Annotated in this window: 34 protein-coding genes, 3 tRNA genes and 2 pseudogenes; 9 read left to right on the top strand and 30 right to left on the bottom strand. The window is 35.0% G+C overall.

Annotated features, from left to right (window positions below):
* Positions 1–3: 3 nt before the first annotated feature.
* From AC1DCD_RS06770 to AC1DCD_RS06850, 17 genes are all read right to left on the bottom strand, one after another.
* Positions 4–76: transfer RNA gene (locus AC1DCD_RS06770), tRNA-Gly, on the bottom strand.
* Positions 77–120: 44 nt separating this feature from the next.
* A tRNA-Pro gene (locus AC1DCD_RS06775) sits at positions 121–194 on the bottom strand.
* A gap of 212 nt (positions 195–406) precedes the next feature.
* Positions 407–1009, bottom strand: a complete 603-nt coding sequence (locus AC1DCD_RS06780) for a response regulator transcription factor (RefSeq protein ID WP_008449015.1) — start codon at positions 1007–1009, stop codon at positions 407–409.
* 25 nt (positions 1010–1034) lie between these two features.
* Complete coding sequence (locus tag AC1DCD_RS06785; RefSeq protein WP_008448991.1) at positions 1035–1991, bottom strand: LuxR C-terminal-related transcriptional regulator; 957 nt, start codon at positions 1989–1991, stop codon at positions 1035–1037.
* 193 nt (positions 1992–2184) lie between these two features.
* Entirely contained in the window at positions 2185–2910 is a 726-nt protein-coding gene (locus AC1DCD_RS06790; RefSeq protein WP_039864433.1) for a YebC/PmpR family DNA-binding transcriptional regulator, read from the bottom strand.
* Positions 2911–2925: 15 nt separating this feature from the next.
* A complete protein-coding gene (gene pheT, locus AC1DCD_RS06795; protein WP_464639899.1) occupies positions 2926–5394 on the bottom strand; it encodes a phenylalanine--tRNA ligase subunit beta in 2469 nt (822 codons plus the stop codon).
* A gap of 483 nt (positions 5395–5877) precedes the next feature.
* A tRNA-Ser gene (locus AC1DCD_RS06800) sits at positions 5878–5966 on the bottom strand.
* A gap of 44 nt (positions 5967–6010) precedes the next feature.
* Positions 6011–6604 carry an IMPACT family protein gene (locus tag AC1DCD_RS06805; protein WP_464639901.1) on the bottom strand — a complete coding sequence of 198 codons (594 nt, stop codon included), beginning with the start codon at positions 6602–6604 and terminating at the stop codon, positions 6011–6013.
* Positions 6605–6633: 29 nt separating this feature from the next.
* A complete protein-coding gene (locus AC1DCD_RS06810; RefSeq protein ID WP_464639903.1) occupies positions 6634–7881 on the bottom strand; it encodes a DUF1015 domain-containing protein in 1248 nt (415 codons plus the stop codon).
* 137 nt (positions 7882–8018) lie between these two features.
* Entirely contained in the window at positions 8019–8936 is a 918-nt protein-coding gene (locus AC1DCD_RS06815; protein ID WP_464639905.1) for an NAD(P)-dependent oxidoreductase, read from the bottom strand.
* 86 nt (positions 8937–9022) lie between these two features.
* On the bottom strand, positions 9023–10093 hold the full coding sequence (gene serC / locus AC1DCD_RS06820; protein ID WP_464639907.1) for a 3-phosphoserine/phosphohydroxythreonine transaminase: 1071 nt from the start codon (positions 10091–10093) through the stop codon (positions 9023–9025).
* 207 nt (positions 10094–10300) lie between these two features.
* Positions 10301–11617 (bottom strand): DEAD/DEAH box helicase, encoded by a 1317-nt coding sequence (locus AC1DCD_RS06825; protein WP_464639909.1) that lies wholly within the window; start codon positions 11615–11617, stop codon positions 10301–10303.
* Positions 11607–12770, bottom strand: coding sequence for a tetratricopeptide repeat protein (locus AC1DCD_RS06830; RefSeq protein ID WP_036853816.1), 1164 nt, complete (start codon positions 12768–12770; stop codon positions 11607–11609). Before AC1DCD_RS06830 ends, AC1DCD_RS06825 begins: the two co-directional genes overlap by 11 nt.
* Positions 12771–12810: 40 nt before the next feature.
* Entirely contained in the window at positions 12811–13917 is a 1107-nt protein-coding gene (locus AC1DCD_RS06835) for a tetratricopeptide repeat protein (protein WP_464639911.1), read from the bottom strand.
* A 185-nt stretch (positions 13918–14102) separates the two neighbouring features.
* On the bottom strand, positions 14103–15356 hold the full coding sequence (locus tag AC1DCD_RS06840; RefSeq protein WP_024992575.1) for a tetratricopeptide repeat protein: 1254 nt from the start codon (positions 15354–15356) through the stop codon (positions 14103–14105).
* A gap of 39 nt (positions 15357–15395) precedes the next feature.
* Complete coding sequence (gene gyrA / locus AC1DCD_RS06845) at positions 15396–17960, bottom strand: DNA gyrase subunit A (protein WP_464639913.1); 2565 nt, start codon at positions 17958–17960, stop codon at positions 15396–15398.
* Between the two features lie 580 nt (positions 17961–18540).
* Positions 18541–18906 carry a hypothetical protein gene (locus AC1DCD_RS06850; RefSeq protein ID WP_464639915.1) on the bottom strand — a complete coding sequence of 122 codons (366 nt, stop codon included), beginning with the start codon at positions 18904–18906 and terminating at the stop codon, positions 18541–18543.
* A 553-nt stretch (positions 18907–19459) separates the two neighbouring features.
* Here AC1DCD_RS06850 and AC1DCD_RS06855 point away from each other — a divergent pair.
* The 5 genes and pseudogenes from AC1DCD_RS06855 to AC1DCD_RS06875 all read left to right on the top strand — a co-directional run.
* Positions 19460–21847, top strand: a complete 2388-nt coding sequence (locus tag AC1DCD_RS06855) for a TonB-dependent receptor (protein ID WP_464639917.1) — start codon at positions 19460–19462, stop codon at positions 21845–21847.
* A gap of 40 nt (positions 21848–21887) precedes the next feature.
* Entirely contained in the window at positions 21888–23129 is a 1242-nt protein-coding gene (locus tag AC1DCD_RS06860; protein WP_008447082.1) for a hypothetical protein, read from the top strand.
* A 93-nt stretch (positions 23130–23222) separates the two neighbouring features.
* Positions 23223–23378 (top strand): annotated as a pseudogene (locus tag AC1DCD_RS06865) (TetR/AcrR family transcriptional regulator); the annotation flags it as partial.
* 120 nt (positions 23379–23498) lie between these two features.
* Positions 23499–23867 (top strand): hypothetical protein, encoded by a 369-nt coding sequence (locus AC1DCD_RS06870; RefSeq protein ID WP_231725348.1) that lies wholly within the window; start codon positions 23499–23501, stop codon positions 23865–23867.
* 78 nt (positions 23868–23945) lie between these two features.
* A pseudogene (locus AC1DCD_RS06875) lies at positions 23946–24281 on the top strand (transposase); the annotation flags it as partial.
* A 745-nt stretch (positions 24282–25026) separates the two neighbouring features.
* On the opposite strand, the gene AC1DCD_RS06880 reads toward AC1DCD_RS06875, so the two are convergent.
* The 3 genes from AC1DCD_RS06880 to AC1DCD_RS06890 form a co-directional block, all read right to left on the bottom strand.
* Entirely contained in the window at positions 25027–26169 is a 1143-nt protein-coding gene (locus AC1DCD_RS06880) for a cytochrome d ubiquinol oxidase subunit II (protein WP_008446993.1), read from the bottom strand.
* The gene (locus AC1DCD_RS06885) at positions 26166–27695 is read right to left on the bottom strand and encodes a cytochrome ubiquinol oxidase subunit I (protein WP_464639919.1); all 1530 of its coding nucleotides are present in this window, start codon (positions 27693–27695) and stop codon (positions 26166–26168) included. The genes AC1DCD_RS06880 and AC1DCD_RS06885 overlap by 4 nt, the downstream gene beginning before the upstream one ends.
* A 102-nt stretch (positions 27696–27797) precedes the next feature.
* Positions 27798–28016: a DUF4492 domain-containing protein gene (locus tag AC1DCD_RS06890; RefSeq protein WP_008447150.1), complete on the bottom strand. Its 219-nt coding sequence runs from the start codon at positions 28014–28016 to the stop codon at positions 27798–27800.
* Between the two features lie 191 nt (positions 28017–28207).
* Between AC1DCD_RS06890 and AC1DCD_RS06895 the strand changes: the two genes are divergently transcribed.
* The 4 genes from AC1DCD_RS06895 to AC1DCD_RS06910 all read left to right on the top strand — a co-directional run bounded on the left by AC1DCD_RS06895 (position 28208) and on the right by AC1DCD_RS06910 (position 33120).
* Positions 28208–29704 (top strand): TolC family protein, encoded by a 1497-nt coding sequence (locus tag AC1DCD_RS06895; RefSeq protein WP_464639921.1) that lies wholly within the window; start codon positions 28208–28210, stop codon positions 29702–29704.
* 68 nt (positions 29705–29772) lie between these two features.
* On the top strand, positions 29773–30756 hold the full coding sequence (locus AC1DCD_RS06900; protein ID WP_353585875.1) for an HlyD family secretion protein: 984 nt from the start codon (positions 29773–29775) through the stop codon (positions 30754–30756).
* A gap of 4 nt (positions 30757–30760) precedes the next feature.
* Positions 30761–31933 carry an ABC transporter permease gene (locus AC1DCD_RS06905; protein WP_464639924.1) on the top strand — a complete coding sequence of 391 codons (1173 nt, stop codon included), beginning with the start codon at positions 30761–30763 and terminating at the stop codon, positions 31931–31933.
* Positions 31930–33120, top strand: coding sequence for an ABC transporter permease (locus AC1DCD_RS06910; RefSeq protein ID WP_464639926.1), 1191 nt, complete (start codon positions 31930–31932; stop codon positions 33118–33120). The genes AC1DCD_RS06905 and AC1DCD_RS06910 overlap by 4 nt, the downstream gene beginning before the upstream one ends.
* Before the next feature lie 64 nt (positions 33121–33184).
* Here the strand turns inward: AC1DCD_RS06910 and AC1DCD_RS06915 are convergent, their stop codons facing one another.
* The 10 genes from AC1DCD_RS06915 to AC1DCD_RS06960 form a co-directional block, all read right to left on the bottom strand.
* Positions 33185–34006, bottom strand: a complete 822-nt coding sequence (locus AC1DCD_RS06915) for a hypothetical protein (RefSeq protein WP_008447038.1) — start codon at positions 34004–34006, stop codon at positions 33185–33187.
* Positions 34007–34115: 109 nt separating this feature from the next.
* Positions 34116–35024 carry a dihydroorotate dehydrogenase gene (locus AC1DCD_RS06920; RefSeq protein WP_019035443.1) on the bottom strand — a complete coding sequence of 303 codons (909 nt, stop codon included), beginning with the start codon at positions 35022–35024 and terminating at the stop codon, positions 34116–34118.
* Positions 35025–35053: 29 nt separating this feature from the next.
* On the bottom strand, positions 35054–35824 hold the full coding sequence (locus AC1DCD_RS06925) for a dihydroorotate dehydrogenase electron transfer subunit (RefSeq protein WP_353585877.1): 771 nt from the start codon (positions 35822–35824) through the stop codon (positions 35054–35056).
* 170 nt (positions 35825–35994) lie between these two features.
* Complete coding sequence (locus AC1DCD_RS06930) at positions 35995–36450, bottom strand: YqaA family protein (RefSeq protein WP_353585878.1); 456 nt, start codon at positions 36448–36450, stop codon at positions 35995–35997.
* Entirely contained in the window at positions 36438–37367 is a 930-nt protein-coding gene (locus tag AC1DCD_RS06935) for a hypothetical protein (RefSeq protein WP_353585879.1), read from the bottom strand. Before AC1DCD_RS06935 ends, AC1DCD_RS06930 begins: the two co-directional genes overlap by 13 nt.
* On the bottom strand, positions 37368–38636 hold the full coding sequence (gene purD / locus AC1DCD_RS06940; protein WP_464639929.1) for a phosphoribosylamine--glycine ligase: 1269 nt from the start codon (positions 38634–38636) through the stop codon (positions 37368–37370).
* 43 nt (positions 38637–38679) lie between these two features.
* Positions 38680–40902, bottom strand: a complete 2223-nt coding sequence (locus tag AC1DCD_RS06945; protein WP_464639931.1) for a S9 family peptidase — start codon at positions 40900–40902, stop codon at positions 38680–38682.
* A gap of 3 nt (positions 40903–40905) precedes the next feature.
* Entirely contained in the window at positions 40906–42360 is a 1455-nt protein-coding gene (locus tag AC1DCD_RS06950; RefSeq protein WP_464639933.1) for a THUMP domain-containing class I SAM-dependent RNA methyltransferase, read from the bottom strand.
* Positions 42344–43288 (bottom strand): serine O-acetyltransferase, encoded by a 945-nt coding sequence (locus AC1DCD_RS06955; RefSeq protein WP_019035450.1) that lies wholly within the window; start codon positions 43286–43288, stop codon positions 42344–42346. The genes AC1DCD_RS06950 and AC1DCD_RS06955 overlap by 17 nt, the downstream gene beginning before the upstream one ends.
* 134 nt (positions 43289–43422) lie before the next feature.
* On the bottom strand, positions 43423–43896 hold the full coding sequence (locus AC1DCD_RS06960) for a low molecular weight protein-tyrosine-phosphatase (protein ID WP_464639935.1): 474 nt from the start codon (positions 43894–43896) through the stop codon (positions 43423–43425).
* Positions 43897–44148: the final 252 nt, after the last annotated feature.

Below are 44148 nucleotides of genomic sequence, written 5' to 3' on the forward strand. Positions count from 1 at the left end.
AAGAGCGGCAAACGAGACTCGAACTCGCGACCCCGACCTTGGCAAGGTCGTGCTCTACCAACTGAGCTATTGCCGCATTCTATAAATATTAACTCCTCTCTAGAAGTTTACAATTTGTTGTCGGGGCGACAGGATTCGAACCTGCGACCGCCTGGTCCCAAACCAGGAGCGCTACCGGACTGCGCTACACCCCGCTGCAAGTCAACAATTAACATGTTAGCCTCTACAACTGTAATTTATAACAACACGGCTAATCATTTCTGAATTGCGAGTGCAAAGGTAAACAATTATTTTTTAAACACAAATATTTTAGCGAAAAAATAATAAACTTTTTTTATAAAAAGGCTTGTTATTTAAGTTCACCTTATTATATATATCCAAGATTTTAAATATATAAAACACCTTTTTAAATCTTATTTATATCCACATAGCCATGCATCACTGCATAAATAGTGAGCGCAGAAACACTTCTCATACCCAATTTATCCATAATATTTTTACGATGAGTAATTACTGTTGTCAAACTAATATTCAGCTTATCTGCTATTTCCTTATTAATCATTCCTTGCACTATCAAAGATAACACCTCTATTTCACGATTACTCAACAGCTTATTTTTAAGAACTGCCGGCAGCTCTGGCAAATTCTTTCCACCAGGATGCCCATATTGTTCCATCCTTAATATAGAACGAATTAGCTTTTCCTCTGGAACATTTAAACATAGACTATGAAAGCCTGATAACTGAGAATTAGGATCACATGTCATAGTTAAAACAATAGTTTTATGTATATTATTAGAAAAAAATACACGATTCTCTAAAACAATAGTTTGAGCTACAAAAAAATGATAAAATCTGTTTGGATCGGCTCTTTGAAAATCAGGAAAAGAAGAAAAAGCCTCAACTGTCATAATAGGAATTACATTTTGCAAAATTTGTTTCAACCCTAACACCACTAAAGTATTAGGTTCTATTATAGCCATTCGAGGGCGTCCTTGTTCTACACTCATAACAAATTAATTCTTCGTTTTTATATTAAAGCTTTACACTACTAATATCTACTAAATTATTTACAATTGCATAGATGGTCAATCCTGCAGGTGAATGTATCTGCAGCTTACGTGCAATATTACGCCTATGAGTAATAACAGTATTAGTAGAAATACAAAGGTGATCTGCTATTTCTTTATTAGCCATACCTTGTACTAAAGCTATTATAACTTCTTTTTCACGATCACTAAGAGTATCGCTTGCTTCAGGATTCTTGCTAATCATATTTGATATTTTAGCACTCACTCCATTCTGCTTTATCCGTTCCTCTAAATTACGTATAACTGGAATAAATATATAATCTTCAACTTTAGCATGCTGTGTTAGCCATTCTTCACAATTATAGATATCGAACAAAGCTGCAGCAAGTTGATTATTACGTTGAGTATCTGTCGGTAAATACTTTACTATTATATCTTTTATTTCACCAAGCTGCTCCTCTGTTTGACGATGATGCTTAGAAAATGTTTCTATATTATAATCATCAGTAGTTTTTCCATTTAATAATACTTCAACATAAGAAAAAACTGTTTTTTCTTCGTACGACATATGCTTAGCTATTGTTTTAGCATATTCATCAAATAGCTTTATAATAAGTTTAGCTAAATTATCATTAGGATCAACAGCAGCAATTAGTTCTTTACGTATAGTTGGTAATTCGTAATCCAAATAATATACATGACTAGATTTAAGATACTGTAACAATGTAGGAATAGAGAGCTTATCCAAATCATCCCAGTCATTACTATTATTTACAGTAAAGTTTACTATAAATAGAAAAGTATTAGTATCTACATTTTGAGCTTCACAAACTTCCTTTACAGTTTTATCTCCAAAACCTAAATTAATACCAAAACGACCTATACTTTGTAAGATTTCATAATTATCATTGATAAGACTAATCATCTTATCATCTGCCTCGTATATTTTATGGTTTTTCATCTGCTTTACCCTTCATTTTTAATCAAATTACAAAGTAACAAAAAAATGCACATTAATAATAATTAATTTTAAGTATTTATATTTATTTTACTTAAAATTTACCGCTACAAAGCTCTCTCTTATCTTTATAATAAAAAGAGCTAAAGACTCAAATAAACCTTACTTTAGCTCTTTTAAAATATCAAAAGTCTATTTATTCTGGCTTCATATTGGTGTACACATTTTGCACATCATCAAATTCCTCTAGACGTTCTACCATCTTATCTATCGTTGCACGCTCTTCTGTAGTAACTTCTTTTAAATCGTTTGGAATACGAGTAAACTCTGCAGAAGTAATCTCAAATCCATTCTCTTCTAAATGCTTTTGAATGTCTCCAAAGCTTTTAGGATCACCATAAATAGTTATTTCGTTTTCGTCCTCATCTTCATCAAACTCATCATCTACACCAAAGTCTATCAAATCTAAAATTAATTCCTCCATATCCACTCCCTCTTTCTTTTTAAAAGAGAATACAGCCTTATGGTCAAACAAAAAACTTAATGAGCCTTGTGTGCCCATATTTCCATTAAACTTATTAAAAATAGAACGCACATCACCTACTGTTCGAGTAGTATTATCTGTTAAAGTGTCTACAAACACAGCAATACCATGCGGTCCATATCCCTCATAAGTTACTTCTTTATAATCACTAGTATCTTTACCCATAGCATTCTTAATAGCACGCTGAATATTGTCTTTAGGCATATTCTCGCGCTTACAAGTAGCTATGATGGCACGTAGACGTGGATTATTCTCAGGTTCAGGACCACCTGCCTTAACAGCAATAGCAATCTCTTTACCTAACTTAGTAAATGTACGAGCCATATGGCCCCAACGCTTTAGCTTTGTCGCTTTGCGATATTCAAATGCTCTTCCCATGAGAATAAATTTTTATTAACGGAGTTCTGCCCCGAGTTTTATAGTTAAATTCTTAATTAATTTCTGCATAATAGCATCTATTGCCTTATCATTGAGAGTTTTTGTTGTGTCTTGGAGAATAAAGTTTACAGCATAACTCTTTTTACCTACAGGTAAATTCTTACCTTGATATACATCAAACAATTCCACCTTCTTTAACAATTTCTTTTCTGTTTGCCGAGCTATTTCTTCTATCTGCACAAACTCTATTTTATTATCTAATAGCAATGCTAAATCTCTACTAACTGCTGGATACTTAGAAAGTTCTTCATACTGGAGATTATTCTTACGAACAACTTTCATAAGTTCTTCCCAATTTATCTCTGCGTAGAACACCTTCTGACCTATATCCATACGCTTCAACAAAGCTATACTTAATATTCCTAATTCAGCTATAATCTTACCATTCCTTGTTTTTAACGCAATTGCTTTATCAAAAATATTATTGTCCGAGTGTTCACTGACTAACGCTCCCTGGCGCACTCCCACTCTACGAAGAATATTCTCTACATATGCTTTCAATTCATAAAAGCTGCTATCCTCGTCAGGATGAGCCCAAGAACCTTCTACATGTTTACCTGTTACCCATAAAGCAAAATGATGCTCTTGACTATAGGCTCTTACTGGATTATCTAAAGAATATCTATCCTGTGAAAACTTATAAATATTACCTGTCTCAAAAAAGCGTAAATTAGTAGCTTTACGATTAATATTATAAGCCAAGCTCTCTAAACCTCCAAATAATAAAGTTTGACGCATCACACCAAGGTCTGCCGATAATGGATTCATTACCTTTACAGTTTCTTCCCAAGTATACTTATTCCACTTTCCATGATCATAATAAGAAGTCTTTGTAAGAGAATTGTTTAAAATTTCAGAAAAGCCTGCTCCCACTAACTGCTCACTTACTATATTTTCACGATGATAATCCTTATCTGCCTCTTCTGCTATTGTTAAAGACGACTTTAACATTGTAGGGATTTCTACATTATTATATCCATATATACGCAATATATCTTCTACTACATCACAAGGTCGTTGTACATCTACACGGTAAGCAGGAACTAATAGATCAATACCATGCTCATCTTCATTTTCTATCTTCATCTCAAGAGAGGTTACAATGCTCTTTATCGTAGAAACACCTATCTGCTTACCTATTAACCGATCACAATATTCAAAATTTAATCTTACAGGGAAATCGGCTATTGGCGAAGGATACTCATCGCATATTTCCATACTTACTTTTCCTCCAGCCAACTGCTGACAAAGTATAGCTGCTTGTTTTAATGCATATATTATACCATTAGGGTCTACACCACGCTCAAAACGAAAGCTCGCATCTGTAGATAAACCATGGCGGCGCGCACTCTTACGTATCCAAGTAGGATGAAAATAAGCACTTTCTAACACTACATTTTTTGTAGTTTCATAGGTTCCGCTACCTTTTCCTCCAAAAACACCAGCAATACACATAGGCTCTTCTTCATTACATATAGCTAAATCGTGCTTGCCTAATATATGCTCTTCGCCATCAAGAGTAACAAATCGCTTTCCCTCGTTCTTATCTCTTACTATAATATGGTTGCCTTTCACCATATCTGCATCAAAACAATGCATAGGCTGGCCATATGCCCACATTATATAATTAGTAATATCTACAATATTATTAATAGGGCGTAATCCTATCACACTTAACTTATCTTGCAACCATTTCGGGCTTTCTTTCACCTCACAACCTGTTATACTCAAACAGGCATAACGCCTACAAGCTGAGGTGTTTTCTATTGTTACCTTTATAGGAAGATTATTATTATCTACATGAAAATCATCACATGAAGGGCGGTGTAAACTCGTTTCATAACCATTTTGTCTCAACCATGCGTACAAATCTCGAGCCACTCCATAATGACTTAAAGCATCTGCACGATTAGCCGTAATATCTATATCAAACACCCAATCACTATCTAACTGATAATATTCTGCTGCTGGCATACCTACAATAGCTTCTTCCGGTAAGACTATAATACCATCATGCGACTTACCTACACCTATCTCATCTTCTGCACATATCATACCAAAGCTATCTACGCCGCGTAATTTGCTCTTTTTTATAACAAATTCCTTATCGCCATCATACAGTACGCATCCTAAATCGGCAACAATAACCTTCTGACCAGCTGCTACATTAGGGGCTCCACAGACAATCTGCTGAGCTTCCCCCTTACCAAGATCTACGGTGGTTATATGTAAATGATCCGAATTAGGATGATCTTCACAAGTAAGAACCTTACCTACAAATAGTCCTTTTAATCCACCACGAACAGTTTCCACCTCCTCTAATGAGCCTACCTCTAACCCTGTAGATGTCAAAGCCTCAGCAAGATGCTTAGGTGTCAAAGAAAAATCTACATATTGTTTTAACCACTTGTATGATATCTTCATTATTTATATGATATTTTAGTATGTTTTTGAAATGCAAATTTAATAAAAAAGTTAGATATAACAAAAAGCTACAGAGGTAAGATTTAATAACCATTTCATAACAAAGCAACCTATACCTTAATATATTAAGCTATACAAACTACTTCATATACTATAACTGTTATTATATACTTACATCGATTTGCTTAGAATCCTATTTTTAAGAAAAGTACACTTAGGATTTTTTATTAGTAAGCCATGTTTTGCTTACTTATATTGTAACAACATTAGACCTCTTGGATATGTACACACTACCTTTACCACCTGATATTTTCACTCGAGCCCCTACCTACGTATTGGATTTATCATTACTCACAATAACGACCAACTACTCACTTAGATAAAATCATTTCATTATCTGGAACATGGTAAATCTTTTTACCTATATTTTTCCACCTGTCAAAAAAAGTGATTTGACTTACATTATCTATAATACATCTCTTGCGGAAGTAGAGGGATTCAAACCCCCGATACGCGATAAGGCGTATACCGGATTTCGAGTCCAGCGCATTCGGTCACTCTGCCATACTTCCTCTTATTAATAGCAAAATTAATACAAAAACCGAAAAACACCAAATTAATCAAACAAAACTTTATCCAACCTCTCTCTAAACTCCTGCGCTCTACTTTGACGAATAGATACAACCATCTCACACATGTTATCAAAAGATTGGTCTATAATACGAGGCTTCATATCTTTTATTATGCGCATAACAACATTCATCTTTAAATAAGAAAAAGCAAACTTAATATGCTCTTCTATAAAACGTTCTTCTATTATACAGTTACTAATAGCAGCGGCAGCGGCAGTTCTATATGCCTCTATAAGTCCGCTTGTCCCTAAATTGATTCCACCATAATAACGTACTACAACAACTAATATATTAGTAAGGCTATTACTATTAATCTGTCCAAGAATAGGTTTACCTGCCGTAGAAGAAGGCTCTCCATCGTCTACTGCTCTAAATTCATTTCTATCAGCCCCTATTACATAAGCATAACAACAATGACGCGCATCATAAAACCTCTTACGATAAGTTTTTACTATATCTAAAGATTCCATAGAAGAGCATACATGATGTGCAAAGGCGAAGAATTTACTCCGCTTCTCAGAGTAAAACCCCTCGCCTACTCTTGTTTCCAATATTGTTTTATACTTATCGTTACACATAAATAGGTATTAAGCACACAACACTTTCTTTACTCAAGCTTATGTATAACAAGTCCTGAACGAAGTTTTGGCTCAAACCATGTTGCCTTAGGTGGCATAATCTTACCGCTATCTGCAATATTCATAATCTGCTGCATAGATACTGGATATAAAGCTAAAGCCCAACGCATCTCACCACTATCTACACGACGTTTTAGCTCCTCTAAACCACGTAAACCGCCCACAAAATCGATACGCTTATCTGTTCGCAAATCTTTAATGCCCATCAAGTCATCAAGAATTAACCTACTAGATATATCTACATCAAGAACACCTATAGGATCAGAATCATCATACGTTCCCTCTTTTGCTGTCAAGCTATACCAATTTTCATCAATATAAAGCGAAAATTCATGTAACTGCTTAGGCCTATAGGCTGTCCTACCTTTCTTCTGAACAATAAAATTTTTAGTTAAAGCAGTAAGGAACTCTTCTGTTGTCATTCCATTTAGATCCTTTACTACACGATTATAATCTAAAATAGTTAGCTCACTTGCTTGAAAACATACAGACATAAAATAATTATACTCTTCCTTTCCAGTATGATTCGGATTTTGTTTAGCCTTCTCTGCACCAACTAATGCTGCCGCTGCAGAGCGATGATGACCATCTGCAATATAAAGACTCGGCATCTTTGCAAACTCTTCCGTAATTGTTTTTATATCTTTCTCATCATCAATAATCCAAAGTTGATGCCTAAAACCATCTATAGGAGCTACAAAATCGTATTCTGACTCAGTCTTAGCATAACGCTTAATAAGACTATCTAGAGTTTTATTATCTGGATAGGCAAAAAATACAGGCTCTATATTAGCATTATTTACACGAACATGCTTCATACGATCTTCCTCCTTATCACGACGAGTTAATTCATGTTTTTTTATAACTCCAGTTAAATAATCATTAACGTATGCACCAACAACAAGTCCATATTGTGTTTTACCATTCATTGTCTGAGCATATATATAATAATGCTCTTTATCGTCCTGAACTAACCAGCCTTTTTCCTGAAACTTCTTAAAATTAGCTACAGCACTCTCATAAACACGATCATCATATTCACTTGTACCTTCCTCAAAGTTAATCTCTGGCTTAATTATATGATATAAACTCTTTTCATTATCTCCAGCCTCTTCTCTTGCCTCTTCTGAGTTGAGTACATCATAAGGACGACTTTGAACTTCTTCTACAAACTTCTTTGGTGGGCGAACACCTCTAAATGGTTTTACAATTGCCATAATATTTAGGTTTTAGGATAAAAATTAATCACTCTCTTTTTAAAAAGGATATTATAATGTACATAATTACTTTTTATAGTACATTATAATATTCCTTTTATATACAAAAATAAGTAATCTTATCTGATAAAAAAAAATTATTTATTTACTTGGAATTTAGTATCACCTGTAGCAAAGAATGCTTTTATTTGCCTTGCTGCAGCAATACCAGCATTTGAATTAGCCTCAGCAGTCTGAGCTCCCATCTTCTTTGGTGTGCTAAAATATCTACCTTCAAACTTGACAAATTCTGCATCTGCATCAGGCTTAATATCTGTTATATACTTAATGTCTGCGCGATCGTTCATTAAACGGATTAACTCCTCTTCATTAATAACTTCCTTGCGAGCAGTGTTTATAACAATTCCACCCTTAGGCATCATATTTACTAAATTATAATTAATACTCTTCTTTGTTTCAGGAGTAGCAGGGATATGCAAAGACACTATATCACACTTCTTAAACAACTCCTTCTCGTCATTAACAGCATGAACTCCGGAAGCCTCTATAACATTAGCTGGACAAAAAGCATCATAAGCATAGATATCCATTTCAAAGCCCTTTGCTACACGAGCTACATTACGCCCAACATTACCAAAAGCAAGTATACCCAACTTCTTTCCTTTTAATTCTGTACCTGGTTTTCCATTATAAAAGCCACGAATAGCAAATACTAATAAACCAAAAACAAGCTCTGCCACAGCATTTGAATTCTGCCCCGGAGTATTTTCTACTACAACATTATTAGCTATAGAAGCTGCTAAATCGATATTATCATAACCTGCACCAGCACGTACTATTATCTTCAAATTTTTAGCAGCAGAAAAAACCTCTGCATCTATCTTGTCAGATCTAATTATCATTGCATCAACGTCAGCAACAGCTGACAATAACTGCGATTTATCTGTATATTTTTCAAGCAGCACAACTTCATGTTTTGCCCCCTCAAGTTCCTCTTTAATACCTTTAACAGCAGCTTCTGCAAAAGGTTTTTCGGTAGCTATTAAAACTTTCATAGTAATATGTATTTATTAAGTTTAAATATATTTTGAAACATCAGCAAGTAACCTTTTCTATCTACTCACTGATGTTTCTTTATTAGTTAATGTTTCTTTTCATAGTCCTGCATACAAGACACAAGAGCCTTAACCCCCTCAATAGTCATTGCATTATAACAGCTTGCACGGAATCCACCAACATCACGATGCCCCTTAATTCCTACCATTCCACGTTCTGTAGCAAACTTAAAGAAATCGTCTTGCAAATCTGCATACTCATCATTTAATACAAAGCAGATATTCATATAAGAACGATCTTCTTCGCATTTCACAGTACCTCTAAACAACTTATTACGGTCTATCTCTCCGTAAAGCAAGTCGGCACGCTCCTTAGCACGTTTTTCCATTGTCTTAACACCACCTTGTGCTTTCAGCCAGCGAAGATTTTCAAGAGCAGTATAAATAGGTACTACAGGAGGAGTATTAAACATAGATCCCTTCTTTGTATGTGTACGATAATCTAACATAGTGGGTATTTCACGCTCTACATTACCTAAAGCATCATCTTTCACAATAACAAAAGTAACACCTGCCATTGATAGATTTTTCTGTGCCCCTCCATAAATACAATCATATTTAGAGACATCTACTGGACGACTAAAAATATCTGAAGACATATCACCGATTAAGCGCACAGGAACATCAATATCCTTATGCAACTCTGTACCATAGATGGTGTTATTAGTCGTTACATGCAAATAGTCAAGATCTGAAGGAACTTCATATCCCTTAGGAATGTAAGTGTAATTATCATCAGCAGAAGATGCCACCTCTATAGTCTCACCAAAATGCTTAGCCTCTTTCATTGCTTTTTTAGCCCATGCGCCAGTATTAACATAACCAGCTTTCTTTACAAGGAAATTAGCTGGAATCTGACAGAACTGTAAAGAAGCCCCTCCTCCAAGAAACAGAACAGAATACCCTTCAGGGACATCTAAGACTTCTTTTACCAATTGTTGAGCCTCTTCCATAACTGGCTTAAAGTCCTTCGACCTATGACTAATCTCTGCAAGAGATAGGCCTATACCATTAAAGTCTAAAATAGCATTAGCTGTTTTTTCTATTACTTCCCTTGGAAGTACACATGGACCTGCACCAAAATTATACTTTTTCATACGCATATATTGTTTAATGTTAGTTTTATAATAGTTTAGAGTAGTATGCAAAAACATATTATAATTTCGCTTACCCACGTTGCGAATTTACGCTTTTATTTTTAGTCATACAAGCATTTTACTTTTTTTTTAATTTACTATACTACTTACACCAAATAACCATATTAACCATTAATTAAAAATCAGCTTGCCATTTTGAAAGCAATCTTATCGTATTTCTTCCACTATAGTACGAATACCTTTTATTTTTTGATTTTTAGTATTAATTATAACTGAAGAAATTTTTCTTTTTTTTATTGCAGCATAAGAATATCTGTCTTTTACATCTATCTTTCCTATGTCTGAAGCCTGTAAACCGCCTTTTTTACATAAAAACCCTACTATATCTATCTTAGAAATTTTATCTTTCTTACCTTTTCCTATATATAAAGTTGCCATCTTGGGTTCTGAAGGTTTAGGAAGCTCTTCAGGTAAAGATATTATTTCATACTCTCCCTTAACATAATCGGGTAGCTGCTCCTCTGGACCAAGAATAAAGCAAGTAGTACCTCCCTTATCCCATCGGGCAGTACGCCCTACCCTATGAATAAAACTGTCTTCACTTTCAGGAAGATGATAATGTATTATATTATTAACATCAGGAATATCTAACCCACGAGCAGCTAAGTCTGTACTTATAAGAATATTAGCCGATCCATTTGAAAAACGATACAGAGCAGCTTCTCTCTCTGCTTGATCCAGTCCTCCATGAAAAAGAGAAGTGGTAAAACCTTTTTCATGTAAGAAATTATATACTCTCTCTACAGAGTTACGATAATTCAAAAAGACTATAGAGCTTTGATCTTTAAAAGTGCATAATAAAGCAAAAAGAGTTTCTAACTTATCCTTTTCTTGACTATGTACTACAAACGTGCTTACACGATTAGATAACACTTCGCTTTTATCAGAGAAATCTATCTTTAACAACCTTCCCATTGATATAAAGTTTGGTATCTCTTCTGCATATGTTGCAGATAGTAATATACGACGCTTAATATTAGGAAGTTTGTTTACAAGATTATACATCTCTTCATGAAATCCCATTGCTAAACACTTATCAAACTCGTCTATAACCATAAAGTCTACCCACGATGCATTTATATTTCCCTTATCAAGATGATCGTTTAAACGTCCGGGAGTAGCAAAAACCAAATGTGGTTTTTCTTTATTTAACAATTTATGCTCGTCCATCGTAGCCCTGCCTCCATATAAGGCTAATGCTCGAAGTCCGGTGCCTAAATCTTTCATAACAGTACACAGCTGCAAAGCAAGCTCTCTACTGGGTAAAACTATAACAGCTTGTACCTTATCTTCGTTTATATTAATAAGCTGACTCAATGGTATAAGATATGCGAACGATTTTCCTGTACCTGTTGGAGATAACACTAATATATCTTTATCAGTATGTAAGATAGCTTTAAATGTGGCTTCTTGCATAACGTTAGGCGTTATACCTAACTTATCTAAAATAACATTACTTCCCATTTTTTATCTTATCTATTGCATCAAACTCTTTTCCCATATTCAAATTTAAATAAATGGTATAAAGGGGAGACAACCACTTTTCTTTACTTTCAGGCATTAGTTCCTTATACTTTTCTATATAAGGTAGTGCCTTTTCATAATAAGTAACTATACTATTACGTTTAGCTTTGCTACGTTGCCAATTCTTATCAAGCTCTATAGCTTGATTAAAATAAGCCATACCTATATTATAATAAGCATCGGCAAAGTTAGGGCTCTCTTCTATTAACTGCTTACAGATAGCTATACTTTGACCGTATCTGCCTATATTAAGCAGAGCTGTACTCTTTGTAAAACGGAAAAGTATATTAGTAGAGTCTACTTGCAATGCACGGTTTGCAACTATTAGTACAGAATCGTTTGCTCCTATCTTATCATAATAATCTACTAAGCGAGGGAAGAAATAAGCAAACTTGGGATATTGCGAAAACCCTTCCTTCAAAGTTTGCACGTATCGAGGCATATCTTTCTGTAAAATATAAGCTTCTGCTTCATACTGTTTTACAAAGTTTAGCATTGAACTATCTCGCTCAGCTAATTTTTGATGCCTTAATATCAAGGACGCATCATATAGCTTATATCCACAATACATAGCCCAGTATGCTGCATGAGGTGTTAAAGGGTCGTCTTTCCTGTAATGATACCCATTAAAAAGAGGCTGATCTTCTAAAGATATAAAATCATCAAAAAAACTATACGCTAATTTAAAGTTGCGAGCATGAATAAAGAATACACCACCATTAAACAGATTAGGACGAATAGAATTTAATAATTCTGAATGTTTCACCCTATACTTAGGCTTACCCATAGCACTAAGTTTTACATCAATAGAATCAAAACTATACATAGTGTGATACAACTTCCTTGTTATTGTAAAGAAAGCCGTTGTATCATATTTTTGATTTAAATACAATTTTTCATTACCCTGCTCGTATTGTTTTACTAACGCTTCACAAAGGATAAGCCATATTTTAGGATTAGTCCGTTTAGAGGAATCTTCGAGTAACTGCTCCATAGACTTCTCTACCTTTACCAACTCTTTTCCTTGTTTCAACTGATCTCTTGCAATTTGTATTTGTCTCTTTTGTCCAAAAGTAGCAAGTGTGAGCTGCATCAATAATAATATATAAAATACTCTCTTCAAAATATTATATTTATTTCTTTTCTAATATCGATTCTAATTCAGCAACCTTCAATTTGTCATCTAATATGGTATAAGCCATATATAAAGGACCTATCCAGTCTACTTTATTACGTCTTGGGTCTTTTGCCCGTACTCTTTCTAAATAATCTCTTGCCTCTGCAAACACCTTAGTATATAGTGTTTCAGATACTATCTCACCTTTCTTCTTCTGCGATAATACTGTATCGCGTATTTGTAATCCCATCTGATTAAGACATACACCTATATTATATATAAGTGGTATAAGTGTAGGATCTAACTTATCAGCATGCTTATAAGCATCTACAGCTTCCTCCCAGCGCCTTGCATGCATAGCAATCTCTCCTTTTAAGATCCACGGGATAGGAGAATTATAATTATTCTCTAATCTGCTATCAACAAAATCTTCTAAATTAAACTTTGCTGTAGGTTTTTGATAAAAGCGCATAATCCATGAAAAATATTTTTCATTAGTAGGGTCTGCATTATACAAACGTTTTAGTACAGCAAGATACTTTAGAGAGTCGCTCTCATTAGCCATCTGCTCATACATACATTCAGCTTTTACATCAGCACCAGCTTTAGCTGTCTCATCATATTTTAGAGCATCGTCGGCATATCTATCAGCGGTAACATAATCTTTTTCTTTAAGGTAGTAATAAGCTAAATAATAAGATGCCACACCCGACTCGTCTATACTACCTTCTAATAATGGTGATTTTTTAGCTATCAGATAAAGGCTAAACGCATTAATGCCCTGCTTACGATATTTTTCTTTACTTGCTAAAAATTTCCCTGCATCTATCAATACAGGACAAAAACTATTTAAACGTGTCTTATTATCTTCATCAAACTTAGTACGTATTTTGTTTTTCTTATTTGGCTTTCTATCTAATTCATCGCTCTTTAATGAGTAGTCTACTATATTGTACACAGTAGTATAATACTGTACAGTGTCTCTAATAGATATATTCTTCAGTTTAGACTCTTCTTTTTTCGCTAAATGATGATAGCTCTCTGCCTGCTTATAAGCATCTTGTTGTGCTGAAACAAACAAGCTGAAATTAAGAAACACTAATAATATAATAATCTTCTTCATCTAATAAAGTTTTCATAAAGCATAAAGACTCACTAAAGAAAGATACATTTTTTATAAAAACTATCTTTTTACAAACACTTATGCTTTTTATAAAATATATATATTAATTCTATCCTATTGAAACATGTTTTACTTTAAAACAAACCTATCTCAACAGAATAGAATTAATATAATAACTACTAACATTAATGAATGTCAGCTTCTGCAGCAACTGTCTCAGGAGCTTTTGCACCCTTCACAAAATAATAGCAGCCATATAGAGGATAAGCCCAAGTATTTTTTTGCTCCTTAGCTGTGTCAAGACTCTTAGCTTTCTCTAAATAAGAAATAGCTTTGTTATAAACTTCATTAAACTGTGCTTTTGCTGCAGGAGTAAGAATACCCTTCACCTGAGCTACACGATCTTGTGCCTTATAGAACCAGCACTGACCTATAGAAGCATTCAAAGCTACTCTTTGATTGTTTTCTGTTGCTATTGGTAATGCTTTTTCTAAGAAACCTGCAGCTTCGTCATATTTTCTATCCTGAAGAGCTAACTGTCCTTTCATAATCAAAGCACTATAACTTTTTGGATTTTTTTCTAAAGCAGCATTTAATATTTTTTCCGATTTATCTTTCATCCCTAACGCATTATAAGTAGATGTTAAAGAGGTAAGAATAGCTTCATTAGTAGGATCGCTCTCATACATCGTAGAAAGCTTCTGAGCATAAGCTACAGAATCTTCACGGGTTTTTAGCTGTGAGCCTAATATAGCTAACTGTACCTGCTTAGCATCCTTAACACGCTCTGGACTCTGAATAGCATAAGCAATATACTTTTCTGCCTTAGCATACTCTTTGTTCTGATAAGCGTATATAGCAGAATAGTAAGCTATCTCATTTAGATTTTTATCCTTAGCCTTATCAAAGCTTGCAAACATTGGCCACTCTGCAGTATCTACATAACGAGCTAAATATTTATATGCATTAGCATCATCTTTCTTTCCCTGAAAGAATATACCTGCATTAATTAGCTGACCACGAAGATTATAGGTAGGCTCAATTATGCTTGCATAACGAGGTTTTATCTTACCTTTTGCATTAGGCATATTATCATATTTATTTACTTCTGCTGCAGCATCAAGAGCCTGATCAAGAGCTTTATATAGTCCGTCCTCATCAACAGGCTTATTACCCTCTTTACCCATCTGCTTAGCTGTCTGGTTTTCTAACTGAACAGTTTGCTCTGCATTAACCTTAGCCATAGCAAGCTCATACAGCTTATCATAAGCCTTAGCCTTCTCAGCATTATTAGCTAACTGGCTTAAACTATTTTGAACAAGACTTGCAGCTTGCTCATAGCTTGTAGCTTTCAAAATAGCCTTCAACGGCTCACTGTCACCTGCAAAAGCAGCCGATGTACCTAGTAGCATCATTGCTGCAAACATTAATTTTTTCATATTCGTTATCTATTAAAGTTTTATTTTTAATAATTAATTTCATTCTTTATCTTCGTGTACAGAACCTGCAGTATTATTATCTTGAGCATTTGTTATATCCTCATCATCTGCATTATTTACCTCATCTACTTTTTCCTCCATTTCTGCACTCCTTACTTTACATACAGAAGCTATTGTGTCACTCTTCTTAGAAAGGTTTATCAAGCGCACTCCTTGTGTGGCTCTTCCCATTACACGACATTCAGATACAGCCATACGAATAACAATACCACTCTTATTTATTATCATAAGATCATTATCGTCGGTAACTGTTTTGATTGCTACCAGCTTACCTGTCTTCTCTGTAATATTCAAAGTTTTGACACCTTTACCACCACGATTAGTTAAACGGTAGTCCGACACTAAGGAACGCTTTCCATAACCTTCCTCTGACACAACCATAACTGTTTCGTTTTCAGAATCATTTACTACCACCATACCTATCACTTCATCTTCGCCATCTTCATCGAGCTTCATTCCGCGCACACCAGTTGACACACGCCCCATAGTACGAACATTATTCTCATGGAAACGACATGCACGACCATTCTTGTCAGCTATAATAAGCTCATCACTACCATTGGTAAGGCGAACATCTACCACCTCATCGCCATCATTTATATTAATAGCTATAACACCATTGTTACGTGGACGAGAATAAGCACGTAATAAAGTTTTTTTCACTAAGCCTTTCTTAGTTACAAAAACAACATAGTGAGTATCTAAAAACTCTTCATTATCTAACCCACGAATACGTAGGAAAGCATTCACGGCATCACCTGGTTCTAATGACAACATGTTTTGTATAGCCCTACCCTTAGAGCTCTTATCTCCTTCAGGAATATCATAACACTTCATCCAATAACAACGCCCCTCTTTGGTAAAGAACAACATTGTCTGGTGCATTGTAGCAGAATAAATATATTCTGTGAAATCTTTTTCTCGAGTACGAGCACCTTTCGAACCTACACCTCCACGTGCTTGCTCCTTAAAATCGGTTAATGGTGTACGCTTAATATATCCAAGATGACTAATAGTAATGACAACAGGATCATTGGGATAAAAATCTTCTGCATTAAACTCATGCTCGTCTGGAATAATCTCAGTGCGACGTTCATCACCATATTTTTCCTTTATATCGTAAAGCTCGTTTTTCATTACTTCTTTACAACGCTCCGGATTATCAAGAATCTCTTGTAAGTTTTTTATAGTTTGCATTAACTCTTCATATTCTTCATGCAACTGATCCATACGCAACCCTGTAAGCTGTGCTAAACGCATATCAACGATAGCTTTCGACTGCAACTCATCAAGATTGAAACGTTTCTCCAAATTGGTCTGCGCCTCAGAAGGAGTCTTGCTGGCACGAATAATATGTACTACCTCATCTATATTATCACAAGCAATGAGTAAGCCTTCTAAGATATGAGCACGCTCCTGTGCTTTCTTTAAATCGAACCGAGTACGACGAATAGTAACATCATGACGATGTTCTACAAAATATTTTATACATTCCTGTAAGTTTAATAAACGAGGACGACCATTTACAAGAGCAATACAGTTTACAGAGAACGAACTTTGTAAAGCTGTCATCTTGAAAAGCTTATTCAATATAATATTAGCATTTGCATCGCGCTTCACATCTACTACGATACGCATACCTTGACGACCCGTTTCATCATTTACATTAGAAATACCCTCTAACTTGCCTTCCTTTACTAAATCGGCAATATATTCTATAAGCTGTGCCTTATTTACCCCATAAGGAATTTCGGTAACAACTATCTTATCATGAGCCTCACCTGACTCTATCTCAGCCTTAGCGCGCATCACTACACGACCACGACCTGTCTCATAAGCATTTTTTACACCCTGAAGCCCATAAATATATGCACCTGTAGGGAAATCTGGAGCAGGAATATATTGCATTAGCTCTTCTGTGCTTATTGCAGGATTGTCAATATAAGCACAGCAACCATCTATAACTTCGCTAAGATTATGAGTAGGAATATTTGTTGCCATTCCCACTGCAATACCATTTCCACCATTTACAAGAAGATTAGGTATCTTAGTAGGCATAACAGAAGGCTCTGTCAAGGTATCATCGAAATTGTTTACCATATCAACGGTGTCCTTATCTATATCATCCATGACACGCTCGCCCATCTTTGCTAAACGACATTCTGTATAACGCATAGCAGCAGCTGAGTCGCCATCTACCGAACCAAAGTTACCCTGACCATCAACAAGCTTATAACGCATATTCCAGTCCTGACCCATACGAACTAAAGCACCATATACAGAAGAGTCCCCATGAGGATGATACTTACCAAGCACTTCACCTACGACGCGCGCACATTTTTTATATGGCTGGTTACTAAAATTACCAATACCTCGCATACCAAAAAGTATACGGCGGTGTACTGGCTTAAAACCATCACGAACATCTGGCAGAGCACGAGCCACTATTACCGACATAGAATAGTCGATATATGAGCTTTTCATTTCCTCCTCAATGTTAATCCTCATGATTCTGTCATGATCAATAGTTTGATTATCTTCCATTATTTTATTTATTTTTTATTGTCGTTTTATCTCACTAAAAAAAAGGAAAATGCCCTAAAATGCCCTTTTTCTTTATTCTGACGCATTTTACTTATCCCTTTTAAGCTGTAAAAGTACAAAAAATTATATATATAAAACGCCTTAAATCGAAAAAAAATAAATAAAGACAAGCAATAAAATAATATTCATGCTACTAAAGATTCATAAAAAAAATGACAAAAACAGGTAGCACCAAAAAGACAACTCGGTGTGAATAAGCATTTTACATTCTTAAAACAAACAAATAAAGCACTGCTTAGAAACAAGCGAGAATCTTTACACACTTTGTTTTACTTCATACCCTTTATTACTTAATTTTCATCAGCTTCTATAATCCTAACTTTCAAAGATAAGTTACAACGCAATGCACTTTTCTCTTGCAATAAGACATCTATAACATAGAAAAATAATTTATTTTTGAAAGAAAAATAAATTAAAAATAAAGTAAAAATAGATTATTTTTGCTTTAAACTCATCATCTTTACCCATCATAAAGATATGCTTTTCACATTATAAATAGGCTTTTTATATGGATAAAACTTTATATATCTTTATTTCCAATAGGTAATATCTCTATAAGCATCATTATAAAAAAAGCTATTAAACATGCCCAAAAAAGATACCAGTTTTGTACTCCTAAATTAACTATCACACCTATTAAGAATATAACCAACAAGTCTTCATCAGTATCTAATACTTTAGTATCTAATACTTTTATCAGACGTTTTCCTTTTGTTTTATATTCTTTGCCTAAACCAATATAGCTTAATATATTAAAAGCAATAGCTATAAGGACAATAACCGTTATTAAGACTTGATACCATAATTTATCAGAAACGTTAGATATACAAATGCATAATAAAGCCAAAGAGTTTAGACGAGACATAAACTTTCGAGTTATCTTCATAATCTTACTATCTTTTTAATGTTTGACCCAATAATTATTTATAAATGGTTATACAAATATATACATTTCTCACTAATTTCAAAAGAAACAAGTAAGAAATCACTAAATCTATAATTTTTGCCAAATTACTCGTTTCTACTTATAGCTATCCACATCTATTAAACCCAAATCGGTCATTAGAAAATGACAAGGAGCTTTTTCTAATGACCTATTTGGAATAAAGGTATTTGTACGCATATCACCGCCCTGTAATAAGGGGAAAATATGTCTTTGCGTCTTACCTTTTAAAGAGAGAAAAACTTTCGCTTCTCATCTAAAAAACATCATGGTTCAAGATACCTACAAATGAGTATTGCAAGTTTATTTTATATGCAGTACCTTTGCCGCCAACAAAAAAAATATTTCAATGACAAGGAAGCGAAAGAAAGACAAATCTTTTTGTAGAAAATTTATATGTAGATGTATCAACTTTAAGTTGGTGCATCTTTTTTTTGTGAATAATTTTGAATTTCATTCATTATTCAAGACTCCTCAAAAACAAAAAAAGCAAAACATGGAACACCTATCAACACATTCTTTAAGCCTGCTACGTATCTTTTACATGCTATGCCTGCTCCACACCACAAGTTACTACGCTAACGCACAAACACATGGTACAACCATACTGCATGGATATGTTACCGATGAGCAGCGACATATTCCCTTGAGTGGTGCCAGTATTGAAATCATAGGGACGGAAAAGCGTGCCATCAGCAACGAAGAAGGTAGATATGTTCTGCCCATCAGCGAAGAAGGAAAGTTTACCCTACAGGTGTCTTACGTCGGCTATAAAACAAAAAAGACCAATGTTGGTTTATTTCTCAACAAACAAGACAGCATTTGCATCAACATAAGTCTACATGCAAACAGTAACACACTACAAGGTGTAACCATCTTGGGAAAAAATAAGATAAGACAACTAAAGCAGTCGGCTTTGCCCGTATCGGTCATAGGTAAACGACAGTTAGAGGGAACTGCCACGAATATCAATGACGTACTGGCTCGCACCGTAGGAGTAACAGTACGCAACACAGGTGGTATAGGAAGTGCATCACGCATATCAATACGAGGGCTGGAAGGCAAACGCATGGGCATGTTTGTTGATGAAAGCCCCTTAGGAGGAGTGAATAATTTTGTGGCACTCAATGACATTCCTACCTCAATGATAGAGCGTATTGAGGTGTATAAAGGTATTGTGCCCTACAAGTTTGGTGGTTCTGCATTAGGTGGAGCCGTAAACGTAGTAACCAAAGAGTATCCTCCCCTTTACTTTGACGCATCGTACGAGATAAGCTCGTTCAACACTCACCAATTATCTACTGTTCTGAAGCGTACCAACCAACGCACAGGACTGCAGTTTGGCATTGGTGGAGTGTACACCCATTCGGACAACGATTACGACATGATTTTAGACCATTTGGATGGAAGAACCGTAAAACGCACCCATGACAAATTTTCCAAGATTATTGGTGGCGCATCTGTTAAAGCCACCAAATGGTGGTTTGACGAACTAAAATGGGAACTGATGTTTACCCACACCCGACAAGAGATACAAGGTATTGACCAATATATTCGTGAGGCTTTCAATAAGTCACAAAACCTCATGACTGCGCTGAAGCTGCAAAAAGAGAACTTTTTTGCACCGGGCTTAGACCTAACTTTTGAGACACTACTCTCGTACGGACGATATGGAATGACAGATAAAGCCAAGTGTCGCTACGACTGGGATGGCAACAAACTGCCTGCCGTATCGCCTTTTGGTGGTGAGCAAGGCAACCATCCAAGCGATGGCGATAACAAGTCGTATGATTGGAGCGGCAAGCTCAACCTAAATTATCTCATCAATGCACACCACAGCCTCAACCTCAATGTATGTGCCAACAACACGAATATGTTTCCCTCCGACTCGCTTATGGATAAGGCTTTAGGATTCAATGCCAACTTTCATAGCAGAATGACATCCACTACCATAGGACTATCGTACGACTTGACTCTCTTTAATGGCAGACTTCAAAACGCATTCACGATAAAAGACTTTATATATAGTTCCGACTCACGGAGTATTTCCACTTACTCTATTAGAGAGCCAAAGCCCGTCAGCAGCTCAAAAAACTTTGCGGGGTTTAGCAACGCCATGCGCTGGAAGTTCTCCGACGAACTGTTGGTTAAGGCATCGTTCAACTCAGAAGTACGCATACCGTCTACCGAGGAGCTTATTGGCAACGGCTATTCCATATTACCTTCGCCAGCTCTAAAACCCGAGCGTACGACAGGATATAATATTGGCTTGCTCTATCACAAAGCATTAAAAGAAGGTGGAATGATAGAAATGGAGTTGAACAGCTTTTACAACACCTTAGAAGACATGATACGCTTCACACCCGACATGATACCTACCATGGCTCGATATAGGAACTTTGGCGAAGTGCAAACCATGGGAATAGAGTTAGAAGCCAAAGGAGACGTATTGCCCATGCTCTATCTATATGCCAACACCACATACCAAGACTTGCGTGACAAACGAAAGATGGTTCCTGGCACAGTGGTGGAAAACCCCACCTACAACATGCGTATTCCAAATGTACCTTACTTCATGGCTAATGGAGGACTGGAATATCATCAGGAGAATATCTTTGGCGGTCGAGGACAGAATACCCGCATCATGGTTGACGCTTCATATATACACCAATATTACTACGATTTTGAGATGAGCAAATATCAAGAGCGCAAAATCCCCACCTCCATGATAGTGGATGCAGCAATAGAACACACATTACAGAACAGTACATGGAGCTTTACGCTAAAGGTTAAGAATATAGCCAACCGCCGTGTCGTATCCGATTTGAATTGTCCTTTGCCAGGACGGTCTGTTGCCTTCAAAGTAAGATATTTATTAAAGTGAGATTTATAGAATCAATTATATCATTAAAACAAAAAAACGTATGAAAATCAAGATGTTATTGTCAGCCATTGCACTTTCCGTACTGGCTGCATCGTGTGGTAGCGACGACAACGTTACGCCTCAATCCAAGAAAAATACTGGTGCCAATGCTTTCCAAGGCATTGTTTTTGCAACAGGAGTTACCAACCCCGAAGGCAACAACGGCAGCGTGTACATGCAAGCACTTGCCGACATGACCCCCGGGAAGTACAACAACAAAAACGCCACACCCACAGGATTTGGTTCAACACCTATCATCACACCAAGTGGTAATTTATATTCCTTCCCCGATTATATGGGGAACTCCAAGGCAGAGATTACCCGATACAACATTGATGCGCAAGGCAACTTTGTACAAAAAGGCACATTGTCCATCCCAGCAGGAGCTGCTGCCAGCAATGTGGTAGAACTGAATGAAGAAAAGGCTTACGTTAGTTTTCAAGGTTTGGGAAAAATCATGGTATTTAATCCGCAAACCATGAAAAAACTGACAGAGATAGACCTTAACCCTTTAGCACACAAAGACACCAAGGTAGCCCCAGCTGCCATGATTATCCGAGACGGCATGCTGTTTGTTGGGCTTAATCAGTTTAATGCACAGTGGATGCCAACCTCCAACACCATAGAGCTTGCCATGATTGACACAAAGACAGACCAAGTAAAAAAGCACATTACCAACACATCTTTAGGCATGAGTTTTGCAACACGCCCCATAGACGCCAATTCTATCTTTATGGATGAGAACAAAGACATATACTTCAACTGCATTGGAGCATTTGGCTTTATGCCTCAACTTCCTGGAGGCATTGCCCGCATTAAGAACGGAAGCGAAGAGATAGACCCCACATACTGCATTCGGTTCGACCAAACAGAAGTAAAGGGCTTATCGGCTAAAAAGGGTGAATTTGCTGCAACCACATTTTACGGAGGTAAAGGCAAACTATACGCTTATCTAAACGCTTATGGCTTAGATCCTAACGCCATGAGCAATCCGTATCTATCAATGACCAACGTACCCGTGGAGATAGATTTATACCAAAAAAGTATTACCAAGATAGAGGGAATGGAGGTTGGTAACCCTCAAGGAACAGCCATTGGTAAACACAAAAATTTAATTGTTTTTGGGAGTGCCAACAAAAAAGCAAATGGCTTTTATACCTACAATCCGGAAACAAAGGAAGTAAAAGGACCTGTATTGGAAGTAATGGGTAATCCGAGCTTCTTTTACAGTTTTGCTAAATAAAGGAAAATAGAAGATTGAGTCTGTTCGTTGCTTCTGCTTCAGAATTCCAAAAGAACAGACTCAAACTTTTTCGCAGTACAAAATACGCTCAACATGCAAACACAAAAAGACGAAATCAAAGAACGAATCATCGCTGTTGCCCGACAAGAGTTTATTGCGAATGGAGTGAAAAACACATCTATGCAACGCATTGCATCACTTTCGGGCATTGCGGTTGGCAACATATATCATTATTTCAAGAGCAAAGACCATTTATTTAGGTGTGTCATACATCCCTTGTTCAAAGCCTTTGAAGCCTATCGGCAAAATGCCAACCAGGCATCATACGCCACATTAGACGTTTTCAGATACGACTCATATTTGGAAGGCATGAAAGAATTGGTCGCATCGTTAGTTGTTCCCTATCGTAATGAATTAAAACTTTTGCTGAACGAGGCTGCCAATACCTCACTTCATCATGCCGTTGACAAGATGATAGAACAACAAAGTATTGACGGAATGAACTACATCAAACGAATGAAGCAGCAATATCCGTGCATTAACGACCAAATATCACCTCATTTTCTCCGTGTGCTTTGCAATTTATGGAAAGAAGTAATTAAAGAAATTGTAATGCACGACAATCTGACGCCCAAAGAACAAGAAAGCCTTATCCTCGATTACGTTAAATTTGACGTGGGTGGCTGGAAATACATGCTGAACATTCAGGACACATTGGACTTAGAAAGCGGAGACTAAATAACAAAGATTCCAATATCTGTCACTCTTGAGAAATAAAAAAGAGAGACAACTGTAGATTCCTTGTGGGGATACTAACATTTTGTTACTTTTGTAGACAGGTGGGAAAAGAAGTATCCAACCCTCAAGAAATACAAGGCAGAAAGAAATACGGCATACTTCACATATATGGACTTCCCAAAAGAAGTGCAAAGGTGTATATACACGACTAACAGGATTGAAAGACTCAACAGAAAGTATAAAAGGACTATCAATATGAGAACATCCATGACATCAACACAAGCTGTTATATTTCTCTTGGGATCAGTGGCAATGGAAGAAACAAAAAATGCTTACAAAAAGAAAATATACCAATCTAAAAGTTGGAAGAATATAAACGAAAATGGAAATACAAAGGATAAAAGAGAAGAATAGCTTACACACTTTTAAGGAATCGAGTAGGAGGTAAACACTAATCATAGGTGTTTATTTCCTACTTTCGTGTTCACCGACCTCTCACACCACCGTACGTGCCGTTCGGCATACGGCGGTTTCGTACTTTTACACCTCACGGTGTGTGGCAAGTTGTTTTCAGCTATCCCTTTGAGTAACGTCACTTCTATCCTATTGTCGGATTCCGTCCTATCGTCTTGGATAGAGAGTTCCTTTCGGACATCTGACGAAGTGGTTCGCAGGGTAGCATTCATTTACTATTGCACTGCACGATTCGGTCCTTCCCTGTAGGCACACGTACCTTGGGTACTATGACCTCTGCTGACTTCTCACGGCAAGCTTTACTCCGCTTCTTTCGTAAAAGCAACTATTTGAAACGTCCGTGAGACCTCCTCGGATAAGAACATTATCTTTCCATCTTATACCTACTTCATTTACACCGACCATTCCGAATAGCTATGGGACTTTGATTTGTCTGGCAATCTTATCCATGGTCATATGCCTTATATGAAGTTTCTGTTCGTTAGGCCAGATGTTTGCCGCCGGCTTCCTTCAGATTTCACCTCACGATGAACACCCTTGCCTTTGGCTATGTAATTCCCGCTATTAGGGCTTACTCGGGACTTCCACCCATTAGATAATGCTCATGCCGAGCGTACCAGTATCAAATAAAGGCTCATACCTGTATAATGAGATATGAGCCTTTATTTTATATAATTATTTTAACTTAATAAGATTCTTCTTTACCGGTAACATCTTTTTTAGATATACCACCTATATCTATCTTACGCCATGCATAAACAATATATGCAAGAACAAATGGTACTAAGAAACTTACAAAGAACATTGTCTTTAGTGTAAACTCGCTCGAAGAGCTATTCTTAAGAGTTAACGAGCTTTGTAGATCTGCCGTAGAAGGATAATAAGCTGTATTATTCCAACCTGCAATAAGCAATAGTACAAGCACTACAAGAACTACACCAATACCTGCAGGCCAAATACCACGCACATAGTCTGCCTTTAATATAGTTTTTATAACTCCAAAGAGCAACAAAACAACACCTACCAACAACAGGCAGAGCAATGGCCACATAGTAATAAGATTATTAAAATACTTCATCGACTCCATTACTATAACTCCAGAATCGTTTACAGCATAACCTTCACCTATCAATGTCTTTAACAAGAAAGGTAAAAAGAACAAAAGGAAAAGTACTGTATTTATTAAAAGATGCTTCTTTACTCTACCACGAATAGCCTCATCGTGCACATTATTATTAATATATAATGTTCCCAATATACGAGCTAAGAACACCACAGCAATACCAAAGATTACAACCCAAGGATTAAGCAATACATCAAGACCACGCGAGCCATTAGCCCAACGAGAAATAACAGGATGCAGCCCACTTGTTAAATTAACCTTCTCTACAATAAAGTTAGACCCGGTAAAGAAAGTTGCCACTGCGCCACCTAACAACAAAGGCCCTAATATTCCATTAATAATCAAACATACCTGAAAAGTCTTTACGCCTAACAAGTTGCCAGCCTTATTCTGATATTCATAGCTCACAGCCTGAATAATAAAAGAGAACAATATAGCAACCCATACCCAATAAGCACTACCAAAACTGGTACTATAAAACAAAGGGAAAGATGCAAAAAATGCGCCACCAAAGGTAACAAGCGTCGTAAAGGTAAACTCCCATTTACGCCCAGTAGAATTGATAACTAACCTACGTTCAACATCATCTTTTCCTAACTGGAAAATCATGGAATTTGCACCTTGTACAAACATCAAAAAAACTAATAGCGATCCTAATAAAGCGATGATGAACCACCAATAATGTTGTAAAAAATCGTATGTCATAGTTCTGGCCCTTTCTTTATTTGTTTACACATAATACTAACTTCTACCGCAAGCATTGTTGTAAACAATACTAAGAACAGGAAGAAGGTGAATGCTACGCCACCACTTGAGATATCACTTACAGATACCCATGTTGGCAACATGTCTTGAATAGTCCATGGCTGACGCCCCATCTCGGCAACAATCCAACCACTCTCACTTGCAATAAAAGCTAATGGTATAAGAGCTATACCTACATAGTGAAGCCACTTTGCTTTAGCAATATCTTTTTTATAAACGAAGAAAATAATAACTATAAAAGCAAGAACGAACAATGAGCCTAAGCCTACCATTATACGGAAAGACCAGAATGTTATAGGAATATGAGGTACTATCTGCTGAGCATTTTTGATATAACCATAACCAAAATATTTCATATCACGCTCTAAGACTTTTCTATTAGCTTCCTTATTCTTACCAGCACGAAAATCTTTCAACGCCTTAATAGCATTACGTCCACGAGCCATCTTTTCAGCTAAAGAAGGTTGTTTTACGCCCTTATGATCAGTATAACCATTAATAATATCATGCACTCCGGGTACAAAACCGTTAGCATCATGAGTAGCTAATAACGACAACATATTAGGTATCTTTATGCCCTTAACCTCTTTTGGCGAAGCCTCTATATTAGGCTGCTCTGTAACACCTGCTATCGCTGTTAAGCCTTGTGCATTACCACCTGTGTAAAGAGCCTCCATGGCAGCAAGTTTCATTGGCTGAGTCTGAGCCACCATATAAGCAGAATTATCACCAGTGAAAGCCGCTAATAAAGACGATACTAATCCTACTATAGCTCCTATCTTTATACTTTGTCGAGCCAACTCTGTATGCTTATTACGCAAAAGATACCAACAACCCACACCTACAGTAAAAGCTGCACCTAACAGCCATGACGAAGTTACGGTGTGAGTAAACTTATCTATTGCAAAAGGGCTTAAAGCTACATCGGCAAATGATGTCATCTCATTACGCATTGTCTCTGGATTAAAAGAACAACCTACAGGATCTTGCATCCAAGAGTTTGCTACTAATATCCACCATGCTGAAATAGTAGCTCCTAAGCCTGTAAGCCACGTAGATGCTAAATGAAAGCCTTTTGACACCTTATTCCAACCAAAAAACATAACTGCAACGAAAGTAGATTCCATAAAGAAAGCAAGAATACCTTCCACTGCAAGTGGAGCTCCAAAAATATCTCCAACAAACCATGAGTAATTACTCCAGTTTGTACCAAACTCGAACTCCAAGATAATACCTGTTGCTATACCTATAGCAAAGTTAATACCAAAGATACGTTGCCAAAACTTTGAAGCAGTACGCCAAAAATCTTTACCTGTGCGATAATAGCACGTTTCCATAATACCCATTATAACCGCCAAACCTAAGGTTAAGGGTACAAATAACCAGTGATACATTGAGGTGAGTGCGAATTGTGCACGCGACCAGTCGATTGTACCTTGGTCGATTGCTAAAAGCAAATGTTCCATACTTTTTTATAATTAAATTTATATTTTATGTTACTATTATTTCAGTTAATATTCTATATTATACAAAAAATCTTGTTCACAATAAGGCTAAACACACTTCACCTACTGCCTTTTTATCAATTCTTTTCCTACAAAATTGGCCTCTTGCCCTTTGACTGTTTTTTCTTTAAGAAAGTTAGGAAAGAAAAAGACCCGAAGAATTGCAAACATAATAAAAAGCTTAATTATTATGATCAACCACAAGGTTTTACCTATCGTCATGTGTCGAAAGCCATCATAGTATAAATCGAAAGCACGATACCAAAAACTACATTTCTTCATAAATAAAAATCTTCTTCTTTTGTGTTTTATTCTATTTCTTTGGCAAAAATAAGTATTTTTTTCTGCACAATGGTCTATTCTTCTATAAAATTATATACATTAACGCAAAAAAACGTATGAACCCTATTTTCACTTTGAACTAAGAGAAAAAAATTGCTACCTTTGCTTATTATTAGAAAAATCAGATTTAAATGAAAAAGTTATTGCTATTTTTAATATTAGGCTCACTCTCCTTAAGGGCATCAGCACAGGATACTATTTCTATAGAAAAGTGTCATGAGTTAGCTATACAAAATAACAGACAGTTGCAAATATCAAAACTTACAAAAGAAGTAGCAGAAAACACTTATAAAGTAGCAAAGACAAAATATCTTCCACGAGTAAACGGTTTGGCAAGTTATGAACATTTTTCTAAAGAAATTTCATTATTAAACAATGAACAAAAAAACATCTTGTCTAATCTTGGAACAAACTCAATAGGGCATTTAGGGTCGGCTATTGAAAATAACCTCACCTCTCTTACAAAACAAGGTATCATTTCAAGTAATACCGCATCACACCTAAAGCAAGTACTCAGCGGTGTAACCACTCCACTTTCACAAGTGGGTGATAACATAGGAAACCAAATAAAAGAAGCTTTCAGGACAGATACAAGAAATATTTATAATGCTGGGATTATTTTTTCACAACCTATTTATATGGGGGGTGCTATTAAAGCCGCTAATGATATGGCTATTATTGGTAAATCGGTAGCCTCCAACACTATGGAACTTAAACGGCAGATGATCTTATATGCCGTAGATAATGCTTATTGGCTTGCTGTTTCATTAAAAAAGAAAGAAATGCTTGCTACTAAATACAAAGATTTAGCTAAAAAACTAAGTGATGATGTACAAAAAATGATAAAAGAAGGCGTAGCAACAAAAGCTGATGGATTAAAAGTAGCTGTAGTTGTTAACACTGCAGAATTGCAATTATCACAAATACAAAGCATAGAAGCAATAGCAAAGATGGCTCTATGTGAGCTTTGTGGCATAGCCTTAAATAGCGACTTAATCTTAAAAGATGAACAAGCTCAGTCTATCGCTCCTCTTGATAATATAGAAGAAACAACCCCTTCCGCATCTGCAATATATGCACAACGTCCAGAATTACGACTACTTCAGAACACCATTGATTTAAGCAAACAAAACACAAAAATAATAAAATCACTATACTTACCACACATTCTCTTAACAGGTGGCTACTCTGTGATGAACCCAAACCTTTTTAATGGATTTCAAAACAAATTTACTGACTTATGGAATATAGGTATAGTAGTGCATGTTCCTATATGGAACTGGGAAGAAAGAAAATATAAAATAAGAGCTACAAAAGCAGCAACCAATATTGCTAACTTAGAGCTTCAAGATGCAATACAGAAAATAAATTTAGAGATAGAACAATATCAACTCCGTCTAAAGTGCGCAAAAAAACAACTTTATACCGCTAAAAAGAATTTACAATCAGCAGAAGAAAACCTTAGATGTGCTAACATTGGCTTTAAAGAAGGAGTGATGACCGTTACAGAAGTAATGCTTGCTCAAACGGCATGGCAAACAGCAAAAACAGCTATTATAGACTCTGAGATAGCAGTTAGATTAGCACAGACAGGACTGCAAAAGGCATTAGGAACTATTGACAATTAAACACACTGACTTCTGAAAAGTATATAATATTTTTTTTAATCATCTCTCTACTTAAATATTAAAATAAAATGAAAAATAAATCACAAAAAAGTAATATTCTTTTAGCCGTTTTAGGCTTTATAGCTGTAGTAGTAGCTGCCGGACTAATAGGCTATTTTACCATGAGTAAACCTAAAGAGATTATTCAAGGAGAAGTGGAAGTAGAAGAGTACCGCGTTGCTTGCAAGCTCCCAGGTCGTATAACAAGTATTAAGGTAAAAGAGGGCGACTTTGTACATAAAGGTGATGTTTTAGCTGTTTTAGCTATCCCTGAAGCAAAAGCACAGGAAAAAGTAGTAGAAGCTACAGCCGATGCCACTTCTGCCTTGAGCGACTTAGCCTCAGCTCCTACTCGTAAAGAAGCTATAGATGCCGCCTTCCAAGTATATCAGCAAGCTATTGCAGCAAGAGATATTGCAGAAAAAACTTATGGTCGTATGCAACGATTATATGAAGAAGGGGTGATGACTGCACAAAAAAAAGATGAAGCCTTAGCAGCTTTCCAAACTACAAAAGCAGGAGTAGAAGTGGCTAAATCTAATTTAGAACTTCTAAAAAGTGGTGCACGAAAACAAGCTAAAGAAGCTGCCAAGAAACAAGCACAAGCAGCTAAATCGGCTGTAGGTGTTGTGAAATCTATATTAAAAGAAACGGTACAGCGTGCCACTAAAGATGGAGAGGTAGATGAAATCTATCCAAAAGAAGGAGAATTAGTTGGCTTTGGAAGTCCAATTATGAATATTTTGCTCACAAACGAGGTAACTGGAGTCTTTAATGTTCGCGAAGATCAATTAAAAAGACTTAACAAAGGAAAGACCTTCAAAGTATTTGTTCCTGCACTGAATAAAGAAATAACAATGGTAGTAACTAATATTAAAGATGCTGGGTCGTATGCTGTTTGGAAAGCCACAAAGACTAATGGGCAATACGATTTAAGAACATTTCAAATAAAAGCAAAGCCTACACAGAACGTAAAAGGATTATTAAATGGTATGTCTTTAATTATAAAATAAAAGAATGAGAACTATCATTCATAATATTTTAAGAATATCTATTCGCGAGATAGGATTTATGCGTAGAAATCCTATATACCTTACTTGTGCTATCATCTTTCCTTTGCTTGCTATAAGTTTTTTTACGTCCCTTATGTCAGAAGGGCAACCACAACAAATACCTATAGGCATTATCGATAATGACCACACCCCTACTACACAAAAGATAGCTTTAAAATTAGAGTCTTTACAAGGCACAAAAATAACATCTTACTATACTAACACAACTATGGCTCGAGAAGCTGTACAACGTGGAGAAATATATGCCTATTTATTAATACCAAAAGGTACTACAAAAAAGCTATTTACTAAACGTCAGCCTATTATCTCTTTCTATTACAGCAATGTAACATTATTAGCAGGAGGTATGACTTTTAAAGATTTAAAAACTATCACAGCTCTTATAGCAGCATCTGTCGGAGCTGAAAAATTATCAATGCTTGGCAAAACGTCTCGTGAGATAAGATCTTTTTTACAACCAATTGCGCTCGATATTCACATGATACAAAACCCATGGTTAAATTATAATGTATATTTAAGCACTATAATGATACCTGGAGTGTTAAGTATTTTTATGCTGCTATTAACAGTGTACACTATAGGAAAAGAATTGAAATTTGATAGATCGAAAGTTTGGTTACGGCTCGCTAATAATAATATAATAGTGGCTTTAATAGGAAAATTGCTGCCTTTATTTCTAATTTTTCTCATTATTTTTTGGGGATTTGAATGGTATATATACGGATATTTATGTTTTCCACATGCTGGCGGCTGGCTTAGATTACTAAGTTTAGGCTTATTAATGGTTACATCATCTATAGGGTTTGGAGTGTTTGTGTTTGGATTGATACCATCTTTGCGTATGGCTATGAGTATATGCTCGCTATGGGGAGTGTTAGGATTTTCTGTTTGCGGAGCTACTTTCCCCCTATTTGCTATGGATCCTATCATACAAGGAATAGCACAAATAGTACCTTTACGACATTATTGGATGATATATCAGGCAAGCATTTTCAACGGCTATCCCATTGTAGATGTATGGTATAATGTAATGATACTATTAATATTTGCAGTTTTACCACTCCTTGTTATTTTTAATATTAAACGGGCAATGCTCAATTTCGTATACATACCATGAAAAATGCCTCTAACAACATCATAACTTTATTCTTTCGAGTACTCTTTAAAGAGTTTAAAATTATCTTCACTGACGAAGGTATATTGATGTTTGTTTTTATTGTACCCTTATTTTATCCTTTACTCTATTCTTGGATTTATAACAACGAAGTTGTTAGAGAAGTACCTGTAGCTGTAGTTGATATGGCACATAGTAAATCTTCACGAGATTTTGTTCACGATTTTAACGCCTCACCTTCGGTAGAAGCAACTTATTATTGTAACAATTTAGAAGAAGCAAAAGGGCTTGTAAAAAAACAAATTGTAAAAGGCATTTTATACTTTCCTCATGAATATGATAAAAATTTAATTAATGGAAAACAAGGCATAGTTAGTATTTACTGTGATATGAGCTTAATGCTTACCTATAAATCTATATATCTGGCAGCTTTAAACGTTTCATTAGAACAGAATAAAAAAATACAAAAACCTAAAAGTTTGAGCTTCACAAAACACGAAGAAGATCTAAACACAGAGCCTATAATAGTGAAAGATAAATCCATTTACAATATCACAGAAGGATATGGTAATGCTATTTTACCTGGCGTATTAATATTAATTATCCAACAGATATTGATGCTTAGCATTGGGTTATCAGCAGGAACAATAAACGAACATAAAGATAAATTTTATTTAAAACTAAAAAGTTCTATGGGAGGAATATACTTATTAACTTTAACAAAAACTATTGCTTATTTCTCTATATTTACTGTTTTAGTATCATATATAACAATAGCCATTCCTCACTTCTTTGGCTTTACTATGCTCGCTACACCTGTTCCTTTAATTTGCTTACTAACACCTTACTTATTGTCTGCTATTTTCTTTGCTATGATAATATCTTTCTTTGTACGTTTGCGAGAAAATGTAATGCTTATTATCGTGTTTACCTCTGTACCTTTTCTATTTATGTCAGGAGCAAACTGGCCATTAAATAATATTCCAAGTTTCTGGCAAGGAGTTAGCTGGCTTATTCCTTCCACATTCGGTATTCGAGGGTATCTCACTTTAGCTTCATTAGGAGGTACTTTGGAAGACATCTTACCTTATTGTAGATATTTATGGATACAAACTTTTTCTTATTTTTTCATAGTTATAATATTTAATCTTATAACTATAAATAAGCCTCATAAAAATAAAAATATATAATAATTATAAAGGAGATACGCTTCTATAGAAGCATATCTCCTTTATAAAATAATGACATAAAACCCTAGAAATCTTCATCAACACTTACGTCTTCAGCACGAAGATCAAGATCTTCTGCACTTTCATCAAACGTAGTGCGGTAACTTTCTTCTGTTAGTTTGTCATCATCAAACCCATCATCTTCATCTTCTCCTACCTTTTGTTTCTCTATAAATTTATCATCTTCTCCCAGATCTAAATTATCATTTTCCTCTTCTAAAGAGTCTTCATCAAAGTCATCATCTAATTTAAACTTTCCTTTACTTAATTTGATGTTCTGCTTTTCTTTAACAAAAATAGCTTCTACCCAAGTGCCTTTAGCTACCTCTAATACCTCATAACCATCTTCTACCTTCTTTTGATACAACCCACCTGGCTTCTTTAACCTATCTACTGGTAAGGTTGTAGTGCTAACATCAAAAGAACTGTTTATAATGTCTTGTACACTTTGAGGAAGACTATCCCAGCCTCCACCAAAGTTGCGCTCAAGAACCTCTACAACCTTTTTAGCCGAAATATGTCCAATATTTTCCCATGTCAAGTCAGTAATACGTAAGATAGGCTTCTTTTTAATAGCCCATGTAAAATAAGTGCTTTCATCTATATAAATATCTGACACCTGATATCCAAGAGCCTTATATTTCTCTAATACTTCGTTTCTCTTAATTTTAACCTCTTCAATAATAAAAGCACTCTTAATTACATCTACATAATGACGCCAATTTTCCTTAACGTCACCATCACGTTCTGCTTGCGCCCAAAGACGAAAAACATCACTTTCTTGTATATCCCAAACTGTACTTTTTGTCAAGTTCTTTAAAGATAGTGCTTCTCCTTGTCTACTCATTTTTATATCTCTTATAAATTTCTATTAACAACCATTTTAAAAGGTGATGCAAAAGTAAATACTAAAAGCTAATCTTCCAAACATTTTCTAAAAAAACAATAGAATATCTTTAATCTATACACCCTATAATATCTGTTAATGCCTTACAACCATGATTATCAAGCCATTTATTAATGCCTTTACAAACTTTAATTGACACCATTGGATCTACGAAATTAGCCGTTCCTATCTGAATAGCTGTTGCCCCTGCCATAAAAAACTCAATAGCATCTTCTGCTGTAGAAATTCCACCTAAACCTATTATGGGGATCTTAACAGCTTTTGCTACATCATTTACCATTCTTAAAGCTACAGGCTTAATGGCTGGACCACTAAGTCCTCCTGTACGAATACTAAGTTTAGGGCATCTACGTTCAATATCTATAGCCATACCCATTAGAGTATTTATAAGCGACAACCCATCTGCCCCCTCATCTTCACAAGCTAATGCTATAGATGCTATATCGGTAACATTCGGCGATAACTTAACTATTAAAGTCTTATCATAACATGCACGAACAGCCTTTACTACTGCCGCAGCTCCAGAACAAGTTACACCAAATGCCATACCTCCTTCTTTCACATTAGGACAAGATATATTAAGCTCTATTGCTGATATTTGCTTCAATTCATTGATTTTTTTAGATGCCTCTGCATAAGTCTCAGGAGAACTTCCACTAACATTTACTATAAACTGAGTATTAATATCCTTCAATTCAGGATATATATGATCACAAAAATAATCTACCCCTTTATTTTGTAATCCCACACAATTAAGCATTCCATGTTTAGTCTCAACCATTCTGGGATAATCATTTCCCTCACGAGCATATAAAGTAGTTCCTTTTACAAAAATACCTCCCAATTCTTCTAAAGGTACAAGATCTGCATATTCTAAACCATATCCAAAAGTTCCACTTGCTGTAGTCACTGGGTTTTTCAAACTTAAGGAAGAAATATTTACGTTTAAATTAGCCATTATATTTTTCTTTTAACATATACCTAAACTTACCAACTCAATCTCCTTACATCAAAAACAGGTCCTTCTTTACACACACATACATTTCCATCTATCGTCTTTTCTACACAACATAAACATGCACCTAATCCACAAGCCATCATATTTTCTAAAGAGACTTCACACGAAACTTTTACATGTTTTGCATAATGTGCTACAGCTACCATCATAGGCTTAGGGCCACAAGTGGCAATATGGTCAAACGACATGTTTTTTAAAACAGAATGTTGAGTAACAAACCCACGTTCGCCTGTAGTTCCATCTTCTGTGGTTATAAAAACTTCTCCATACCGTGCAAATTCCTTTATTTGGATAATATCCGTCTTAGTACGATACCCTAAAAGGAATATAGGTTTTCCACCTCTTTCCTTGATAATTCTACCATAATATAACATTGGAGCAACACCTACTCCTCCTCCTACAAGAAGTATCTTCTTTCCTTTTATATTATTTACACAAAAACCCTTGCCTAAAGGAAAAAGACAATTCAGAATATCTCCTTCTCGCAAAAAAGATAACGCCCTCGTACCTTCACCCACAATGGCGACAAGCAACCAAAGCTCATTCTTATCATAATCTACAAAATGAATAGAAATAGGACGACGCAGATAAGTAGCTGGAGACTTATCCACCCTTACTTCTAAAAATTGTCCTGGTAATATTTCGGGAAGAGGAGTATTACTAAAAAGTTTAAGTAAAAAATATTTATCGTTCAACTGCTCAAACGATGTTACAATAAGATCTATAAGAAGCTTCTTCATTACTGAATTTTATTTATTTAATGCAAATTTACAAAAAAACTTAGTAAAGGTAAACACTAAAAGAAACACTTGGTGCTATTTTACTTGTAAATAGCACTTTTCTACCATAAATATGTATGAAACATATCTGTAAAAATACTATTTAAAATATAACTTATATTGTTTATCCTCTATTTAAATATTCCTGCACTATATATCAATAATATATAGCGCCCTGTTTTACTTATAGCTATACTTATAAAAGACACTAAGATATTTGCATGAGTATAACCTAAAACAATTGTTATAACATCACCTATAAACGGAATAGAGGATAGTAAACCACCGATCCATGCACCTTTGCCTTCCATAAACTTTTCTGTTTTATGGACATTTTTAGTACTAACATGTAAATATTTCTCTATCCATTCTAACTTGCCTAATCTGCCTATACCATAATTTATCATACTCCCCAAAATATTGCCTATACTACCATAAACAATTAAAGCCACAGGATTAAGTCCTGCAGCATACAAAGCCAATATAACTACTTCACTGCTAAAAGGTAATATTGTAGCAGCTAACAAAGCTGATATAAACATTCCCCAATAACCATATTGAATAAGAATAGGGATTAGAAAATCCATAGATTATATAAAGTTACAAATATACAACTCAGCCATAATATACAAAAAAGCCAATTTGTAAAACGCGTTTTAGTAAGTGCAAAAAAATGCCCAATGAGAGGAGCTGTACTAACAATAAGTAAACTTTGAATATAAATAGCTTGTTGTGGCTGTAACAATAAAAACACAAATGCTCCAAAATTGCAACTTACAAAGGCTTGACAAAACAAACGCGTTCTAATAATGTCATTACGACGCTGACGTAAATAATGTATAGTACCTATAACACAACAGATAGAAATAAAAATAAGTGATATAGCTTGATGAAAAGGTATAACATCAAAATCTAAAGGTCTACCAAATTCTAATAACTTTCCGAAGTGAAAAATAAACCATTCAAGGTTATCCGTAATACCTAAATATAATAGTAAAAACCAATAAGGACATAATATTCCAAAAACAGAAGCTACAAAATTATGCTTACTCATAGATAATAGGCTAAACCTCATTACTATCCATAAAAGAGGTAAGAAGTAAATAACCTGAACCCAGACTACACTTATAATACCTATACAAAGAAAAGCATAAAAAATATAACCTGGAGAAATTGACTTTTGATAAGATTTAAAAGCCAATGTAAAAAATCCCACTTCTCCTAACGTCACAATACCTTGTGGAAGTAAAGAGAAATGGACTGCATCTAATGTAGCTAAAATAAGAAACGAACACGAAACCATACGACTATAAATACGGATAAGCCCATTATTATTATTTAAGCTCATCATAAGGAATGTAGAAAATAACATACACAAAGCTGGTAATAAAACCTCTGTATTATTGTATATTGCTATCACCCACACAAGGGAAAAAACAGGTAACACAAAGGTGGTTGTCCATCTACTTTCTGCTATCCTATTCTGAAATCGTTTTTTCTGCATTTATAGATCAAATCCTATATCTTTTCTAAAATATTTATCTTTAAATTCTATCTTGCTCGCCCCTATAAAACTTCTTTCTAAAGCTTCTTCTTTAGAATTTCCATAAGACGATATTGCAATAACACGTCCACCATTTGTTTCTAACAAATTATTCTTAATCGTAGTACCACTATGAAACACTATAGAATCTTTTACAGCCTCAACACCTGTAATATGCTGACCTTTTAAATAAGTTCCTGGATATCCTCCACTTACAAGCATTACACATACTGCTGTACGATTATCAACAATAATCTCTTTAGTATCAATATCTGTATTAATCACACCTTCAAAAAGATCTACAATATCGCTCTTTAATCGTAACATCACACTTTCTGTTTCAGGATCGCCCATTCTACAGTTATATTCTATAACCATTGGATCGCCATTCACGTTTATTAAGCCGAAAAATATAAATCCCTTATAATCAATGCCTTCCTCTCTCAAACCTTCTACTGTAGGACGAATTATCCTATCTTCCACCTTCTTCATCCACTCTTCTGTAGCAAAAGGTACAGGAGAAATACTACCCATTCCACCAGTATTTAAACCTGTATCACCTTCCCCTACACGCTTATAATCTTTTGCTTCTGGAAGAATTTTATAATGAACGCCATCAGTAAGAACAAAGACAGAACATTCAACACCACTTAAAAACTCTTCTATAATAACTTTAGAAGAAGCTTTACCAAACATACCACAAAGCATATTTCTTAGCTCTTGCTTTGCTTCTTCTATTGTATCAATAATAAGGACACCTTTACCAGCAGCTAAGCCATCAGCTTTAATAACGTAAGGTGGAGTTAATTTTTCAAGAAAAAGTAATCCTTCTTCAATATTTGTATTATCAAAAGTTGAATATGCTGCTGTGGGAATATTATGTCGCAACATAAAAGCCTTAGCAAAATCTTTAGAACCTTCTAAAACCGCTCCTTTCTTTGATGGACCTATTACAAATATATTAGCTGTACGAGGATCGTTTTTAAAAGAATCATAAATACCATTAACCAAAGGAATCTCTGGACCTACTACAACAAGTTCCACCTTTTCATCTATAGCAAAATCCTTTAATTTTTCAAACTCATTTACATCTATATCTACATTTTCACCTACTAGTTGAGTACCTGCATTACCTGGAGCAATAAATAATTTTTCACACTTATCACTCTGAGAAATTTTCCATGCTAATGCATGTTCTCTACCACCATTTCCTAATAATAATATTCTCATATTTACTTCAATTATAGGCAACTTATTTTTTGATAAATAGTTTTTACTTATTATGTCCAAGAGGTTTTAAATAATCTTCAAAATATTGTGTAATTCGCTCATGCAAATGAACACTTTGATGACCACGCATGTTATGAGGTTCGCCAGGGTAAACAAAGAAATCAGGTTGAGTTCCTGCAAGAATACAAGCTTTAAGAAATGAGTAAGCGTGCTGTGGCACTACCACAGGATCATTTAGTCCTATAACAATTTGCAATTTGCCTTTTAAATCTTTAGCCTTTTGTAACAAAGAAGTTTTAGCATAACCTATTGGATTTGCCTTTGGAGTATCCATATAACGTTCCCCATACATTATCTCGTACCATTTCCAATCTATCACAGGTCCACCTGCTACACCAACCTTAAATACATCTGGATAATTCGTCATTAGAGATATTGTCATAAAGCCACCAAACGACCAGCCATGTATACCTATACGATCTTTATCAACGTAAGAAAGCGTATGTAAATATTTAATACCTTCCATCTGATCTTTCATCTCTTCCTGACCAAGATTGCGAAAAGTTACTTGTTCAAACTCTTTCCCGCGATTATCACTACCACGATTATCAAGAATAAAAAGCAAATATCCCTTTTGTGCCATATAAGTTTCCCAACCGCGTGAACCATAATTCCAACGGGCATCTACATTGTGAGCATGTGGACCACCATATACATAAACTATAACAGGATACTTCTTTGCAGGATTAAAATTAATAGGTTTAACCATACGATAATAAAGATCCGTTTTACCATCAGAAGCCTTTATTTTCCCACAAGAATATTCTGGTACGCTATAACCTTTCCAAGGATTTGGTGATGTAAAATAATGTAATGTATTTATTTTATTTCCCAATGTAATAAGATCATATTGCTTCGGCAAATTAGGCTCACTATATACATCTATAATCGTATTACCTTCTGGACTTAATAAAGGATTATGATATCCTTTTCCATTATCAAGTAACCTACGTTTTCCAGTTTCTACGTTTACCATCCATGTGTTAATTTGAATAGGATTACATTCGTTAGACGTATAAATTATACTCTTCTTTTTTAAATTAAATCCTATAATTTTCATAACAACCCACTTTCCTTTAGTCAATTGTTTTAACTCCCTACCATCTTCGCTAAAAAGATATAAATGATTATAACCGTCTTTCTGACTATACATAACAAACTGATGATCATTCCAAGGTAAAAAAACTATAGGATGAGTAGGTTCTACATATTTTGAATCTTTTTCATGATAAAGATTGGCTATCTTCTTACCTGTATATGCATTATAAGCTGTTAGGTAACAATCATTCTGATCACGATTAAGCTCAAACATATAAATAATATTTTCATCAGGACTCCATGTTATATTTGTAAAATAACGATCAGTTGGATTACCTGTATGAAGATAAATTGTTTTATCTGTATTTATATCATAAACTCCAACTGTTACCTTATGAGATTTTTTACCAACCATTGGATATTTTATTAAAGAAACCTTTGCTGCTTTTGTTTCTCCATTTGTAGGAACATATCCTATCTCAGGAACATCTACCAAAGGATAATTTGCCACCATACTTTGATCCATACGATAAAATGCTAAACGATTACCCTTAGGACTCCAATACAAACCTCCATTAATACCAAACTCGTCACGATGTACACTCTGACCATAAACTATATTAGAGGAACCATCTTTTGTTAACTTATGTTCCGCTCCAGATGGATCTATAACATATAGCTGGTCATCTTGAACATATACTGTAGAATGGCTTTGTATATTAAACTTTCTCACTTGAGCCTCTTTTTGTAGCTCTATTGTATCTATAATCCTATGAGTTTTAAAATCTATCATATAAATACTCTTTCCATTTGATACTTCTACAATAGATTTATCAGCAAAAGGAAATGATACATAATATAAATTTCTTATTTTAGGTTGATCGTCTATAGGCAACTCTGCCCATGCATTGATTTCTCCAAGAGTAAAAAGAGGAGATTCCTTTCCGGTCTTCAAATCAATTAATTTACAAACATCAAAACCTTGTCGCACAACTTTATCTCCCCAAAAAGTCAGATAACGCCGCTGGGGAGTCATTTTATAATAGTTTTTACCACCAAAATTTAGGTCTTCTAAAGTAAACAATTTCTGTGCTATAGAACTTTTAGGACAAAAAAAGCCAATCATAATAATTATCCCAACAAGATTTGCAAACCTTTTCATATTCATTTTTTAATATTTTTTACCACGAAAGCCTCCACGCTTTTTATTTTTATCAAATCGTTTTCTAACATATATATTCTCATCTTCAGCAAATTTGGCATAACTGTCATCTATACTTCTAACATTATTAGAACTACGTTTACGATTATTCTTTTTTACCTTAGGTTCTAAGCTATGAAATATAAATGAACGAATATCTCCTTCCGCATTCTGTTCGCTTTCAGTAAGACGCTTTTTGAAATTACGTTCTTTCTTAAACCGATGTTGTTGCGCCATTTCACGCTTTTCATCTTCAGTTTTTATAACACCACCTTCTTTGCGGAAAACCTTCATCTTACCATCAAACATTTGATAACGCCTAAACTCACATTCCAGCGAACCATTATATAAAGGAATCTTAATACTAGGTTTCAAACATATTTGACGAAAACATTCCTCACGATAAGAAAGTATCCAAGCATCATTACCTATAAAATTATGCTTTAAACTCTCGCCTATTGTCTTATATGTTCCAAGTAGATTTGGTGTAGAAATTCGCTCTCCATATGGAGGATTCATTATTATAATACTCTTATTTTCTGGGCTTTTAAAATCCTTAAAATCTTGCTGTTTTATACTAATATGCTTTGATAAACCTGCAGCAGAAATATTATGTTTTGCTATATTTACACATTTCATATCTATATCATAGCCATAGATATGATGTTCAAACTCACGTTCTAAAGAATCGTCATTATAGATTTTATCAAAAAGATCTTGATCAAAATCTGACCATTTTTCAAAAGCGAATTCCTTACGATATACTCCTGGCGATATATTACAAGCTATTAAGGCTGCTTCGATAGGCAAAGTTCCCGACCCACACATCGGGTCAATAAAATCTGATTCTCCTCTCCAACCTGTCATCAAAATCAATCCTGCTGCTAACACTTCGTTTAATGGAGCTTCTACACTTTCTTGTCTATACCCTCGTCGATGAAGAGATTCTCCACTCGAATCTAAAGAAAGAGTAGCATCAAAACCTGATATATGAATATTTAAACGAATATCTGGATTTGTTACAGATATATTTGGACGAAGCCCAGTACGTTCACGAATTTGATCAACAATAGCATCTTTAACTTTATAAGTAACAAAACGTGAATTAGTAAACTCATCAGAATAAACAACAGAATCCACTGAAAAAGTTTTTCCTTTTTCTATATATTTATCCCAATCTATCTTACTAACTTCATTATACATATCATCTGCACTAGTAGCCTTGAAGTGTATAATAGGTTTAAGTATACGAATAGCCGTGTGTAATTGGAAATTGGCCCTATACATTATTTCCTTATCTCCTGTAAAAGTTACAACACGACGACCTATTTGCACATTATTAGCTCCTAACTGTATAAGCTCCTGTGCAAGAACCTGCTCAAGTCCCATAAAAGTCTTGGCTATCAATTCAAATTCCTTCTCCATTATAGAAATCGATGTCTAAAATATCTATTTTATTTTGTTTATACTTTTTAGAATAAGGCTTCATATCAGATGTAACCCAAACATTTGCACCAACAATACTATCATGGCCTATTGTAACACGCCCTAGAATAGTTGCATTGGCATATACTATTACCCTATCTTCTAATATAGGATGTCGCAACATACCTTTTATAGGATTACCCTTTTTATCAAGCGGAAAACTTTTTGCCCCAAGGGTAACACCCTGATAAAGTTTTACATTATTACCTATTACACATGTTGAACCTATTACTACACCTGTCCCATGATCAATTGTAAAATGTGTACCAATAATTGCAGAAGGATGAATATCAATACCCGTTTCCGAATGTGCCATTTCTGTTATTAAACGTGGTATAAGAGGAACTTTTTCTATTTGTAACTCATGCGCAAAACGATAATTTGTCAAAGCCTTAATTACAGGATAACAAGAAATAATTTCTCCCCAACTCATTGCTGCTGGATCACCATCATAAGATGCCTTAATATCTGTAGAAAGAATTTTGCGCAACATAGGAAGTTTTTCTATTATCCTAACTGATATAATTTCAGATTCTTCTTGCATACAAATACGCATATAAGCATCATTTTCACATTTACAGTCTTTTATAAAACATAGACCTGCTAATATTTGTCTACTAAGCAACTTATGTAAACGCTCAACATCTACTCCTATCTGATATTGTACTGTATGTAAATGAACTATAGAATTGCCAAAAAAGCCTGGAAGCAAAATAGACCTTATTAACTTAACTATCTCCTCTAAATCTCGTGCAGAAGGCAATGGATCTCCATCTTTGTGCTCATGGAAAAGACCTTCTAAAGACTTTTCAGAAGACAACTCATCTATGGTGTTTTTGAGTTGTTTGGTAAAATCAATATTATCCATTGCTTAAATAATTGATATACTTAAATATAATTATTTTGCAAAGATAAGCATAAATCTCTAAATTATTAACTAACCTACAACTTTTATTTTCTTTAGGTTTTATATACTACATATAATTAACTACTAAAAATTAGTTATTTCAAATTATTTAAGATTCCTTCGCACCCATCTTTAATTAAGTCAAGCGCTTTGTCAAATTCTTCAATTCCTCCATAATATGGGTCTGGCACTTCTTTATAACCCTTAAACTTTACAAAGTATTCTGCTATACACTTTACCTTTGATTTGTAAATATTATTTTTAGTTTGAGATATTATATTGCTATAATTTTTTTCATCCATAACAATAATAATATCAAAATGAGCAAAATCCGTAGCAGCATTAAACTGCCTTGCACGATGAGTTAACTTATAGCCTTGCTTAGCCCCTCGTTCTCTCATACGCTTATCTGGCAACTCTCCTAAATGCCAATCTCCTATACCTGCAGAATCTACCTCATATTTATCAGATAATCTCTCATCATCTACCATTTTTTGCATAATAGCATGAGCAGCAGGTGAACGACATATATTACCTAAACATATAAATAATATTTTTTTCTTTAACATATTCTTACAATCTAAGCCCATCTATACTTATAAAATTCAGTTAATTCCCTACCTTAAATATTATAAAAGCTTTACTAAACCACGTATACTATAACAAAACATAATTCACTAACAACATATCATACTATTTAAATTCATTAAATATTTTTGTTAATTAAGCAAATTATTCTTGAACATAATCGAGTAGGAGGTAAACCCTAATCATAGGTGTTTATTTCCTACTTTCGTGTTCACCGACCTCTCACACCACCG

The sequence above is a fragment of the Prevotella sp. C0209C1 genome (assembly GCF_056583855.1).

What these genes read in the sequence shown, in the direction of transcription:
- AC1DCD_RS06870 (WP_231725348.1), top strand. Translation starts at nt 23,499, where the DNA reads ATGAAAGAATTGGTCGCATCGTTAGTTGTTCCCTATCGTAATGAATTA.
- purD (WP_464639929.1), bottom strand. Translation starts at nt 38,636, where the DNA reads ATGAGAATATTATTATTAGGAAATGGTGGTAGAGAACATGCATTAGCA.
- AC1DCD_RS06895 (WP_464639921.1), top strand. Translation starts at nt 28,208, where the DNA reads ATGAAAAAGTTATTGCTATTTTTAATATTAGGCTCACTCTCCTTAAGG.
- AC1DCD_RS06925 (WP_353585877.1), bottom strand. Translation starts at nt 35,824, where the DNA reads ATGAAGAAGCTTCTTATAGATCTTATTGTAACATCGTTTGAGCAGTTG.
- AC1DCD_RS06780 (WP_008449015.1), bottom strand. Translation starts at nt 1,009, where the DNA reads ATGAGTGTAGAACAAGGACGCCCTCGAATGGCTATAATAGAACCTAAT.
- AC1DCD_RS06910 (WP_464639926.1), top strand. Translation starts at nt 31,930, where the DNA reads ATGAAAAATGCCTCTAACAACATCATAACTTTATTCTTTCGAGTACTC.
- AC1DCD_RS06835 (WP_464639911.1), bottom strand. Translation starts at nt 13,917, where the DNA reads ATGAAGAAGATTATTATATTATTAGTGTTTCTTAATTTCAGCTTGTTT.
- AC1DCD_RS06905 (WP_464639924.1), top strand. Translation starts at nt 30,761, where the DNA reads ATGAGAACTATCATTCATAATATTTTAAGAATATCTATTCGCGAGATA.
- pheT (WP_464639899.1), bottom strand. Translation starts at nt 5,394, where the DNA reads ATGAAGATATCATACAAGTGGTTAAAACAATATGTAGATTTTTCTTTG.
- AC1DCD_RS06930 (WP_353585878.1), bottom strand. Translation starts at nt 36,450, where the DNA reads ATGGATTTTCTAATCCCTATTCTTATTCAATATGGTTATTGGGGAATG.
- AC1DCD_RS06830 (WP_036853816.1), bottom strand. Translation starts at nt 12,770, where the DNA reads ATGCAGCTCACACTTGCTACTTTTGGACAAAAGAGACAAATACAAATT.
- AC1DCD_RS06890 (WP_008447150.1), bottom strand. Translation starts at nt 28,016, where the DNA reads ATGAAGAAATGTAGTTTTTGGTATCGTGCTTTCGATTTATACTATGAT.
- AC1DCD_RS06920 (WP_019035443.1), bottom strand. Translation starts at nt 35,024, where the DNA reads ATGGCTAATTTAAACGTAAATATTTCTTCCTTAAGTTTGAAAAACCCA.
- AC1DCD_RS06960 (WP_464639935.1), bottom strand. Translation starts at nt 43,896, where the DNA reads ATGTTAAAGAAAAAAATATTATTTATATGTTTAGGTAATATATGTCGT.
- AC1DCD_RS06790 (WP_039864433.1), bottom strand. Translation starts at nt 2,910, where the DNA reads ATGGGAAGAGCATTTGAATATCGCAAAGCGACAAAGCTAAAGCGTTGG.
- AC1DCD_RS06945 (WP_464639931.1), bottom strand. Translation starts at nt 40,902, where the DNA reads ATGAATATGAAAAGGTTTGCAAATCTTGTTGGGATAATTATTATGATT.
- AC1DCD_RS06955 (WP_019035450.1), bottom strand. Translation starts at nt 43,288, where the DNA reads ATGGATAATATTGATTTTACCAAACAACTCAAAAACACCATAGATGAG.
- AC1DCD_RS06840 (WP_024992575.1), bottom strand. Translation starts at nt 15,356, where the DNA reads ATGAAAAAATTAATGTTTGCAGCAATGATGCTACTAGGTACATCGGCT.
- AC1DCD_RS06900 (WP_353585875.1), top strand. Translation starts at nt 29,773, where the DNA reads ATGAAAAATAAATCACAAAAAAGTAATATTCTTTTAGCCGTTTTAGGC.
- gyrA (WP_464639913.1), bottom strand. Translation starts at nt 17,960, where the DNA reads ATGGAAGATAATCAAACTATTGATCATGACAGAATCATGAGGATTAAC.
- AC1DCD_RS06825 (WP_464639909.1), bottom strand. Translation starts at nt 11,617, where the DNA reads ATGGGAAGTAATGTTATTTTAGATAAGTTAGGTATAACGCCTAACGTT.
- AC1DCD_RS06815 (WP_464639905.1), bottom strand. Translation starts at nt 8,936, where the DNA reads ATGAAAGTTTTAATAGCTACCGAAAAACCTTTTGCAGAAGCTGCTGTT.
- AC1DCD_RS06950 (WP_464639933.1), bottom strand. Translation starts at nt 42,360, where the DNA reads ATGGAGAAGGAATTTGAATTGATAGCCAAGACTTTTATGGGACTTGAG.
- AC1DCD_RS06810 (WP_464639903.1), bottom strand. Translation starts at nt 7,881, where the DNA reads ATGGCAATTGTAAAACCATTTAGAGGTGTTCGCCCACCAAAGAAGTTT.
- AC1DCD_RS06785 (WP_008448991.1), bottom strand. Translation starts at nt 1,991, where the DNA reads ATGAAAAACCATAAAATATACGAGGCAGATGATAAGATGATTAGTCTT.
- AC1DCD_RS06850 (WP_464639915.1), bottom strand. Translation starts at nt 18,906, where the DNA reads ATGAAGATAACTCGAAAGTTTATGTCTCGTCTAAACTCTTTGGCTTTA.
- AC1DCD_RS06935 (WP_353585879.1), bottom strand. Translation starts at nt 37,367, where the DNA reads ATGCAGAAAAAACGATTTCAGAATAGGATAGCAGAAAGTAGATGGACA.
- serC (WP_464639907.1), bottom strand. Translation starts at nt 10,093, where the DNA reads ATGAAAAAGTATAATTTTGGTGCAGGTCCATGTGTACTTCCAAGGGAA.
- AC1DCD_RS06860 (WP_008447082.1), top strand. Translation starts at nt 21,888, where the DNA reads ATGAAAATCAAGATGTTATTGTCAGCCATTGCACTTTCCGTACTGGCT.
- AC1DCD_RS06880 (WP_008446993.1), bottom strand. Translation starts at nt 26,169, where the DNA reads ATGACATACGATTTTTTACAACATTATTGGTGGTTCATCATCGCTTTA.
- AC1DCD_RS06915 (WP_008447038.1), bottom strand. Translation starts at nt 34,006, where the DNA reads ATGAGTAGACAAGGAGAAGCACTATCTTTAAAGAACTTGACAAAAAGT.
- AC1DCD_RS06885 (WP_464639919.1), bottom strand. Translation starts at nt 27,695, where the DNA reads ATGGAACATTTGCTTTTAGCAATCGACCAAGGTACAATCGACTGGTCG.
- AC1DCD_RS06855 (WP_464639917.1), top strand. Translation starts at nt 19,460, where the DNA reads ATGGAACACCTATCAACACATTCTTTAAGCCTGCTACGTATCTTTTAC.
- AC1DCD_RS06805 (WP_464639901.1), bottom strand. Translation starts at nt 6,604, where the DNA reads ATGTGTAACGATAAGTATAAAACAATATTGGAAACAAGAGTAGGCGAG.